This window comes from Streptoverticillium reticulum (genome assembly GCF_047456005.1).
Lineage (GTDB): Bacteria > Actinomycetota > Actinomycetes > Streptomycetales > Streptomycetaceae > Streptomyces > Streptomyces reticulum.
This window is the reverse complement of the sequence record NZ_CP179755.1, coordinates 860,773-918,443: the sequence shown is the minus strand read 5'-3', so window position 1 is coordinate 918,443 and position 57,671 is coordinate 860,773. Positions and strand designations below refer to the sequence as shown.

Below are 57,671 nucleotides of genomic sequence, written 5' to 3'. Positions count from 1 at the left end.
TTCAGCGGCTCCGTGCCGATGACGCTGGCGGCCTCCTTGCCGACGTCGTGGTGCCGGTAGTCCGTGAGGAACAGCTCGTCGACCAGGGAGAGGCGCCCGTCCGAGGCGACCTCGTCGAAGAACCGGCGCGCGGTCGCCTTGTTGAGCCGGTCCTCCCGGACGACGTCGAGATCCGTGAACGTCGGCATGCCGTCGCAGAGCGACACCATCTCCTCGAAGATCCGGTTGGTCTCCGGGAGATTGGAATTGCTCATGGCCTTTTCGTAGGAGGGGAATTCGATGATCTCCACGTAATGGTCCGGTTCCGTGTGGTCCCGGCCGACGAGGGAGTGGGTGGCCGTGCGCTTCCCCTCGGTCTGCTCGACCCAGGCGTCCAAGAGGCGGTTCATCTCGGAGTATTTGCTGGTTCTGCAGTCGATTACCTGGACGAATGTCATGACACATCGCCTCCCGAGGTCCATTCCAGCCTAGTGCCGCGGCACTCAGACCTCCAGTTCGCCCTCGATCCGCTTGAGCTGGTGCCGGGCCATCGCCAGATTGGCGCGTTTGGCGTCGAGCACCAGATAGAGGAACAGCCCGTTGCCGCCGCGCCCGGTCAGCAGCCTGAGCAGGTGGTACTGGCTGCCGAGGGTGATCAGGATGTCCTCGATGGAGTCCTGGATGCCCAGCATCTCCATGGTCCGCAGCTTGGCCCGCACCACGTCCGTGTTCCCTGCGGCGGCGACGTTCAGATCGAGCGACTGCGAGCCGCCCAGGGTGCCCAGCGCCATTCCGCTTCCGTAGTCGACGAGGGCCACGCCGAGGGCTCCCTCGATCGAGCTCATCGCGTCCTTGAGGGCCGTTTCGGTGTTCAGCACGGTCAATTCCCTTTCCGGGTCGGGTGTTTCTCCGGCGGTGTCGCCGGAGAATGGAGAGAAACCGAAGGAAAGCCGGGTCGTCCGCTCACGCCTGGCGCTGACGCTCCAGCGCGCCGTCGACCAGGCCGGCGATCCGCGGGCCCGCCCTGCGGGCCTCCAGATTCAGCCGGCCCACGTTGGCCTCGGCCGACGCCAGCAGCGTCAGCACGCACGAGGGCCCGGCCGCGTAGGTGGCCACGTAGCCGCGCTCGCCCGAGACGAGCAGTTCCCGGAAGCCGCCGTGGCTCACGGCCTCCGTCAGCCGGGCGCCCACGCCCAGCGCCGCGGCGGTCAGCGCCGCGAGGCCGTCCGGCTCCAGGTCGCTGACCACGTGCGCGATCACCAGCCCGTCCGTGCTGGCCACCAGCGCACCGGTCAGGTGCGGTACCCGGACCCGTAGTCCCTGGAGCTCGGAGAGCACCTCGGGTGCGGCGGTCATCGACTGCCTCCTTCCGGCGAACTGCCTCAGGGCACGCCTCATCATGAGATCGGTGCGACGGGGGTCACGGACCGGGTCACAGGGCCTCCAGAGCGTCGCGGATCCGGTACAGCAGGGAGATCTCGGGAACGTCCGGGCCCACGGCCCGGGGCACGGGACCGCCCGGCACCGGGCCCGCCGCCTCCGGGGTGCGGACCAGCCCGGCCGCCGCCAGCCGCCGGACGTCGAGCAGTGTGGCGAAGGCCGAGCGCCCGAGGGCCCGGGCGATCTGCAGCGGGGTGCGGACGCCGTCGGCCGCCGCCAGGACGGCCCGCCGCCCGCACGCCGGCTCGTCGCAGCCGGCCCCGCCGGCCCCCGCGCCGGGGGCAGGGACGACCGGGGCCACGTCCACCTCGGGCCGCGGCCAGGCGAGTTCGAGCAGCGCGCGCCGCCGGTTCATTTCGCGCTGCAGGACGGACACGGGCACGGGCCGCACCGGCCCGAACCAGTGCCGCGCCTCCTTCAGGAACCGGTCCGGCGCCTGCTGGGAGCGGTCGAGCGGGGACAGGACGAAATAGGCGGCGTCGAACAGCGCGCTGAGATGGCACAGTTCCAGCTCGCCCCGGCTCAGCCGGCCCTGCTCGACGAGGAGGCACCCGGCCCGGTGGTCCGGCCCGCCCTCCTCGATCGCCTCCTCCCACTCCCGCGCCGACAACCGTCCTCCCGCGGTGAGCCGCCACCCCACGTCCGGCACGGCCGGACTCTCGGCGTGCACCACGGCGCCGTCGGCGAAGTAGAGGGCCCCCACCCGGCCGTGCAGCGCCCCGGTGGCACCGGTCGCGGCGAGCCGGGTGAGCACGGCGGCGGTCATGCCGGCACCAGCCGGGCGGTGATGCTCTTGAGCCGGAACAGGGCCACCGCCAGATTGGCCTCGGTGCGGTCCAGCCACAGGTAGAGGAAGACGCTGCTGTCGAAGGAGGTCTCGACGAAGCGGATCAGGTGGTAGCTGCCCTGCGCGGTGACGATCACGTCCTCGACGGGCCCCGATCCGGACCCCCGCCGTGGGCCGGCCGCGGCGGTGAACGCCCCGCTCTCGAAGGCCAGCCGGGCCAGCTCGGCGGTCTCCGCCGCCGCGGTCTCGTGGTCGCGGCCCGGTCCGTCGCCCGCCGCCCCGAGGGCCAGCCCGCTGCTCCAGTCCACCAGGCTCGCGCCCCGGGCCCCCGGGATGGTCATGGCCTCGGCTAAGCACCCGTCGATACCGGTCACACGATCCTCTCCCGATTACCAGTGGCGTGCCCCGTGCGACGGAAGGTAACCGATAAGAGCACTCGGACGTGAGGGTTTTGGCATTTTCCTCCGGCACATGTGCCCGGGTGGTAGGGGGCGGGGCCGCCCGGTCCGGAGTTCCTGCAGGTCGCGTAGGGTGGCGGAATGACGACCCACGCCGTCGAAGCCGCCGCCGTCGCCCTGCACCAGCGCACCTGGACCCCGATCCCCGAGGAACTGGCCCTGGCCAGTGAGTTCTTCGCCCGCCGCGAGCAGCTGGAGCAGCGCCTGCTGCCCGGAATGCCCGCCTGCCGCAACCCGCAGGGCTGGGTGACCCAGCACGTCCTGTGGCTGGAAGACGCCGCCCGCGTCGCCGACGAGCTGCTGGCGCTGTGGAGAGACTATCTGCCGGGCAGTCACATGACGGTGCTGCTGCAGGCCTATGCGGACCACGCGCGCCGGGTCGTTCCGCTGGCGCAGCAGCTGTCCCAGGCGTGGGCGACGGAACGGCCGGGGGCCTGCTCGCACCAGGAGACGGTGTGGTGGGAGGACTGGCACCTTCCTGCCGAGCAGCGGCGGCAGTTGGACGAGCTGACGCACAGCACGATCGTGATCGGCTCGGTGATGGTGTCGGCGCTGTCGCAGGCGGGGTACACCCCGTAAGAGGCGCGGGGCGCCTACATCATGCGGCTCCGCCGCGTGGGCGCGACCGGCAGGTGCCCCGTAGGGGCGCGGGGAACTGCGCGACAAGCCCCCACCGGCCCGCAGTCGACGCACCACCCCAGGGGGTTCGGGGCGAAGCCCCGGGATCGTCGACTGCAGGTGCGTCGTGGCTGAGCGCGCAGTTCCCCGCGCCCCTACGGGGCGCGATCCGCTTAGGACGCCCCCGTGCTCTCCGACCGGCTCGCCCAGCTGGAGGCGTACTGCGACGCCGTCCCCCGCACCGGTGCCCGGCCCTCGGCCGGTCCGGCACGGTCGGCCGTGAGGACGTGGCCCGCGTCCGCGCGCGGCAGCGCGAACCGGGTGTGCCCGAGAGCTTCGAATGGGTCGCCGCACACCTCGCCTTCGGCGAACAGGGCACCCGCATCGGCACGGTGGGCCCCGCCCGACTGGCCGGGAAAGCGCGGGACTTGACCGAGGACGGCTCGGTGGCACGCCTCGCCGCACGCCTGGAGGCCGGTACGTCGGTGCCGGTCGCCGCGCCGCGCTGCGCGACGGCACGGCGAGGTCGCCGGCATCGGCACCCTGCCGGGCGGACGCCCGGCGGCGGCTCGGCGTGGAGACCGTCTTCCTCTCACCAGGCGACGACGCCGTGGCCCGGGTCCACGCCCGGGCCGGTTTCCGCCGCATCGCCACCGCACTGATCGCCGAACCGGCGGACGGCGCCTGACCCGGAGCAGTGGAGCACCCGGGCGCTGACCGCGTCGGCGTCGGGCACGGGCTCGTCGACGTACCGGGCGATGAGTTCCCGCCCGGTGAGGTCCTCGACGCGGCCCAGCTCCATCGCCTGCAGTTCGCCGGCGATGTCCTCCGGGGCGAAGCAGGTGAGCCAGGGCTCGCCCAGCTCCGCGACCATCTCCGCCGCGGCCTCGCGCACGGCGCGGAGTTGCGGGGACAGCGTCGGCGGCGCTTCGCCGCAGTAGTCGAACACCGCCTGTACCGGCGCGTGGTGTCCGGCCATGAAGCGCAGCGTGGCGAGGACGGCGTCCCGCGTGAGGTAGGGCGTGACCCCGAGCCAGAGGAAGAAGGCCGGCCGCGCGCGGTCCAGCCCGGCCGCGGCCAACGCCCCGGCCAGGGTGTCGTGTTCGAAGTCGACGGGGGCGAAGGTCACGGACGGCGGGATGGCGATCCCGGCCGCTGCCAGCTGCTGCCGTTTCCATGCCTGGGTGGCCGGGTGGTCGACCTCGAAAACCCGCAGCCCGGCACGGGGGTTGCGGTACGCGAACGTGTCCAGGCCGGCACCGAGGACCACCAACTGCCGGGTGCCGCTTGCCACGGCGGCGGCGAGCGCGTCCTCGGCGAAGCGGCTGCGCGCGGCGAGAAAACGGATGCCGAACTTGTCCGTCGGATCCTCGGGCAGCGGCGGCAGATCGTCGGCATCGAGCCGCAGGATCCTCGGTGCCAGCGGGTCGGTGAGGATCCGCCGGGGATCGCCCTGGTGCCGGGCCCGGCTGTGCGCTGCGCGCAGGGCGGTACGACTCGGCTGACCGGCTTCCATGGTGCCTCCTGGGGAGTGACGGGGATGTCGGGACGTGATCCAGGATCGGGCCGGGGCCGGTGGCGTGACAGGGCAGCCTCTGCCCCCTGTGCCGTCACCGGCGGAGGAAAATGCCCGGATGGACCGCAAGACCGCGCTGCGCGACTTCCTCGTCTTCCACCGCTCACGGCTGAGCCCCGGCGACCTGGGGCTGCACGTCCACGGCCCGCGCCGGGTCGCGGGCCTGCGCCGCGAAGAGGTGGCCGCACTGGCCTCGGTCAGCGTCGACCAGTACATCCGCCTGGAACGGGGCCGTACCTCCCTCGTCTCGGACGCGGTTCTCGACGCGGTCGCCGCTGCGCTGCGGCTCACCCCCGGCGAACGGCGCTACCTGCGTGCCCTGGCAAGGCGCCCGGTGACGGACGACACGCCGCCCCGGGTGGGGGAGCGGAGCATGCGGGACGGCCGGCAGCGCATCCTCGACTCCCTGCGTGATTCCCCCGCCTACCTCGTCGGCCGCGACGGCGCCATCCTGGCGTGGAACCGGCTGGCCACACGCGTCTTCTTCGACTTCCCCCGGATCCCGCCGTGCGACCGCTCCCTCGGCCGGCTGATGTTCACGCATCCCCGCGCCCGTTCGCTGTTCCTCGACTGGGAGCGCACGGCGCGCGAGATCGTGGCGTACCTGCGCACGGAGACGCTGCGGCGGCCGCGTGACACCGAACTCGCGGCGCATGTGGGCGGGTTGCTGGCGGAGAGCGCCGACTTCCGGCGGCTGTGGACGGCGCAGTTCGCCTTCAACAACGCCCACGAACCCTCCAGGCTGGCCTGCACCGAGCTCGGCACCACGCTGCAGCTGTCCTGGGAGGCGTTCGAGCCGACGGACGTTGCCGACGCCTGGATGGTCGTCTACACCGCAGCCGAGGGGTCACCGTCGGCCGAGGCCCTGCGCAGGATGGCCAACAGCCCGGCCGTACCGGCAGGATGAGGGCGCCGCGTCCTCACCACAGGTTCCGCCCGGCCCATATCGGGTCCCCGGCGTACGGGTCGTACGCCTCCAGGTTGTCCGCGGCCGGGTGCTCGCGCCCGGCCGGCCCGTTCGCGAACGCCCGCAGGAGATTCGCCGTCACCCGGCCCGTGAACCGCGCCGCCCCCGGCGGTATCCCGTGCCCGCCGTCCCCCGTGAGCGACTCCACCCACCGCATGGTGCCGCTGTTGAACACCCCCGCCCCGCTGCCCGCCGTGTAGTACGCCGTGTCCGCGAACGACCGCACCCCGCGGCACACCAGCCGCGAGTGGGCCAGGATCTCGATCGGGCGCGGGGTGGCCGGGCCGGCGTCGACCCGGTCGTACTCCGTGCCCACCAGGTTCGGGAAGGCGGTGCCCCGCACCGCCCCGGTGCCCTCCAGGAGCCAGTGGCCGGGCTCGGCCACCACGTAGTCCGCGTTCGTCGGGTTCGACTCGTACAGCGTGCCGGTCAGCGAGTTCTCCGGATCCGCGTGCGGCGGCTCGCGCCAGTCCGTCGTCACGGCCGCGTCGTCCTTGCCGTACAGCGGATCCCGCTGCCAGTCCGTCTTGTAGCAGACGACCAGGCGCTGCTCCAGGCGGATGCGGCGGAAGCAGGCGTTCGCCCCGAGAAAGGCGACGTTGGTGCCGGCGTCCCGGGCGGCCGTGACGTGCGCCCGCATCGCCGGGGTCCAGTACTCGTCGTGGCCCAGCGAGACGACGGCGTGCGCGCCGTGCAGCAGCTGCGGGTCGCGGTCGAGGTCCATCGAGGTCGTGTACGCCAGCGGCAGTCCGAGCCGTTCCGCGAGCGCGATGGCGGGCTGCTCGTACGTGGTGAACAGCGGCGCGCCGTCCCGGTCGTACGGCCGGTCGCAGCTGACCGCGAGCGAGCGCGAGCCGGAGTCGTCCTTGCCGCCGGGGCCGTAGTAGAGGCTGTACCCGCCCCAGGTGTTGTACGCCTGCCAGGTGGCGACCGCGTTGACCAGGACCAGCCTGCCCGCGGCGCTCGCCGACCGGACGGTGAGGGGGACGTGGCGCTGGTCGCCGGAGTCGGCGGTGAGCCGGATCAGGTACGCGCCTTCGGGCCAGCCGTGGGTGGAGACCCGGAGCGACGGCTGCCAGGAGGCGGCGACGGTCCGCGTCTCGCCGGCCGGCCGGGCCGGGGGCTGCGCGGTGCCGGGTATGCGCTCCGACGCCCAGACCCTGCGCGCCTGCGCACCCCCGTACCAGCCCATCCGGAAGGCCTCGGCGCGGAAGCCCTTGGCCGTGGTGGAGACGCACAGCGAGAACGCCTCTCCCGGCAGCACGCTGACGCGGTCCGCGTACCCCTCGACCGCGCGGTCCGCGCCCCGTTGCCGCAGGTCCCAGTCGCGGTCGCCGGGGCGCCCGTTCTCCGCCGGGACCGACAGCCGCCCGTCGCCCGCCGTCCCCTCCTCCGGGCCGGGGCCGGAGCCCGCCGTGCACCCGGCGAGGAGCGCGCCCGCCCCCGCCGCGGCGCTCGCGCCGAGGAAGTGCCGCCGGTCCCATCCGTGCCTGGCCATGTCGGGCCCATTACGCGCGAGGGCCCGGGGCCCTGCAAACGGATGTGCTCCGATCGGGCGTAAGGGACGCATGTGGTGTTACCCATGGGAAAACCGGCAGCATGTCCGCATGAAACGACCTTTACGTCTCACCCTCGCCCCGGCGGCCGCGCTGCTGCCCCTCGCCCTCCTCGCCTGCGGCACCGGCCAGGCGGCCGCCGCCGACCGGGCCGGTCTCGAAGCCCGCGCGGAGGCCATCAGGACCACGACCGACTCGGTCTACGTGACGTCGATGCCCGGTTTCGTGCCGGCCGTCATGTCGGTAAGCGACGACGGCAACGGAGGCTTCCAGGAGGCGTACGCCGACCTGCACGGCTCGGTCGTCCAGCTGCGGGTCGAGTACGGAACGGTGACCGACGCGAACTGTCCCCAGGGCGGGATCAACGGCTTCGGCGACGGCACGACGACGTGCGAGCGGGACGGCGCGGCCTGGTACCGCACGACGTCCGACGCCCATGAGTACGCCCTGAACCTCGACGGCCGCGTCCTGCGCATCAATTCCTCCCTGAAGGAGGCGGACCGGGCCACCCTGCGCGCCGCGGTCCGCTCCGCGCACCTCGCCGACGACCGGGAGCTGGACGAGACCCTGCCGCCGCTGCGGGACCACCAGGGCCCGACGGAGCGGGGCGACCTGCCGCCGGGCGACGGCGCCCCCGACAACCGCCCGCCGGAGGGCATGGGCTAGGGCGTGTCCGATGGGTCAGCACGGGCCCCGCGACGCCCAGCACGGCACCTCGCCGCGTTGTCGCATCACCCGAGTACGCCCGGTACACGGGTGATGCTCCGCCTTGCGATGTTCCCCCAGCTACCTCCCCCAGCTACCGCTGGGGGTGCCCCCAGGAGGTGCCCCCAGCACCGGACGCCGCGGGGCCCGCACTGACCCATCGGACACGCCCTAGACACGTCCCGGGGGTGGGTGCCGTGGCCACGTTCTTGAGCACCCGCCCCCTCCGCCATTTCTCCTCGGACCGTCCCCGGTACCGGCCGAACGCGCCCCCCGACTGCTCCGATAGCATGTTCGACCTTGCGGTGATCACCCTCATCGCCCGCCCTGCACCGGAAGACATGCCATCCGCCACGACGAGCAGCCCATTTGACCAACACCCATTAAATCGGCCGGACAATTGATACCCATGTCATCGCGAATTTCTTCGCGAATAAACTCCAGAAATGCTTTCGCCGTATTGCGTCGACCACGGACGATATTGTGGGCCGCGGCGGGTGCAATAACCCTCGGATTCCTCATCGCGCTGGAGATCGCCGCGCGTCACTACGGCCTTCCGGGGCCGATGACCAACCAGGCGAAGGAGGTGATACTCGCCCCCAAGTCCGGGCCGCTGCTGTACGGCAGCATGGGGCTGATGATGGTGGTGCTCACCTGGCGCGAACGGTTCATCGCCTTCGGCATCGCGGTCGGCATCGACATCGCCTTCTTCCTCGTGCGCTGGGCGGTCGGCGCCAAGATGATGTTCGGCAACGGCGCGTTGTGGGTGGTTCTGGGCTACGCGGTCATCGCCGTCACGCGCCGCACCGGCCGGGAACGCATCCTGCTGCTGAAGGGCGTCGCGCTGGGGCTGCTGCTGGTGGCCGGCCGTAAGACCGGCGACACCTGGCTGCTCATCACGTCGAAAACCCGCCCGATGGTGCTCGACCAGTACCTGGCAACCGCCGATCACGCGCTGGGCAACCCGTCGTGGGTGGTGGGTCGGCTGGTCAGGGCGAGCGGTCCGATCGGCTCCCACATCCTCGACTACGTCTACATCCAGCTCGCGGTGGCCGCGGTCGTCGTCGCGCTGTACCAGCTGCGCAACGTGGCGGCCGAGCGCCGCTTCCCGCGCCACCACCTGGTGCGCACCTTCCTGGTGATCGGCCTGCTCGGGCCGGCCATCTACATGATCTTCCCGGTCGTCGGACCGACCTTCGCCTACACCGTCGGCGACGGCGGGCACTGGGCGGTCGGCGACATGTGGCCGGACACGCTGCCGGCCAATCTGCCGCACCACATGCCCTTCGACGAGATCACCCCGCGCAACTGCATGCCCAGCCTGCACACGGCGTGGGCCACCGCGATCTTCATCCACTCCCGCAAGGGCCCCCGCCTTCTGCGGTTCTTCGGCGCGTTCTGGCTGATCGCCACGCTCGGCGCCACGCTGGGCTTCGGCTACCACTACGGCACGGACATCGTCGCCGGCGTGGTGTTCACGCTCACGATCGAGGCGGCCCTGCGCGCGGAGGAACGCGGCTGGGACCGGTCGGGACTCCGGCTGGCCGCCTACGGCGCCACGGTCTTCGCCGCGCTCCTGGTGGCCTACCGTTATCTGCCGGTGCAGATGGCCGCACATCCATGGGTGTTCGGGCCGCTCGTCCTCCTGGCGATGGTCTCGGTGATCTACGGCTACATACGGACCACCAACCAGTGGGAACCGAAGGCCGCACCGGTGCGGAAGCTGGAACCGCAACCCGAACCGGTGTGAACGCACCGCGCCTTCAGTGATGGAACGCCGTCGCCACGCTCTCGGGCCGTCCCAACGGCCCGTGCTGGCGACGCAGTTCCGGCAGCAGGGAGCGCAGGTCCTCCAGGAAGTGCTCGGCGAGGTCGAGCGAGAAGCCGTTGCGGCAGACGACGCGCAGCACCGACAGATCCTCGCGGTTCGGGGGGAAGGTGTAGGCCGGCACCAGCCAGCCCCGCTCCCGCAGCCGGCGCGACACGTCGAACACGTCGTAGCTGTCGACCCCGTCGGCCGTGGTGAAGGCGAAGACCGGCAGTTCGTCGCCCCGGGTCAGCAGCCGGAAGTCGCCCAGCGCGCCGACCCCTTCGGACAGGGTGCAGGCCACGTCCCGCGCGTTCTGCTGCACGGCGCGGAAGCCCTCGCGGCCCAGCCGCAGGAAGGTGTAGTACTGCGCGGCCACCTGGGCGCCGGGGCGTGAGAAGTTCAGGGCGAAGGTCGGCATGTCGCCGCCGAGGTAGTTGACGCGGAAGACCAGCTCCTCGGGCAGCGCCTCCTGGGTCCGCCACAGCGCCCAGCCGACCCCCGGGTAGACCAGCCCGTACTTGTGGCCCGAGGTGTTGATGGATGCCACCCGCGGCAGGCGGAAGTCCCACACGAGGTCCTCGTCGAGGAACGGCGCGATCATCGCGCCGGACGCGCCGTCCACATGGACCGGCACGTCCAGGCCCGTACGCTCCTGCAACGCGTCGAGCGCGGCGCACACCTCGGCCACCGGCTCGTACGACCCGTCGAACGTCGAGCCCAGCACGGCGACGACGCCGACGGTGTTCTCGTCGCACAGCGCGGCGGCGGCCTGCGGGTCGAGGTGGAAGCGGTCGCCCTCCATCGGCACCTGGCGCGCCTCGACCTCCCAGAAGTTGCAGAACTTCTCCCAGCAGACCTGCACGTTGGCGCCCATCACCAGATTGGGCCGGGCCCCGGCGTGCGGGTAGCGGTCCGGGTGGGCGAGTGCCCAGCGGCGTTTGAGGGCGAGCCCGGCCAGCATGCACGCCTCGCTCGACCCGGTGGTCGAGCAGCCGACGGCGGAGGCCGGGTCGGGGGCGTGCCACAGGTCGGCGAGCATCGTCACGCAGCGCTGCTCGAGTTCGGCGGTGCGCGGGTACTCGTCCTTGTCGATCATGTTCTTGTCCCGGCACTCGGCCATCAGCGCCGCCGCCTGCGGTTCCATCCAGGTGGTGACGAACGTCGCCAGGTTGAGACGGGCGTTGCCGTCGAGCATCAGCTCGTCCCGGACGAACTGGTAGGCCGCGTGCGGAGCCATCGGCCCGTCCGGCAGACGTAGCCGGGGCGGCTCCACCGCCATGCCGGCGACCGGGTCGGCCTCGCCGTAGAAGGGATTGACCGCGTAGCCGCGCTTGCGGGCCGTGCCGCCGCGTCCGCCCTTGTGCAGTGCCATAACCGCGACAATACGGACCAAATCCCCGCGGGGGGCGGGGGCTCACCGCAGGGCCGCGCCGCGGATATCGATCCCCTGCGCGGGGTACGTGCATCAGCACGGAGAGGGTGGCACGTGCCAGGGAGGGGAGCCCGGTGAGCGGACTGAACAAGGGGATCGAGAAGGTCGAGGTGCAGCTCAGCTGGGATCCCGCGCCCGTGGGGGCGCCGGACCACGACCTGGACCTCATCGCGGCGACGTACCGCACGGACGACCGGTACGGCGACCCCGCGTACCTGGTGCACTTCGACAGCAGGGCGCCCGACGGCACGATCACCCTCAACCGGGACAGCCGCACCGGCCGGGGCTTCGGCGCCGACGAGGTGATGACCCTGGAGCTGGGCCGGCTGTCGGATTCCTACGGCCGCGTGGTGGTGGGCGTGCTCATCCAGCAGGGCGGCGGGCGCCTGACGTTCGGCGACGTCGCCCGGCCCGGGGTCCGGATCACCGAGGGGTACCACGAGCTGACCGCGGACGGCTTCGCGGCCGTCGCGTGGGCGACGGCGGCAACGGTCGCGGAGTTCGTCCGGGACGGGGCGGGAGCCTGGGTCCACCGCGCCGGCGTCCGGGGGTTCGACGCGGACCCGACGGCCTTCGCGGAGCTGATGGGCAGGAAGCCGGAAGCGTAATCCAGTGGCGCCCGCGGGCCGTTCACCTGCACTCTGACCCGGTGAAAGAACCCGAACACCGGATCAGGGCGCAGTACGGCGCGTCCACCGTCACCGTCTACCAGGCCTATGCCCCCGGGATCGGGCTGCCCGCCGCGCGCGACGGCCGGTTCCCTCCCGCCTGGAAGCGGGACCGGATGACCTGGATCAAACCCTCGTTCCTGTGGATGATGTACCGCTGCGGCTGGGGCACCAAGGAGGGGCAGCAGACCGTCCTGGCCGTCGAGATCACCCGCGAGGGCTTCGAGTGGGCGCTGCGCCACGCCTGCCTCTCGCACTACGCGCCCGGTGTGCACGCCGACCGGGACGACTGGAAGCGGCAGTTGACGGCCGCGCCGGCGCGGGTGCAGTGGGACCCCGAGCGTGATCTGCACCTGCAGCCGCTGCCCCACCGCTCGTTGCAGCTGGGTTTGTCGGGGGAGGCCTCGCGCCGGTACGCCGACGAATGGACCGTCGCCATCCGTGACGTGACACCGCTCGCGGCCGAGATCCGTGTGCATGTCCGCGAAGGCCGCACGGAACAGGCGGCCGCGCTGCTGCCCGAGGAGCGGCCCTACCCGGCGGACGACGAGCTCCTCCGGCACCTGCGGCGCTGACGGCCCGTCCGCGCGCGGCGGTTCACATGCGGTCGAGCAGGTCCTGCAGACCGGGCAGTACGCGGGACGTCCAGCCGCCGCCCATGAGGGAACGGGCGCGCTGCTGCAGGGGGTTGTCCGGGTCGAAGCCCTCGTGCGCGAGGAACAGGCGGGTGCCGGTGCCTTCCGGGTGGAGGGTCCAGGTGATGGTCCAGTCCACGTCGGCGCCGGGCGCCGGGTCGGCGTCCTGCCAGCGGATGCTCAGCATCTTCTCCGGCTCGAACGCCAGCACTTCGGCCTGGACCGTGCCGGAGAAGCCGGTCGCGGGAATCGGCACGGCCCGCATGGTGTAGCGGTGGCCGACCACGAGCCGGAAGTCGCCGGGCATCAGCCACTGGGCGATCAGCTCCGGCTCGGTCAGCGCGCGCCAGACCTTCGCGGGCGGGTGGGACAGGAACTGGTCCGTGCGGACGGCGGTGAGGTCGTCGTCGGTCATGAGATGTCATCTCTCTCGTCGGTGTCTTCCATCCGGTCCAGCACGTCGCGCAGCCCGGCGAGCCTCTCGCGCCAGAACCGCTCGAACGGGCCGAGCCACTCCTGCACCTCGTGCAGGGGAACCGGCTCCAGCCGGTACAGCCGCTGCCGGCCCGCCCTCCGCTCGCTGACCAGCCCCGCCTCGCGCAGCACCCGCAGGTGCTCCGAGAAGCTCGGGCGGGCCATGGCGAAGCGGCCGGCCAGCGAGGAGACCGGCTGGGGCCCCTCCTCGCGCAGCATCCGCAGCACCTCGCGCCGCACCGGGCTGGCCAGTGCCGCGAAGACGCGGTCGTGGCGGGTCTCTGCAGTCGTCGGCATGCCTCCACTATAGGTAGGAGATTTCCTACGTGTCATGTCGATCTCCGCGCAGCCGCCCCGGCCCGCGCCCCACGAACGGGTGGATTGCCGCGGTTCGCCGGGCATCCCCTCGGGGGGCTACGGCATCGTGCAACCGCTCCCACCCGAGCTGTGCAGTACTGCCAACTGCAAGAGAAGGGGAACGAGTTGACTGCAGAGACCGACCGGAAGGCGGAGGCGGCGGAGGAATTACGGTTCCGCTCGCCCACCCTCGCCGTCTTCGAGAAGAACCCCCTCACCGCCCGCTCGATGAGCAGGCGCCTGCCCCGCCTCGTCCGCAAGGCGCTCGGCCTGGCCTGGCAGGTGGACCGGCGTGCCGTGGTCGCGCTGCTGTGCTGCCAGGGCCTCTCCGGGGCCTTCGAGGCCTTCGGGCTGCTGGCCACCACCGGCACCATCACCGCGCTGATCGCCTCCGGACACGTCCAGGACCGGCTGCGGGAGGCGCTGCCGTCCCTGGTGGTGCTCGCCGGGGCGGCCGGGGTGCGCGCCCTGCTGGGCATCACCGTCTCCCACCTGTCCAGCAGGCTGGCCCCGCGGATCTCCCGGGAGGCCGAGCTGCAGATGCTCGACGCCGCGCTCGGCGCCGAACTCGTGGCCTACGACCACCCCGGCTTCAACGACAAGCGCGAGGCTGCCGACCGGGGCGCGGACGTCGCCAAGGACCTGCTCACCGAGTCCCAGGACCTGATGGCCTGCACCGCCTCGCTGATCGCCGCGGCGGGCGTGATCACCCTGCTGCATCCGGTGCTCCTGCCGCTGCTCGTCATGGCCGCGATCCCGCAGGGCGTCGCCGCCGTGCGCGGCGCCCGCGTGCACTACCGGACCTCGAAGGCCCTCAGCGCCGACCGCCGCGTCCTCAGTCACCTGCGCTGGTACGCCACCGAGAAGGACTTCGCGGACCAGCTCCGCTCCGGCACCATGTCCGGCTTCCTGCTGGGCCGTTACCGGGCCATCGGCGACCGCATCGACCGCGCCACCGACGCGGCCGTCCGGCAGAGCTCCCGCTACGCGCTGGCCGGGGCGCTCGCCGGAGGGGTGGCCTCCGGGCTGGTCTGGACGGCGCTGGCCGGGCTGCTGGCGACGGGGCACATGTCGGTCGCCTCCGCGGGCACGGCGGTCTTCGCGCTGCGCTCGGTCGGCTCGTCGCTGCGCGGCATGGTCGGGTACGGCGCGCGCCTGTTCCGCACCGGGCTGTACCTGGACGACTGGGCGGACTTCATCGTCGAGGCCGGCGGCCACCAGGTGCAGCGCGGCGGGGCGGACCCGGGGCCTGAGGCGCCGCAGACGGTCCGGGCCGAGGCGCTCACCTACTGCTATCCGGGGTCGGACCGCCCGGCCCTGGAGAAGGTCTGCCTGGAGGTGCGCCGCGGCGAAGTCCTCGCCCTGGTGGGGGAGAACGGCTCCGGCAAGACCACTCTCAGCAGGCTGCTGGCCGGGCTCTACCTGCCCACCGACGGCAGCGTCACCTGGGACGGCCGGGACACCGCCGCCCTCGATCCGCAGGCGCTGTGGCGCCGCTCGGCCGTCGTTCCCCAGCACTTCGCCCACTGGCCCCTGACCGCCCGCGAGAACATCACCCTCGGACAGCCGCACGGCTCCGGGGGCGACGAGGCCGTCCTGCGCGCCGCGGAGCTCGCGGGCGCCGGCGAGGTCGTCGACGGGCTGCGCAGCGGACTCGACACCCTGCTGGCCCGGGAGTGGTTCGGGGGAGTGCAGCTGTCCGGCGGGCAGTGGCAGCGCGTCGCCATCGCGCGGGCCTTCTACCGGCCGGCGGGGCTGCTCGTGATGGACGAGCCGACCAGCGCCCTCGACGCGCGCGCGGAACACCGCATCTTCGCGGGCCTGCGGGCAGCCGCCCGGGACCGCGCCGTCGTCCTGGTCACGCACCGGCTGGCGAACGTCGCCGTCGCGGACCGCATCGTCGTCCTCGACCACGGCCGGGTCGTCCAGTACGGGACGTACGCCGAACTCGTGGCGGCCCCCGGGCTGTTCAGGGAGCTGTGGGAACTCCAGAACGACCGGGGGGTGCCGGCGCAGCGCGGCGCGGGGGCGGACGGCGCACCCATTGGTACGTGAATGTCATTTTCATGTACGGGCGCCCATGGCGCCGTGCGCGACGGATTGACGCGCTGTCCAGCCGGAGTTGACGGGCCGGACCCGGACGGCGCCGGTCCGTTTCCGCTGCGGGAGGTCCACGCCATCGGCCCCACCTGCGGGCTTGGCGCGCCACCGGGCCCCGGCGCCGCCGGGAAACCGCACGGAGTGGCCGGAACCGGTGGACATCCGTTGAACGCCGGGCAGGCTGCGAACACGATGTAGCCGGACCTGGCGACCGGGTGGCCGGCCGAGTGCACCCGCCGGGCCTGTGGGAGGCGAGGGCCCGTGGCACTGCGTATCCATTTCAGCAGCGAGGACTTCCCGCAGACGCGGCTCGCCCAGGCGCCCGACCCGCTGTGGGAGGTCCTGCTCAGCCTGCACATGCTGCAGACCGACGACGGGCCGCTGGTGTTCGACCAGTGGCGCCGCCGCACCCGGGCCCGGCTGGACGGGAGCATGCGGCAACTCCTGGCCCTGGCGCCGCCGCGCGGCTACTCGCCCGACTTCCTCACCCCCGCGGCCGCCACCGGAGGCCTTGAGGCCGGCATCGGGGCCGTGCTGTCCACCCCCCGGGCCCGGCTGCGCGAGGACCTGATCCAACTCGCCGTCTCCCAGCGGCGGATGCCGCCCGGCGCCCGACTGCTCGCCGAGGGCGACCCGCGGGCCCTGCGCGAACTGGGCGAGGCGATCCGTGCGTACCACCGGGTGGCCCTCGCCCCCTACTGGTCACGGCTGCGCAGCGACATCGGTGCGGACCTGGCCGCCCGCACCCGGGCGGCCACGGGGTCCGACGTCTTCTTCGACCACCTCCTGCGCACCCTGCACCCCGGCCTGCACTGGGAGCGGCCCGTGCTGACCATGCTCGGGTCGCACGTGAACGGCGACCTGCATCTGGGCGGCCGCGGGCTGCTGTTGCTGCCCTCGTACTTCTGCTGGCGCAAACCCACGATGCTGCGGAACCAGGACCTGCCGCCGGTCGTGGTCTACCCGGTCGAGCACGCCACCGGGCGGCTGCTGCAGGACCCCGCGGGCCAGGGCGGCCTCGCCGCGCTCGTCGGACGGACCCGGGCGGCCCTGCTGGAGACCATCGCCGACGGCAGCACCACCACCGAACTCGCCCGCTCCGCCGACATCGCCGCCGCGACCGCGAGCCACCACCTCACCGTGCTGCGCGAGGCCGGCCTCGTCGTCACCCGGCGCGTGGGCGGCGCCGCGCACCACACCCTCACACCGCTCGGCGCGGAGCTGCTGGGCAGCGACGCCTTCTTCTCTGCCTAGGGGGTGTCCGCGGGCGCGACCCGCTGACCTCGTGCATTAGATACGGGTCGAATGCCGTGGCCGGCCGGCCCGTTCTCCGGGACCCTGGGTCGGAGAAGACGGGGGATGCGGGGGAAACGGGGGATCCACCGTGACGAGTCGCGGGCCGCGGCACGCAGGAGGACCAGTCCGGCCGATCATGGCCACTGCCCTGGTACTGGCCTTCCTGGTGGTGTCCGTCACCACGGGGGTGGCGCGGTCCGCGCACTCGGCAGCGGTCGTGATGCCGGCGGGGATGACCGCCGGGGTCGCCGTCTTCGACCGCCGGACGGGGGCGTTCACCGAACGGGTCGGCGCGGACCGCCCCTTCCGGTCGGCATCGGTGGTGAAGCTGCTGATCGCACTGGACGTGCTGTGGGACCGGGGCCCGTCGTACGAGCTGCCGCCCCAGGACCGGGCCCGGCTGGAGGTGATGCTCACCGCGAGTGACGACGACGCGGCCAGTCACTACTGGGCGCAGCGCGGCGAGTCGGCCCTCGTGACGCGCATGGTCTCCCGGCTCGGTCTGCGGAGCACCTCGGGGCCGCCCCCGGAGTTCCCCGGCTACTGGGGATATTCGGCCATTACTGCGGCCGACACCGTACGCGTCTACCGGTACCTGCTGGACTCCGCACCAGGCCCGGTGCGCGAGTTCGTGATGGGAAACCTGCGACGGTCCGTGCCGTACGGGACGGACGGGTTCTTCCAGCACTTCGGCATCCCGGCGGCGTTCGAACGCCCGTGGGCGGTGAAACAGGGCTGGTCCGGCTTCACTTCGCCGGGCAGCACCCCGGACGACCGCAGGCGGGCGGCGGTGACGGGCATCGACCTGGTCCGCCCGGCGCTGCACACCACCGGCACCGTGGGCGACGGCGACCGCAGCATCGTGGCCGTCCTGACGCTGCAGCCCGTCGGCACCTCCGCCGACGCCGCGTACGCGGCCGTCGACGGCCTCGTCCGCTCCCTCCCGGTGCCCGGCGCGACGCCCAGGCGGCCACCGGCGTAGGGCGTGTCCGGCGGTCTTCGGCCACGCGGCACCACTGCGCCCCGTGAGGGGCGCGGGGAACTGCGCGACCAGCCACGATGCGCCCGCAGACGACTCCCCAGGGGCTTCGCCCCGGACACCGGGGTGGTGTGTCGACTGCGGGTCGGCGGTGGCTGGTCGCGCCCGCGCGGCGGGGCCGCTGGGGGCACCCCCAGCGGTAGCTGGGGGAGTAGCCGCCCCGCGCCCCTCACTGGGCGCGAGGATCCGCCGGACACGCTCCGGCCCCGCACCGGCCGCGGCGGAGCCGCGAGCGCTCGCCCGGGCAGGTGATATATCGCGGCCATCGTCGGCGGTCGCCCGCCGACGGGTGCCCCGCCGCGCGACGATGCCCGGGCCGGGTCGTGCACTGCCGTCCCCGGTTCCGACCGTCGTCGCCGCGTGGAGGTGCCGTGTATACCGCCGAGCTCGCTGTCAAGACCCTCGAACCCACCGCCCAGGAGGACCAGTTGGCGGAGGACTACGCCAGCATCCTCGACACCGTCGCCCACATCGACCGGAGCCTGCGGGACGGTGAGTGGCACAGCGTCCGGGACGGCCTCGACCAGCTCATCAGCGCCGCCGAGGACATGTGGTCCTCGCTCTCCGCCTCCGATCCCGGAGCCGAGGACCCGGACGAGGACTTCGACGACGGCCGGCCGGACCCGGCCCTGGACACCGACACCGCGAAGGTGCGCCAGCTCGTCGCCGTCTACACCGAGCCCCACGTCCTCGGCCGCACCCTCTATCCGGTGAGCGGCATCAACGACCCGCAGCTGCGCGCCGCGGTGGAGCGCGAGGACGCCGGGCAGGAGCCCGTACCGGAACAACAGGGCGTATCCGCCGAACTCGTTCACTGAAATCCTGCGCCCGTGCATCGCCGTCACGGACCCCGGCACGACCACGCCAGCGGATCGGGTAATATTCCCATCGCGCCGCTAGCTCAGTTGGTCAGAGCAGCTGACTCTTAATCAGCAGGTCCGGGGTTCGAGTCCCTGGTGGCGCACTGGACAGCGAGGGCCCCGCCGAACGGCGGGGCCCTCGTCCGTGTGTCAGTGACCGGCGGGCGGCGCCGGTTCGGCGGCGGAGCGGAGCAGGCCGCGGGAGACGGCGGTCGCCCCGGCCTGGAACCGGCTCGTGGCGTCCAGTTCCTCCATGATGTCGGCGATGTGGCGCCGGGTCGTGCGCAGGGACATGCCGAGACGGCGTGCGATCGCCTCGTCCTTCAGGCCGGCCGCGAGCAGTTGCAGGATGGTCTCGTCGACCTCCCGGGCCACCTGCTCCAGACCTTGGCCTGCGGCGTCGGCGAACGGGGTCGCCCGGTCCCAGGTCTGCTCGAAGATCTCGCACAGGTAGGCCACGGTGGACGGTTCGCGGATCACCACGGCACCCCAGGAGCCGTCCGCCACGGGGATGAAGGCGAGCTCCCGGTCGAAGGCGATGAGCCGGCCGAACAGTTCGTGCGCGGTGCGGTACCGGGCGCCCAGGGCGGAGGCGGCGGCGACGTAGGCCTGGCTGGGGCCGTTGAAGCGGGCCGTGTGATGGTAGAGCGTGCGGATCCGGATGCCGCGCTCCAGCATGGCCCGGTCGCGGCCGAGGGCCTCCTCCATGGCCGCGGGCACCCGGGAGCCGCCGCCCGGCTGGCTGGTGAGCATCTCCTCGCGGCAGCGCGCCGAGGCCAGGTTGAGCGCGTCGCGCACCTCCTCCAGGCTCTCGACGACTTCCACCGCCGCGGTGCGCGAGCGGCGTTGGTGGTAGTACGGCACGAAGCGGTCGAGCTCCGCGCGGAGTGCGGCGAGGTCCTGCTGCTGCTCGCGGATCCGGGCCTCCAACGGCGCGGACAGCCGCTCCGCCGCCTGCTCGGGCGCCACCGCGAAGCCTGCCCCCGGGTCGTCCGGGCTCTGCCGCACCAGCCCCGCCGCGAGCAGCCGCTTCATGCCGAGCGCGGCCTCCTCCGGGGGGAGCCCGGTGCCCGCGGCGACCGCCCCGGGATCCGTCAGGCGGTGCTCCAACACCCAGGCATAGACAGTCAGGTCGGCATCCTGCAGGCCGTTCCCGGCCCAACTCCAGCCACTCTGACCTATTTCTTCCACATCCGTCCCCGGGTCGCTTTGCTGCCAGACAGTTTGGTGAGGCATTCGCCCCATAGCGTCAGGATAGGCACCCGCACAGACTGTTCGTACCACCGCACAGCAGGGGCCCCCGCGATCCGGGGCCCGCACCGAGCACCCGAGGACCGTTATGAACCCCCCCAAGCTGCCCAAGAAGTCCGCCCTGGCCGCCCTGGCCGTCGCCCTGCTGGCCGTCGCCGCGCCGACCGCGTCCGCGAGTTCGCCCCGGACCGCCGCCGACCTGCCGCACAAGATCGTGATCACGGACCAGGCCGGCCCCCGTGGCGGCGGCCACCACACGGAGGACAGCTCCTGGGGCGGCTGACCGGCCCGGTCCCCGCACCTCCCCTCCCCGCCACCCCCCATGCCATCGGAGCCCGACATGACGGACACCGCCGTCTCCCCGCCCGCGTTCTCCCGCCGTGAGCAGGAAGTGCTCGTGCTGCTCGCCCGCGGCGAGACCTACGGGACCATCGCACGGCAGATGGGGCTCAGCCCCCATACCGTCGACACCTATCTGCGCCGCCTCCGCAGCAAGACGGGCGCCGCCAACCGCACCCAACTCGCCTTCCTGGCCTTCCGCCTGGGCTACGGGGCCTGACCCCCGCCCGCGCCCGGCTCCCGCGGCGGCGCGCGTCCACCCCTGTCGCGCCGGTCCGTCGCCGACGGCCGTTCCCTGCACCCAGCCGTGCACGGGAACGGCCGTCGCCGTGTTTTCCCCGGCCGTTCCCCGCCGTTCCCGTGTCACGTGAATCCGGTACCGGACACGCGGTAACCGCCCTGCGTGTAACGGAATTCCGTGGCTGTACCGGCGGCACGGTGCCCGGCATGCTCGTACCTGCCACCGGAAATTCCGGCGGGCCGAATTCCGGACGAGGAGTGCTTTCCCGTGTGCCTGGGGGCAGCAGTGCAGCAGGAGTGTCCGCCGCAGGAGCAACCGGACGGATTCCAGGGGGAACTGGCCCGTTTTCTCCGGGGACACCTCGGGCGCGGTCCGGGCCTGCTCTGGCCGGAGCACGAGGACGGCGACCCCGCGGACTGGGACCGCCCCTGGGCGGACCGGCTGGCCGCCGGGCTCACCCGCCTCCTGGGCCGCCCAGTGCACCACGTGCCCGGTGACCCCGCCCGGTACGTCACGACCGGCCCCGATGCGCAGTACGACCTGCTCGTCCTCCAGACCACCGGGGGAAGCGGCTGGCACCTGTTCCCGCCCGACGGGCCCGACGCCCCGCCGCGGACCCTGCGGCTGCGCGGCGGCGAGGCGCTCTACCTTCCGGCCGGCTGTCCGGCAGCCGTCCGGCAGCGGGCCACGGCACGGCACCTGCGCTTCGTCATCGGAGCCCCGGGCTGATCCACCGTCCCGCCCGGATCCACCCATCGGAAAGCGTTGCACGACCCCAGGGAATTCATCGTGTCCATTGACGACCGCCCCGATTCCGCACCCGGCCCCCACGACTCCGGCGATTCCTTTCCGGCGTCCCGGGAACAGCGCAGGATGTATTTCCTGCACCGGCTGGAAGACGGCGGAACCGCGTACCACATGCCCGTCTTCCACGCCTTCGACGGCCCGGTCGACGGCGCCGTCCTCGCCGAGTGCGCCCAGCGGCTGCTGGACCGGCACGAGGCCCTGCGCACCCGGTTCGCGCTGCAGGACGGCGAACTGCTCCAGGTCGTCGACGACGATGCCCGGCTCGTGTGGCACACCGCCGACGCCGCCGGGGCGGAGGACGTCGAACGCTGGATGGAGGCCGAGCACCACCGGCCCTTCGACCTGCACACCGGGCCGCTCTTCCGCGCCGGACTGCTCACGGCCCCGGACTCCGCGTACCTCGTGCTGAACATGCACCACATCGTCGCGGACGGCTGGTCGGTCGGCGTCATGATGCGCGAACTCCTGAGCGACTACGCGGCACTGACAGGCGGCGGTGCACCGGACGCCTCGGATATCCCGGACGCCCCGGACGAGGAGCCCGGCTTCCAGTACGCCGACTACGCCGCCTGGCAGGAGGAGTGGCTGGACAGCCCGGCCGCACAGCGCCGGCTCGCCTACTGGGCCGAACAACTCGCCGGAGAACTGCCGCAGTCCGCCCTGCCGCGCGACCACCGCTCGCCGGTCCCCGGCCTTCGCGACACCGCCGCCCTGTACGAGTTCCCCGTCCCGGCGCCCGCCCTCGACGCCCTGCGCGCCCTGTGCCGGGAGACCGGCAGCACGCTCTACACGGGCATGCTCGCCGTGTTCCAGGTGCTCATGAGCCGGTACACGGGACAGGACGACGTCCTCGTCGGCACCCCGGTCGCCAACCGCAACCGCAAGGAGTTCCAGGACACCGTCGGCCTGTTCGTCAACACCGTGGTCATCCGCTCCGACCTCGCCGACGGCCCCTCCTTCCGCGAGCACCTGGAGCGTGTCCGCGACACCGTGCTCGACGCCCAGGACCACCAGGACCTGCCGTTCGAACGGATCGTGGAGCACCTCAACCCCGAACGCACCGGCGACGGCGCCCCCCTGTTCCACGTGATGTTCGGCCACCACGACGAGAGCGGCATGACGCAGGGCCTGCCCGGCCCCCGCGCCCGGTACGTCGAAGGCCCCGCAGGCAGCGCCAAGTTCGACCTGACCTTCGACGTCGTGGAGGGCGACGACGGCGTCCGGTGCCGGCTGGAGTACCACGCCGGTCTCTACGAGGCCGCCACCGTCGAGCGGTTCGCCCGCCACTACCGGCGGCTGCTGGAGGAGGCCACGGCCCGCCCGGCGCTGTCCGTCCACGACCTGCCCATGCTCGCCGACGACGAACGGCGCGCCCTCGGCACCCCGCTGCCCGCCACGGACATGGACACGGACACGGCCGCGGACCCCGGCCCGTGCGCCCACGAACTCTTCGCCCGGCACGCGGCCCGTACGCCCGACGCCGTCGCCCTCGTCCACGAAGGCACCCGCCTCACCTACCGCGAACTCGACCGGCAGGCCAACCGCATCGCCCACCGGCTGCGCGCCCTCGGCGTCGGCCCCGACACGCTCGTGGGCCTGTGCATCCGCCGCTCACCGGAACTGGTGACCGGACTGCTCGGCATCCTCAAGGCCGGCGGCGCCTACCTGCCGCTCGACCCCGACAACCCGCCCGAGCGGCTGCGCTACATCATCGGCGACGCACAACTGACCCACCTCGTCGGCACGTCCGACACCGCCGCCCTGTGGGACGGCCTGCCGCTGCACGCGATCGACCTGACGGCCGACGCCGCGTCCCTCGCCGCCGAGCCGGACACCGCGCCGGAGACCGGGGTGACCCCGGACCACCTCGCCTACGCCATCTACACCTCCGGATCCACCGGCCGCCCCAAGGGCACCCTCATCCCGCACCGGAACATCACCCGGCTCTTCTCCGCCACCGACCACTGGTTCGGCTTCGGCCCCGACGACGTCTGGACGCTCTTCCACTCGGTCGCCTTCGACTTCTCCGTCTGGGAGCTGTGGGGCGCGCTCGCCCACGGCGGCCGTCTCGTGGTGGTGCCCTACGGGACCAGCCGTTCCCCCGAGGACTTCCACCGGCTGCTGCGCACCGAGCAGGTCACGGTGCTCAACCAGACGCCGTCCGCCTTCTACCAGCTGGCCCGCGCCGACGCCCTGCACACCCCGGACGGGGACGGCGAACTCGCCCTGCGGTACGTCGTCTTCGGCGGCGAGGCGCTGGACGTGGCCGCGCTCGCCCCGTGGTTCGACCGGCACCCGGACACCGCGCCGCAGCTGGTGAACATGTACGGCATCACGGAGACCACCGTGCACGTCACCTACCGGCCGCTGACCGCGCGCGACGCCCGGGAGGGCCGCGGCAGCGTCATCGGCGTGCCCATCCCCGACCTGCGGCTGCACCTGCTCGACCGGCACGGCCGGCCCGTACCGCCCGGCGTGGCGGGGGAGTTGTTCGTCGGCGGGGCCGGACTGGCCCGCGGCTACCTCGGACGTCCGGCCCTGACCGCCGAGCGGTTCCCCGCCGACGCGTCCGTGGACCGGCCCGGCGACCGCCTCTACCGCACGGGCGACCTGGCCCGCGTGCTCGCCGACGGCGAGCTCGAATACCTGGGGCGCATCGACGACCAGGTCAAGATCCGGGGCTTCCGCATCGAACTGGGCGAGGTCGAGGCCGCTCTCGCGGCCCACCCGCTGGCCGACGCCGCGGTCGTGCTCGTGCGGCCCGACGCCACCGGGGCGGACATGCTCGTCGGCTACGTCGCCGTCGCGTCCGGCACCCCGGAGGGCGAGCCCGGCGTGGAGGCCCTGCGCGAGCACCTCGCCGAGCGCATCCCCTCCTACATGATCCCCGCCGCCTTCGTGCTGCTTCCCGGGTTCCCCCTGACCCCCAACGGCAAGGTGGACCGCCGCCGGCTGCCGGACCCGGCCCTCGCCGCGGCCGGCGCGGACACGGCGTACGAGCCGCCGCGGGGCCCCGTCGAGACCGTCCTCGCCGAGGTCTGGCAGCAGGTGCTCGGCCGCGAGCGGGTGGGCGCGAACGACAACTACTTCGCCCTCGGCGGCGATTCGATCCGCAGCATCCGGCTGCTGGCCCGGGCCCGGCAACGGGGACTGGAGTTCACCGTCGCCGACGTGATGCGCCATCAGACCGTCCGCAGGCTGGCCGCCGTGGCCACCGCGTCCGGCACCGGGACCGCCCTGGCGCCCTTCGCGCTGCTGTCCGACGAGGACCGTGCCGCCCTGCCCGACGGGCTGGACGACGCCTACCCGATGACCCGGCTCCAGGCCGGCATGCTCTTCCACAGCGACCTGCCCGCCGACGGGACCCTCTACCACAACGTCGCGAGCCTCCACGTCCGGGCGGCCTACGACGAGCAGGCCTGGCGCGACACCGTGGCCCTCCTGGCCCGCCGCCACGACATGCTGCGCACCTCCTTCGAGCTGACCGGGTTCGGCGAACCCCTGCAGCTCGTGCACCGGGACGCCGCGCCCGTCATCACCTTCGAGGACCTGACCGCCCTGGACGAGGACGGGCAGCGGGCGGCCGTCGCAGCGCGCTACGAGGCCGAGCGGCGACGCCCGTTCGACTGGCGGCAGGCACCCCTGCTCCGCTTCCACGTGCAACGCCGGTCGGGCGGCACCTTCCAGCTCTTCATGGCCGAGCACCACGCGGTCATGGACGGCTGGAGCGAGCGGTCGCTCTTCACGGAGCTGAGCACCTGCTACCTCGACCTCCTCGCCGGACGGGACGCGACCGCCGAAGGACCCCGCTCGCGCTTCGCCTCCTTCGTCGCCCTCGAACGCGCCGCCCTCGACAGCGGGGAACAGCAGCGGTTCTGGGCGGAGCAGACGGCGGACATGGCCGTCACCCGGCTGCCCCGCCAGCGGCAGGCGGACGGCCCCGCCCGGATGAGCTGGCACCTCGCGCCCCTGCCCGACGGACTGCACCCGCAACTGGCCGCTCTGGCACGGGAGTCGGGCGTCCCGCTGCGCACCGTCCTGCTCGCCGCGCACCTGCGGGTCATGGCGCTGCTGGGCGGCACCGACGACGTCACCACCGGCGCGGTCTTCAACGGGCGCACCGAGGAGACCGACGGCGACCGGACCGTCGGCATCTTCCTCAACACCCTGCCCTTCCGGCTGACCCTGCCCGGCGGCGACGGGCGCGCGTTCGTCCGGGCGGTCGCGGAGCAGGACCTGCGCATCCAGGAGCACCGCCGCTACCCGCTGGCGGAGATCGTGCGGACCGCGGGCGGCACGGCCCTCTTCGAGACCTTCTTCAACTTCACCCACTTCCACGTCGAGCAACAGGGCCCGGCCGCAGGCGACTTCGCCGTCCTGGCCGAGGACGGCGAGGCCGGGACCGACTTCGCCTTCGGCGCGGAGTTCTCCGTCACCCCCGACGGCGAACGGCTGGAGCTCGGACTGCGCTACGACGCCGCACAGTTCACCGAGGAGCAGATCGCGGCCGCCCACGGCTACTACGCCACGGCACTGGGCCTGCTGGCCGACGCGCCGGACGCGGACTTCCTCGCCGCCGACCTGCTCTCCGAGGCGGAGCACCGCACCCTCGCGCAGTGGAACGCCACGGAGGCCGCGTACGACGCCCCGCACCTGCTGCACCGGCTGATCGAGCAGCAGACCGGGGCGACGCCGGACGCACCCGCCGTGCGCTTCGAGGGCCGGAGCACGACATACCGGGAGCTCGACGCACAGGCCGGCCGGCTTGCCGCCGCCCTGCGCGAACACGGCGCAGGACCGGGGACGTTCGTCGGTGTCCTGCTGGAACGCTCGCACGCCCTGCCCGTCACCCTGCTTGGCATCCTCAAGTCCGGTGCGGCCTACGTGCCGCTGGACCCCGGCCACCCCGAGCCGCGCGTGACCGCCCTGCTGGCCGAGGCCGGCATCGGGCTCGTCGTCACCGACGAGCGCTGGACGGAGCCCCTGCAGCGCGCGGGCGTCCGGACCGTCCGGCCGGACGCCGCTGCGTCGCGCGAGACGCCCGGCAGCGCGGCGGGACCGGACGACCCCGCATACATGATCTTCACGTCGGGCTCCACCGGGAAGCCCAAGGGCGTCGTGGTCTCCCACCGCGCCATCGCCAACCGGCTGTTGTGGATGCAGGACGCCTACGCCCTGCAGCCCGTGGAGCGTGTGCTGCAGAAGACGCCCTACACCTTCGACGTCTCGGTGTGGGAGTTCTTCTGGCCCCTGATGACCGGCGCCACCCTCGTCCTGGCCCGGCCCGGCGGCCAGCGTGACCCCGCCTACCTGGCCGGCCTGATACAGGAGGAGCGCATCAGCACCGTGCACTTCGTGCCCTCGATGCTGAGCGTCTTCCTGGAGGAGCCCGCAGCATCCTGCTGCACCGGCCTGACCCGGGTGGTGTGCAGCGGCGAGGCCCTGCCGTACGAGGTGCAGAGCCGCTTCTTCGAGCGGTTGCCGGACGCCGGGCTGCACAACCTGTACGGGCCGACGGAGGCCGCGGTCGACGTCACGTACTGGAGCTGCCACGAGGACGGCACCGGCGTGGTGCCCATCGGTCGGCCCATCGCCAACATGCGCACCCACGTCCTCGACCGGCGCCTGCAGGAAGTGCCGCTGGGCGTGACCGGGGAGCTCTACCTCGAAGGCGTCGGCCTGGCCCACGGCTACCACGGGCAGCCGGAGCTGACCGCCGAGCGCTTCGTCACGCACACCGGCCGCGACGGGGCGGCCCGCCGCCTCTACCGCACCGGCGACCTGGCCCGCCACCGGCCCGGCGGCGAGCTGGAGTACGCGGGACGCACCGACCACCAGCTGAAGATCCGTGGCTTCCGGGTCGAACCGGGCGAGATCGAGGCCGTCCTGACGGACCACGAGGCGGTGCGCGAATGCGCCGTCCTGCTGCGCGGCGAGCGGCTGACCGCCTACGTCGTCGCCGTCACCGGACACGAGGCCGACCCCGCCGGTCTCGCCGGGTTCGCCCGGCAGCACCTGCCCGAGTACATGGTCCCCGCGGCCTGGGTGGCACTCGACGCCCTGCCGCTGACCCCCAACGGCAAGCTCGACCGGGCCGCCCTGCCCGAGCCCGACGCCACGGCGGTCACCGGCGGCCGGATCCCGGCACCGCCGCGGGACGAGACCGAGTCGCGCCTGATCGGCATCTGGGAACGGCTGCTGGACGGCGGCCCGGTCGGCATCCACGACGACTTCTTCGCCGTCGGCGGCCACTCCATCGCGGCCCTCCGGCTGATCGGCAGCATCAACGAGGAGTTCGGCGAACGGCTGAGCGTCTCCGCCGTCCTGGAACACCCGACCGTCGCCCGGCAGGCCGCCCTCCTCGGGGACACCGCCCGCCGGACCCCCGACGACGGCGTGGTGCGCCTGCGCCCCGGCGGCGACCGGCCCCCGCTGTTCCTGCTGCACCCCGTCGGCGGGCACGTCTTCTGCTACCGGGCCCTGGCCACCGCCCTGGGCACCGGCCGGCCCGTCCACGGCCTGACCGCCCCCGGACTGGCCGAGGACGCGCCGGAACCGCAGCCCCGCACCGTCGAGGACCTCGCCGCGGCCCACGTCCGGGCCCTGCGCCGGGTGCAGCCCGCCGGGCCGTACCACCTCGCCGGCTGGTCCTTCGGCGGACTGCTCGCCTATGAGGCGGCCGCCCAACTGCGCGCCGCGGGCGAGGAGGTGGCCGGCGTCGCCCTGCTCGACAGCTCCTACCCGGACCCGCAGAACGTCCCCGGCGACGAGGCCGGAATGCTGGAGTGGTTCTACGAGGACCTGGCGCGGGCGGCCGGCTCCGACTTCGGCGACGCCTCCCGCAGCGCCCTGCGCGCGGCACTGGACGCCGCGACCGGACCCGGCGACCGGCTGAAGGCCCTGGCCGCACAGGCCGCCGAGGAGCAGATCGCCCCCGGGCTCGACGCCGCCCGGCTGGCCCGCCACTACGCGGTCTTCCGCACCGGCATCCTCGCCGCCGCGCAGTACCGGCCGCCGGTCCTGGCCGGCCCGGTGCTCTTCCACCGGAGCACCGACGGCGCCGCCCTGGACTCCGCACGCCGCTGGGCCGTACGCGTCGACGGCGGCCTCACCGTCCACGACAGCGACGCCGACCACTACACGCTGATGCGCTTCCCGCACATCACGGCCGTCGCCGACACCCTGTGACCCCCGGCAGACCTGCCCCCGAACCGAGAACGGAACACCACGTGACGAGCGAAGAAGACGACCGGCCGGCCGCACTGAGCGGCCGGATCGCCGGCGGCCCGAGCGCCCTGCTGCACGACGAGGTGCTCGAACCCCAGTTCCGCTTCGAGTCCCGCCACCTGATCGGCCACTACGTCGCCATCGAGAAGGTGCTGGCCGCCGAGTACGAGAGGATGGACGTCCTGACGCCCGGCGAGGCGCACGCCGTCGCCGCCCGGCTCGACGGCGTCGGCACCGCCACCCTCACCGCCCGGCCCGGCGCCAACATGTCCGACATCGCCTTCGCCCTGGAGCGCCACGTCGAGCAGGGCCTGGAACGGCCCGTCGCCCGCTGGCACGTCGACCGCAGCCGCAACGACCTCCAGTCCTGCGCCCAGCTGATGTTCGGCCGGGACCGGCTCGCGGGCTTCGCCCGCAGCCTGCTCGAACTGGGCGCGGCCGCCCGCGACTTGGCGGAGGCCACCCGCGAACTGCCCATGCCCGGCTACACCCACTTCCAGGCCGCCCAGGTCATCACCCCCGGCTTCTACCTCGCCGCGGTCGGCGAGCAGGTGCTGCACTCCACGCGGCGGCTGCTGGCCACGTACGACGGCATCGACGCCTGCCCGCTCGGCGCCGGCGCCATGGCGGGCCAGGAACTGCCCTGGGACCGCGACCGGATGGCCCGCCTGCTGGGCTTCGCCCGGCCCCAGCCCAGCGCCCTGACCTCCGTCGCCTCCCGGCGCTGGAGCGCGGAGAGCACCGCGGAGCTCGGTCTGCTCGGCGCCGCCCTCAGCCGCTTCGCCACCGACCTGCTGACCTGGGGGAGCAGCGAGTACGGGTTCATCGAGCTGCCCGACGAGCTGTCCGGCATCTCCTCCGCCATGCCGCAGAAGAAGAACTACCCGGTCCTCGAACGCATCCGGGGCCGTACCGCGCACCTGGGCGCCTTCCACCTCGACGCCCTGCTCGGACAGCGCAACACCCCCTTCTGCAACCTGGTCGAGGTCTCCAAGGAGGCCAACACCCACCTGCTGGACGCCTTCGAGTCGGCCCACGGCACGGTCCGGCTGTTCACCGAGGTGCTGCGCCGCTTGTCCTTCCGGCCGGAGCGCATGCGCGAGGCCTGCGAGCGCGAGTTCCTCGGCGGGTTCAGCCTGGCCAACGCGCTGACCCTGACGGCCGGTGTGCCCTGGCGCACCGCCCAGGTCGTCGCCGGGCGCTACGTCGTCCTGGCCGCCGGCGCGGGCCTCGCCCCCGCCCCGGGCGACCCGGCCCTGCTGGAGGCGGCCGCCGCGGAGAAGGGCGTGACCGTCACCGGAGCGGCCGCCCTGCTCGCCGAGGCCTTCGACGTCCGGCGCGGACTGGAGCGCATGTCCTCGGCCGGCTCGGCCCACCCCGAGGCCGTGCGGCGGCTGTTGGAGGAGCTGGACGCGGAACACGTCCGGCTGAGCACGGAGTGGGACCGGCGCGCAGCGGCGGTACGGGCCGGGGCGGACGAGACGGACCGGGTGCTGGGTATTTCCGCGCCCCGCAAGGGGCGCGGGGCAGTTACACATGCGGCTCCGCCGCGTGAGCGCGACCAGCCGCAGCCGGCCCGCAGCGGCAGTGAGGCGTGGGAGCGGGGTGAGAACAATGTCGGGACCGACGACGGCGCACGCCGCGAGCACTGAGGGCCTCGGGGTCACGGCCCAACGGACCGGCGAGGGACGGGCGTTCGGCACCTTCGGCGAGCTGCTCCAAGGCGCCCTGCCCGACCCCCACGGCGACTTCCTCGTCACCTTCCCCCTCGCCCGCTGGTCGACGGCAGTCTTCCGCCACCGGCCCGGCGCCCGCGGCGTGACCGTGCACCCGGCCCACAAGGGCAAGTCCCGTGCCGTGGCCGAGCAGGTGCTCGCCGCACTCGGGATGCCCGGCGGCGGCGAGCTGGAGATCTCCGCCGACCTGCCCGAGGGCAAGGGCCTGGCCAGCTCCTCCGCCGACCTCGTCGCCACGGTGCGCGCGGTCGGGGCGGCCCGGGGCGTGCGCTTCCGGCCCGCCGAGATCGAGGCGTTCCTGCGCGGCATCGAGCCCGCGGACGGGGTGATGTACGACGAGATCGTCGCCTTCCACCACCGCGAGGTCCGGCTGGCCCGCCGGCTCGGCACCCTGCCGCCGCTCGCCGTCGTCGCCCACGACGAGGGCGGCCAGGTCGACACCGTCACGCACAACCGCCGGCCCCGCACCTTCGACGCGGCGTCCCGGCACGAGTACGCTGCCCTGCTCGACCGTCTGACCACGGCCGTGGCCGACGGCGACCTGCGCACCGTCGGCGCCGTCGCCACCCGCAGCGCCGAGCTCAACACCCGGCTCCGCCCCCGCGGCGGATTCGCGGAACTGCACGCGCTCTGCCGCGAGGTCGACGGTCTCGGCCTGGTCCTCGCCCACAGCGGCACCATGCTCGGCATCCTCCTGGAGGCCGCCGACCCGGCCCTGGACAGCAAGACGCAGCACGTGCGCGCCGCCTGCACGGCTCTCGGCGGTGAGGTCTCCGTGCACCGCTCCCTGGGCACCGGCGACGTCTGGAGCCCCGCAACGGCCGCCCCCGAGCCCGTACTTGCCCGCCCCCGCCACCGTACGGAGTACTGACCAATGCTGTTCGACACCATGACCGAGGCCATCGGTCACACCCCCCTGGTGCGCCTGCGCCTCGGAGCGGACCGGGACGTGGAGGTCTACGCCAAGCTGGAGCTGCAGAACCCCTTCGCCATGAAGGACCGGGTGGCCCGCCACATCGTCCAGGAGGCCCGCCGGCTGGGCGTCCTGCAGCCCGGGGCACCCGTCATCGAGAGCTCCTCGGGCACCATGGCCCTCGGCGTCGCCCTCGTCGGCCGTTCGCTCGGGCACCCGGTGCACATCGTCACCGACCCCCGCATCGACCCCGTCACCCTCGCCAAACTCCGCGCCCTGGGCTGCGAGGTGCACATCGTGCAGGCCATGACCAGCCACGGCTGGCAGAGCGCCCGCCTGGAGCGGCTCGAGGAGCTGATGCGCGACCTGCCCGGCGCCTTCTGGCCCCAGCAGTACGCCAACCCCGACAACCCCGGCGCCTACCGCACCCTCGCCGCCGAACTCCTCGCCGACCTCGGCCCGTTCGACACCCTCGTCGGCGCCGTGGGCAGCGGCGGATCCCTGTGCGGCTCCGCCCGCGCCCTCAAGGAGTCCCTGCCCGGCCTGCGCGTCGTCGGCGTCGACTGCGTCGGCAGCGCCCTGTTCGGCCAGCCCGACGTGCCGCAGCGGCTGCAGAGCGGGCTCGGCAACAGCCTCCTGCCCAAGAACCTCGACCGCCCGCTCGTCGACGAGGTCCACTGGCTCAACGACCACGAGGCCTTCGCCGCCTCCTGGGACCTGGCCCGCGAACAGCAGATCTTCGCCGGCAACACCTCGGGCTCGGTCTACCGCGTGCTCGGCGGCCTCGCTGCCGAAGCCGCCCCCGGCACCCGCATCGTCGGCATCTTCCCCGACCGCGGCGACCGCTACGCCGACACCGTCTACAGCGAGGAGCACTGGGCCGGACACCGCCTGGAGCAGCTGCCGGTGAACCCCGCGCCCGAGGCCGTCGCTCCCGGCGAGACCGCCCTGGCCTGGTCCCGCATGCCGCTGCAGCGACCGCAGGAGCTACGGCGGCACCTGCTGTTCGTCGAGTCCAACACCACCGGCACCGGCATGCTCGCCCTCGGCCTCGCCCGCGAACTGGACACCGTGCCCGTCCTGCTCACCAACGACCCCGCCCGCTACGCCGGACTGCAGGAGACCGGCTGCGAGGTCATCGTCTGCGACACCAACTCCCAGCCGGAGCTGCGCCGTACGGTCCAGGAGCGGTTCCGCCGCGAGGAGCTCGCCGGCGTCACCACCACCAGCGACTTCTACGTACCGGCCGTGGCCTCCCTGGCCCGCTGGCTGGGCCTGCCCGGCAACCCCGAGGAGGCCGTGGCCCGTTGCCGCGACAAGGCCGGCCTGCGGCGGACGCTGCACCGTGCCGGAGTGCGCCAGCCCCGGTTCGAGATCGTCACGGAGGCGGCCGGCGTGGCGGCGGCGGTGACCCGCATCGGACTGCCCTGCGTGGTCAAGCCGGTCGACGACTCCGGCTCCACCAACGTCCTGCTGTGCGCCGACGAGCCCACCGCGACGGCCCAGGCCGAACGGATCCTCGCGATCACCACGAACGTGCGCGGAATGCCCACCGCCAGGGCCGTGCTCGTCGAGGAGTACCTGGACGCGCCCGAGTACAGCGTGGAGATGTTCACCTGGGACGGCGGCACCGAGTGCGTGGGCATCACCGCCAAGTCCGTCACCGGGGCACCGCACTTCGTCGAGCACCGCCACCTCTTCCCCGCCGACCTCCCGGCACCCGTCGCCCAGGAGATCACCGAGACCGTCCGCAGCGCCCTGGACGCCGCCGGCATACGCCTCGGCGCCACGCACACCGAGGTGCGGCTCACCGCGGAGGGCGCCGCCGTCATCGAGATCAACCCGCGGCTCGCCGGCGGGATGATCCCCGAACTCGTCCGCCTCGCAAGCGGCGTCCGCCTGCTCGAACAGCAACTGCGGGTCGCGCTGGGACTCCCGCCCCGGCTCAAGCCCGACCACCACGGCCACGCCGGCATCCAGTTCCTGCTCGCCCCGCAGGACGGGGTCCTGGCCGCCGTCGAGGGCACCGCGGAGGCCGCGGCCGTCGAGGGCGTCGAGACCGTCACCGTCACCGCCGCACCCGGCAGGCCCGTGCACCGCCCGCGCAGCGCCGCCGACCGGCTGGGCCACGTCATCGCCCGGCACGACAGCGGACAGGACGTGACCCGCGCGCTCGACACGGCCCGCGACCGGCTGCGTGTCGTCACCGACTGACTCCGCCTGCCCGCGATTTGACCCACCGTTCACCCAGGAATCCGAGGAACCGCAGCCATGAGCAACCCCTTCGAGAACGACGCCGCCCCCTACCTCGTGCTCAGGAACCACGAGAACCAGCACTCCCTGTGGCCCGCCGCCACCGCCGTCCCGGCCGGCTGGACCCGCGTGCACGGCGAGGACACCCGCCAGGGCTGCCTGGACTACGTCGAGGCCCACTGGACGGACATGCGCCCCGCGAGCCTGGTGGCCGCCCTCGGGGACCCGCGCCCCTGACCCCGGAACCGGCGAACACCGAGGAGAACCGAGGAGAACTGCGGAGAACCGTGGAGAACCACCATGCCTGACGCACCGAGCACCGCCACCGCCGAGGACATCCTCCGCGCCCTGTTCGCGGAGGTCCTCGGGGTCCCGGAGGCCGGCCCCGACGACAGCTTCACCGGGCTGGGCGGGGACAGCATCCTGGCCATCCAGCTGGTCAGCCGCGCCCGGCTGGCCGGGCTCGTCCTCAGCACCCGCGACGTGCTGCGCAAGGACACCGTCCGCGCCCTGGCCGCCGCGGCCCGCGAGCCCGAGCACACCGCCCCGGCGGATCCGCCGCAGCGCACCGGCCGGATCACCCCCACCCCGATCATGCACTGGCTGCGCGAACTGGGCGGCCCCGTGGACACGTACCACCAGTCCCTGGTGGTCCGCACCCCCGCCGGGCTGCGGCAGGACGCCCTGGAGACGATCCTGCAGGCCCTGCTCGACACCCACGACGCCCTGCGGCTGCGGCTGCCCTCGGGCACCGCGTCCGCGGTGTGGGAACCGGTGATCGAGCCGCCGGGGTCCGTCGCCGCGGCCGGCCTGCTCGTCCGTACCGATGCACGGGACGTGGACGACGCCGCCCTGCCGGAGGTGATGAAACGTCATATAGCCGTGGCCCGAGGCCTGTTGGCACCGCAGGACGGTGTCATGGTCCGGGCGGTGTGGCTGGACCGGGGGCCCGGCCGGCAGGGCCGGCTCGCCCTGCTCGTCCACCACCTCGTCGTCGACGGCGTCTCCTGGCGCATCCTCCAGGACGACCTCGTCACCTGCTGGGAGGCGCTGTCCCGGGGCGAGGAGCCCCGGCCGGAGCCCGCCCGCACCCCCTTCGCGCACTGGTCCGCCGTCCTCGCCACCGAGGCCGGCCGCGGCCGGCGGATGGCGGAGGCCGGCGCCTGGCAGGAGACGCTGCGCACCGACCGCGCCCCGCTCGGCGGGATCTGCGCCCTGGACCGGCTGGCCCCGGAGCGCGCGGAGTGCACCTTCACCGTCACCCTGCCGTCCGAGGTCACCGTCCCGCTGCTGACCGGCGCGCCGTCCCTCGTCAACGGCACGGTCAACGACGTCCTGCTGACCGGCCTGGCCCTGGCCGTCCTCGCCTGGCGGCGCGGGCAGGGCGGCGGCGCGGACGACGGGGGAGCGGTGCTGGTCGACCTGGAGGGCCACGGCCGCGAGGAGCTCACCGAGGGCCTGGACCTCTCCCGCACGGTCGGCTGGTTCACCTCCGTGTACCCCGTCCGCTTCGCGCTCGGCGCGGTGGACACCGACGACGCGCGCTCCGGCGGCGCGGCCGTCGGAGCCGCCCTGCGACAGGTCAAGGAGGCCCTGCGGGCCGTCCCCGACAAGGGCATCGGCCACGGACTCCTGCGCCACCTCAACTCCCTGACCGGCCCCGGCCTCGCCGCCCGCGGCATCCCCGGGATCGGCTTCAACTACCTGGGCCGCTTCCCGATGGGCGACGAGGCCGACTGGGCGGCGGCCCCCGGGCACGACTTCGCCCTCGACTCCGCCGACGAGGGCCTGCCCATGGCGCACGCCGTCGAGGTCAACTCCGCGGCCCACGAGGGGCCCGGCGGGCTCGTCCTGACCGCCACCTGGACCTGGGCGGACAACGCCTACCGGGCCGAGCAGGTCCGGGCCCTGGCCGACGAGTGGTTCGCCATGCTGACGGCCGTCGCCGCCCACGCACAACGGCCCGGCACCGGCGGCCTGACCCCGTCCGACGTGTCCCTCTCCGGGATCAGCCAGGCCGATCTCGACGACTTCGCATCCCAGCTGGGGGAGTTGCTGTGACCCTCGTACCGCCGACCGACCTCGTTCCCCTCTCCCACGCCCAGCAGCGGCTGTGGCTCCTCGCCCGCACCGGCGACGCCGCGCTCTACAACATCCCCCTCGGCCTCCGGCTGCAGGGCCGCCTGGACCGCGACGCGCTGCGCGCCGCGCTCACGGATGTGACGGCGCGTCACGAATCGCTGCGGACCGTCTTCCCCGAGCGCGACGGGCAGCCCGGTCAGCTCGTCCTCGACGCCGGCGGCGCCGCCCCCGCATGGACGGTGACGCACTGCCCCGCGGAGGAGCGGGAGCAGCACATCCGCAGCGCCGCCGAGCATGCCTTCGACCTGGCGGCCGAACCGCCGCTGCGCGCCGACCTCCTGGTCCACGGCGACGAGGACCACTACCTGCTGCTGGTGCTGCACCACATCGCGGGCGACGGACGCTCCATGGAACTGCTCGTGCGGGACCTCGCGGCCGCCTACACGGCACGGCTGACGGGCGGCAGCCCCGACTGGCCCGAACTCCCCGTCCAGTACCCGGACTTCGCCCTCTGGCAGCGCGACCTGCTCGGCGACCCGGCCGACCCCGGCAGCCTCCACGCGCAGCAGCTCGGCCACTGGGCCGGGCGGCTCGCCGGACTGCCCGAAGAGCCGGCCCTGCCGTTCGACCGGCCCCGCCCGGCGGCCGCGAGCCACCGCGGCGCCGTGGTCTCCGCCCGCCTCGGCGCGGACGCGCACCGGGCCCTGGCCGCGCTCGCCGGCGCGCACCGGGCCACGCCGTTCATGGCGGTCCAGGCCGCCTTCGCGGCCCTGCTCACCCGGCTCGGCGCCGGGACCGACCTGCCGCTGGGCTGCCCCGTCGACGGCCGCGACGACGAGGCGCTGGAGGACCTCGTCGGCTTTTTCGTCCACACCCTCGTCGTCCGCGCCGACACCTCCGGCGACCCGTCCTTCGGCACCCTGCTGGAGCGGGTGCGGGACACCGTCCTGGAGGCCCGGACCCACGCGGACGTCCCCTTCGAGGCCCTGGTCGAGCAGGTCAACCCGGCCCGGTCCCCGGCCCGGCACCCCCTGTTCCAGGTGGCCGTCGCCCAGCAGACCGGCGGCGGCACCGGGCCGCACTTCCCCGGCCTGACCGCCGCGGCGGAGCCGGTGCGCACCGGGACCGCCAAGTTCGACCTCACCCTGGAGGTCGACGAGCACGACGGCCCCGGCGGGATCGGCCTCACCCTCGAATACGCCACCGACCTGTTCGACGCGGCCGGCGCGCAGCGCCTCCTCGACCGGCTGGTGCGGCTGACCGCCGCGGCGATCGCGGACCCCGGCATCCCGCTGAGCCGGATCGACGTCCTCGACCCCGTCGAGCGCCACGCCGTCCTCACCGGCTGGCAGGGCAGCCCGGCCGCGGACACCGGCCGCACCGTCCACGGCGTGTTCGCCGAACAGGTCCGCACCGGCCCGGACCGTCCCGCCGTCGTCTGCGGGCCGCGCCGGGCGACCTACGGCGAACTCGACGCCCACGCCGAGCGGATCGCCCGCCGGCTGACCGCCGTGGGCGTGCGCCCCGGCGACGCCGTGGCCGTCCTGATGGAGCGCTCGGTCGAACTCGTCGCGGCCTGCCTCGGCATCCTCAAGGCCGGTGCCGCCTACGTCCCCCTGGACGCCCGGGCGCCGCAGGCCCGTACCGCGGGCATCGTCGCCGACACCGGGGCCGTGGTCCTGCTCGCCGACGACGGCTCCGCCGCCGTGCCCGGCATCCGGCACACCCTGCGCATCGCGGGGCACGAGGACGAGCCGCTGCCGCCGCTCGCGGGCAGCGCGGCCGTCACCGGTCACCCCGACGCCCTCGCCTACGTGATGTACACCTCCGGGTCCACCGGCACGCCCAAGGGCGTGGCCGTCGCCCACCGCGAGGTGGTCGCGCTCGCCCTGGACCGGCGCTGGCGCGGCGGGGCGCACGAGCGGGTGCTGTTCCGCTCGCCGCACGCCTTCGACGCCTCCACCTACGAACTGTGGGTGCCGCTGCTGACCGGCGGCCTGGTCGTGGTGGCCCCGCCCGGCGAGCTGGACGTCGACGCGCTGGGCCGCCTCATGGCCGAACAGCGCGTCACCGGCACGTTCCTGACCGCCGCCCTGTTCAACGTGCTCGCCGACCGCTGCCTTCCTCAACTCGCCACGCTGCGCGAGGTGATGACCGGCGGCGAGGCGGCCTCGCCGCCCGTGGTGCGCCGGGTCCTGGAGGCCTGCCCGGACACCGTGGTGACCAACGCGTACGGGCCCACCGAGACCACCACGTTCGCCGCGACCCTCGCCCTGCGCGCGGGACAGGAGGTGCCCGCCGGCCAGGTGCCCATCGGCCATCCCCTGGACGGCACCCGGCTGTACGTCCTCGACGAGGGCCTCGCGCCCGTGCCGCCGGGCGTCCCGGGCGAGCTCTACATCGCCGGATCGGGCCTGGCCCGGGGCTACTTCGGCCGCCCCGGCCAGACCGCCGAGCGCTTCGTCGCCTGCCCGTTCGGGCTCGCGGGGGAGCGGATGTACCGCACGGGCGACCGCGCCCGGTGGAACACCCGCGGCCAGGTGGAGTACCTCGGGCGTGCCGACCGGCAGGTCAAGATCCGCGGCTTCCGCATCGAACCCGGCGAGATCGAGGCGGTGCTCGCCGCCCACCCCGCGGTCGGCCAGGCGGCCGTCACCGTCGTGGCCGGGCCCTCCGGCCCCGCCCTCGCCGGTTACGTCGTCCCCGCCGACGGCGCCCCAGCCCCCGAACCGGCCGAGCTGCGCGGCCACTTGAGTGCGACGCTGCCGGACTACATGGTCCCCGCCGACCTCGTCACGCTCGACCGCTTCCCCGTCACGCCCAACGGCAAGCTCGACCTCGCCGCGCTCCCCGCCCCCGGGCAGGGCCCGGCCGGCGGCACGTACGCCGCGCCGCGCAACGACAGCGAGCGGGCCCTGTGCGAGGTGTGGCAGCGCGTGCTCGGCCGCGAACGTATCGGCGTCCACGACGACTTCTTCGACCTGGGCGGGCACTCCCTGCTGGCCACCCGGCTGCTGTCCGAGATCCGGTCCGCCCTCGGTGCCGCACCGACCGTCCGCCAGTTCTTCGCCGGTCCCACCGTCGCCGCCCTGGCCGCCCTGCTCGACGCCGGAACCGCCCCCGCCGCCGCCGACGAGGAACCGCCCGTCGTCCGCCGCGCCCGCCGCCGCCCCGCCCACTGACCCGCCGCACCCCGAGGAACCCACCCGCATGAGCCAGCCGACCCCGCAGTCCCGCATCGAGGACGTCCTGCCCCTGTCCCCCCTCCAGGACGGCCTCCTCTTCCACGCCCAGTACGACGAGAACGACACCGACATCTACGTCGCCCAGCTGCTGTTCCACCTCTCCGGCCCGCTCGACCCCGAACGGCTGCGCAGCGCGGCCGACGCGGTCCTGGAACGGCACGCCGTCCTGCGCGCCGGCTTCCTGCGCCGCTCGAACGGCGACCACGCCCAGGTCGTCCAGCGCGGCGTCCGGGTGCCGTGGACCGAGACGGACCTGACCGACCGGGACGAGGCCGCCCAACGGGCCGCCCTCGACGCGCTGCTCCACGAGGACCGGCGGCGCCGCTTCGATCTCACCCGCGCCCCGCTGCTGCGCTTCACCCTGCTGCGCACCGGACCGCAGGAGCACCGGCTGCTCCTGACGTACCACCACATCCTCATGGACGGCTGGTCCTGGCCCGTCCTCGTCCGCGAGATGCTGGCCGTCCACCACGCGGAGCCCGGCCGGGACCCGCTGCCCGCCGTCACGCCCTACCGCTCCTTCCTGACCTGGCTCGGCGAGCGCGACCGCGAGGCGGCCCGCGAGGCATGGAAGGGGGCACTGGCCGGCCTGAGCGGCGGCACGCGCACCGCCCCGACGGCCCCGGGCCCCGGCGGGGTGCTGCCCGACCGGGTCGAGACCGCCCTCACCGAGGAGGCCACCGCACGCCTCACCGCCCTGGCCCGCAGCCTGCGCCTCACCCCGAGCATCGTGCTCCAGGGCCTGTGGGCGGTGCTGCTCGGCCAGCGCGTCCGCAGCGACGACGTCGTCTTCGGCGCCGTCGTCAGCGGCCGCGCCCCCGAACTGCCCGGTGTCGCCGACATCGTGGGGCTGCTCATCAACACCGTGCCGGTCCGGGTGCGCATCGACCGCGCCGAGCCCCTGGCCGAACTCCTCGGGCGCCTCCAGGAGGAGCAGGCGCAGCTGATCGACCACCACCACCTCGGCCTCACCGAGATCCAGCAACTGGCCGGTGCCGGTGAGCTGTTCGACTCCTGCGTGGCGTTCCAGAACTTCCCCGTCGACCCGGCCGGCCTGGCCGCCCTCTCCGACGGCGAGCTCACGGTCACGGCCGTGGAACCGTACGACGCCGCGCACTACCCGCTGAGCCTGACCGCCATCCCCGGGCCCCGGCTGTGCCTGCAGATCGACTACCGCCCCGACGTCTTCGACCGGGACGACGCCGACGCCCTGCTGGCCCGGCTGGTCCGCGTCCTCGACGCGCTGACCGCCGACCCGCAGCTGACCGTCGGCGACCTGGACACCCTCTCCGCCGCCGAGCGGCACCGGGTCCTGACCGAGTGGAACGACACCGCGCGGGAGGAGGAGTACGCCGAAGCCGTCGAGCGCGTACGCGCCTGCGCCGCGCGCACCCCCGATGCCCCGGCCGTCACGGCCGAGGGCCAGGAGATCCCCTACGGGGAACTGATCGCCCGCGTCGACGGCCTGAGCAACCGGCTGCTGGACGCCGGCGTGCGTGCGGGTTCCCTGGTCGCCGTGCTCTCCGAGCCCACCGTCCACGTCCCCGTCGCCCTGCTCGGCATCCTCGGCGCGGGCGCCGCCTACGTGCCGCTCGACCCCGAGGGCCCGGTCGGCCGCACCGCCGGGCTGCTCGCCGACGGCGGGATCGGCTGGCTGCTGGCCGCCCCGGACCGGCGGACCCGCGCGGAGGAGATCGCCGCCGCCGCGGGCGGCGCGGTCCGGGTGCTGACCCTGGACGACGCCGCCGGTGCCGCGGAACGGCCGCCGGCGGCCGGGGGCCGGGACGCCCTCGCCTACGTCTGCTTCACCTCCGGCTCCACCGGGAAGCCCAAGGGCGCCATGGTGCACCGCCGCGGCATGAACAACCACCTCCTCGCCAAGGTCGAGGACCTCGGACTGTCCGCCGCCGACAGCGTGGTGATGAACGCCCCCCTGACCTTCGACATCTCCGTCTGGCAGATGCTCGCCCCGCTGATCACCGGCGGCCGGGTGCACATGGTCTCCCGCGACACCGCGCGCGACACCCAGGCCCTCTTCGGCGAGGCGGCCCGGGAGGGCATCACCGTCCTGGAGACCGTCCCCTCCTTCGTCCGCGCCGCGGTGGACCTGTGGGACACCGGAGCCCCCGTCCCCGCGCTGCCCGCACTGCGCCGCTTCATCGTCAACGGCGAGGTCCTCCCGCCCGAACTCTGCGCACGCTGGTACGCGCGCCACCCCGCCGCCGCGATCGTCAACGCCTACGGCCTCACCGAGTGCTCCGACGACAACACCCACGCCTTCATCCCCCACGACGTGGCCGGACAACTCGACCAGGGCCGGCTGCCGGTGGGCCGCCCGCTGCGCAACAACCGCCTCTACATCCTCGACCAGGGACTCGCGCCCGTCCCGCCCGGCGTCCCCGGCGAACTGTTCATCGCGGGCACCGGCGTGGGGCCCGGCTACCTCAACGACCCGCGCCGCACGGCCGAGCGCTACGTCCCGGACCCCTTCTCCGGCGAGCCGGGCGCCCGGATGTACCGCACCGGGGACCTGGCGCGGTTCCGCGCCGACGGCCAGCTGGACTTCCTCGGGCGGCAGGACCACCAGGTCAAGATCCGTGGCAACCGCATCGAACTCGGCGAGGTGGAGACCGCCCTGCGCGCCGCCCCCGGCGTCACCGAGGCCGTCGTCGCCGTCGACCGGGACGGCGCCGGACAGCAGCGCCTCATCGCCTACTTCACCGGCGCCGCGGCCCCCGACGAGGTGCGCGGTGCGCTGGCGGCGGCCCTGCCCGGCTACATGGTCCCCTCGATGTTCCTGCACCTGCCGGCCTTCCCGCTCACCACCAACGGCAAGCTCGACCGCAAGGCCCTGCCCGCCCCCGCGACGGTCGCGCACAGCACCGGCCGGGCCCCGGCCACGGACCGCGAGCGGGCCGTGTGCGAGGTCTTCGCGGAGGTCCTCGGCCTGCCCGCCGCGGGCCTCGACGACGACTTCTTCGCCCACGGCGGCCACTCGCTGCTCGCCTCCCGCCTCGTCGGCCGCATCCGCACCGTCCTCGGCTCCGACATCGGCATCCGGGACCTGTTCGCCACACCCACCCCGGCCGGCATCGCCGCCCGCCTCGACGCGGCCGCCCCCGCCCCCGCACGCCCGGCCCTGCGTCCCCGCGCCCGGCGGGCCGCCGGAGCCTGACGGGCCCGCACCCCGCGCCGAACCGACTGGAGAGACCCGACCCTCATGACCTGGACGCACACCCCCGTACCGCTGCGCATCGCGCAGCAGGCGGCCCGCACCCCCGACGCCGTCGCCGTGAGCAGCCCCACCGGTGACCTGACGTACCGTCAACTCGACCGCAGGGCGCGGTCACTGGCCCACGACCTGCGCAGCGCCGGGGCGGGCCCCGAGCAGCCCGTGCTCCTCGGCGTGCGGCGCGGGGCCGACTGGGCCGTCGGGCTGCTGGGCATCTGGTACGCGGGCGCCGCCCTGCTGCCCGTCGACCTCGCCGCCCCCGACGAGCGGCTGCGCACGATCGTCGCCGCGTCCGGCACCCGGCACGCCGTCGTGCCCACGCACGAGGACGCCACCGCACTGCGACGGCGCTGCGGCGCCGAACTGTTCTGGGCCGCCACGCGCGAGGCGGCCCCCGCGGACGGCCCCGTGGCCGAGGTCCTGCCCGGCTCCCTCGCGTATGTGCTGTTCACCTCCGGCTCGACCGGCGTGCCCAAGCCCGTGGCCGTCGCCCACGCCAGCCTGGAGCACCAGGCGATGGCCCTCGCCGGGCGCTACGGCCTGACCGGCGAGGACCGCGTCCTGCAGTTCGCCGCACCCGCCTTCGACGTGTCGCTCGAGGAGGCCGTGCCCACCTGGTGCACCGGCGGCACCGCCGTGTTCGTCGCCGACAACGTCCTCTCGCCCGCCGAACTGGAGCCGGTGCTCGACGGCCGCGGCGTCACCGTCGTCAACCTGCCCACCCCCTACTGGGCCCAGTGGGCCCGGGACGTCGACCGCCGTCCCCGGCCGCTGCCCGCCGCACTGCGCCTGGCCGTCATCGGCAGCGATGCCGGCCGCATGGCCGACCTCGTCCGCTGGTCGGCCGCGGGCGGCCCGCCGGTCGTCAGCTCGTACGGCCTGACCGAATCCACCATCACGGCCACCTGCTACGAGCCCGCCCCCGCGGAGCTCGCCGGGCGGGGCGGCGACGAGGTGATCCCGATCGGCGTGCCGCTGCCGGACGTGCACGCCCACGTCCTGGACGCCGCCCTGCGCGAGACGCCCGCGGGCACCCCGGGGGAGCTGTACCTGGGCGGCCCCTGCCTCGCCCGCGGCTACCACGGTCGCCCGGGCCTCACCGCCGAACGGTTCGTCGCCGACCCCTTCTCCGGCGAGCCGGGCGCCCGGATGTACCGCACCGGGGACCGCGTCGTGCGCGGCCCCGACGGCACGCTGGCCTTCCTCGGCCGCTCCGACGACCAGGTCAAGATCCGCGGGCACCGCGTCGAACTCAAGGAGGCCGAGGCGGCCGTGGCCGCCCATCCCGCCGTGCGGGACGTGGTGGTGCGGGCCGTGCACGACCTCGGCGAGCCCCGCCTCGCCGCCTACGTCGCTCTCGACCCGGCAACTCCCGCACGGCCGGAGGAGATCCGCGACTTCGTCGCCGGCCGGGCACCCGGCTATCTCGTACCGTCCCACGTCCTGGTCCTGGACGCCCTGCCGCGCACCCCGGGCGGCAAGCTCGACCCCCGGGCCCTGCCCGCCGCCCCCGTACCGCAGCCCGCCCACCGCTGAACCACCGAGGAAGAACCCAGGTGTCCGTCCCCACTGCCTCCGCCGCCCCCGAGACCGCCGCGCTGCAGCGCCAACGCCGCCGCGACTTCCGGCTGTTCATGTCCACCCACATCTGCAACGAGCTCGGCGGCAGCATCACCTACGTCGCGCTCCCGCTGATGGCGGTGCTCACCCTGCACGCCTCCGCGCTCCAGGTCGGCCTGCTGTCCGCCGCGGAACAGGCCGCGTTCCTCGTCCTCGGGCTGCCCGCGGGCGCCTGGGTCGACCGGATGCGCCGCCGCAACGTCATGATCGCGGCCGACCTGCTGCGGGTCGTCCTCCTCACCGCCGTGCCGGTCGCCTACCTGCTCGACCTGCACTCCATGGCCCTGCTCTACACCACGGCGCTGCTGCTGGGCTGCGCCCGGCTGTTCGGCGACGTCGCCGACCAGAGCTATCTGCCCACGCTGGTCGGCACGGACTCGCTCATCAGCGGCAACTCCAAGCTGGAGACCGTCCGTTCGGCCGCCGAGTTCGGCGGACCCGGCATCGCGGGCTTCCTCGTCCAGGCCTTCGGCGCGGCGGGGACGATCGCGAGCCAGGCCGTCACCTCGCTGGCGTCGGTGGTCTTCCTCGGCAGCATCCGGGCCCGCGAGGAACGGCCCGCCCCCGCCGTGCGCGGCGACCTGCTGAAGGACATCCGCGAGGGCCTGTCCTTCGTCCTCGGCCACCGCATCCTGCGCCTCATCGCCCTCAACACCGCGGCCGTCAACCTCTTCCTGAGCGCGATCTTCGCGATCAACGTCCTCTTCCTGACCCGCACGGTCGGCCTCCCGCCCGCCGCGGTCGGCTGGGTCATCACCATGTCCACCCTCGGCGCCATGGCCGGCGCGGTCCTCACCGAGCGGCTCTCCAAGGCCGTGGGAGCCGCCCGGCTGACCTGGCTGTCGCTGCTGGTGACGGCCCCCTTCGGGCTGCTGCTCCCGCTGGCGGAGAAGGACTGGCGCATCGGGCTGTTCGTCCTGGGCTCGATCGTGCAGTCGGCGGGCGTCACCGTCTACAACATCTGTCAGGTGACGTACCGTCAGACCGTCTGCCCGCCGGGGCTGTTGGGCCGGATGACCGCCACGATGCGGTTCCTGGTGTGGGGCGTCCTCCCGCTGAGCGGGCTCATGGCCGGTGCGCTCGGGCAGTTCGCCGGCGTCCGGCAGACGATGTGGATCTGCGCGGCCGCCCTGGCGCTGGCCCCGCTGGTCCTGCTCTGCTCGCCCCTGCGCCGGATGCGCGACTTCGACCCGGCGCCGGGCGCGTCGGCCTGAGGATCTTCGTGCCCCGAAGGGGCGCGGGGAACTGCGCGACCAGCCACCGCCGGCCCGCAGCCGGCGCACTGCCTCTGGGGTCCGGGGCGAAGCCCCGGGAGCTTCGGCTGCGGGCGTGTCGTGGTCGGTCGCGCAGTTCCCCGCGCCCCTGACGGGGCGCCGGCCACGCCCTAGCAGCCCAGGACGTCCGTCAGCACCGCGGCGGCGCTGATCTCGCAGTCCCTGGTGGCGGTCAGCAGCGTCAGCGTCCGCTTCCCGGCCAGCTCCCGCAGGTGCCGCAGGGCTTCGGTGTGCTCCGCGTCGCGCAGTTCGGCCCGGTAGCGGCGGCCGAACTCCGCGAACTTCTCCGGGTCGTGGCCGTACCACTGGCGCAGCGCGGTGGACGGGGCCACGGCCTTGCACCATTCGTCCAGGGCGGCCTTCTCCTTGCTCAGCCCGCGCGGCCAGATGCGGTCGACGAGCACCCGGGTGCCGTCGCCGCGTTCGGGATCCTCGTAGACCCGGCGCGCCCGCACCTGCTGTCCGTGGGCCACCGTCGCCTCCTCGGGCTGCTGATGTGTCCGTTTGCGTCCTATCCTGTGCCGGAACGGCCGTGTCCGCATCCGGTGCCGGCCGGTCCGGGAGCGAGGAGAAGCCGATGCGTCAGATCGCGACGGTGGTCGACATAGCCGCGACCCCGGCCCGGGTCTGGGAGGTGCTGACCGACCTGCCGCACTACTCCGACTGGAACCCCTTCATCCGGGAGGCGTCCGGCGAGGTCGCCCCCGGGGCGCGGCTGCGGCTGCGGACGTTCCCCGCCCGCGGCCGACCGGTGACCTTCCGGCCGCGGATACGCACCGCCGTCCCGCAGCGGGAGCTGTCCTGGATGGGGCGGCTCGTGCTGCCCGGCCTCTTCGACGGGCTGCACCGGTTCGTCCTCACCGACCTGGACGGCGGCGGCACCCGGGTGGTCCAGGACGAGAGGTTCACCGGGGTGCTGGTCCCCGCCCTCGCCAAGGCCGTCGCTCGGACGACCGAGGACTTCGATGCCCTCAACCGGGCGCTCCGGAAGCGGTGCGAGGCGGTGCGGGTCTGACGCCCTCGCGATGCGCCCCGGCACCGTCCGCGGTAGAAGTGGAGCGCAGGCCGCCGATCACCCGAGGGAGCCGTTTCATGCCGACCGACGACATGCCGACCGACGAAGTGCAGCGTTTCCTCGCGGCGCTGAGCCCCGCGAACCGGCAGAAGGTCGAGCAGCAGCCCGCGGAGCAGCAGGCGAAGCTGGCCGCCGCCTGGGAGGCCGAGCTCCGCGAGGACCGGGACCTGGACACGCTCAGCGAGCTGTCACCGCACGCCGCCGAGGACGAGGCGGCCGAGCGGATCATCCGGGAACTGCTCTGACCCTGCCGGTCACACGTGGTCGACGAGCCCCTTGGCGCCTGCCGTGCGCGCGCAGTGGGCTCCGCAGTAGAAGTGCCCGTCCGTTTCCACGCCGTGCCCGGCGATCTTGACCTCGCAGTGCTCGCAGATGGGAGCCATGCGGTGGATGGCGCACTCAAATGAATCAAACACATGGACCGCGCCCTGGGCCTCCACGGTGAAGGCCATCGCGTATTCGTTGCCGCACACTTCGCACTGAGCCATGCCCGCATGGTCCGGTGCGGTGCCGGGTGTGGCAACGCTGCCGCGGGCGGGTCGCGGTCGGCCACCCGTCCGGCCGCCCGCCGCCTGCACGAACGGCAGGCCGCCGTGGCCCGGTGGCATATTCCGGTCAAGTCGTACGTACGTCCCTCATGCTGTCCTGCCCCGCACCAGCGCCGCGTGCCACTTGTCCGCCCTGTCCCCTGGCCGGTCCTGATCGGGCGGTGCTGTCAGACCGTACGTGTCTTCCTACGCTCCACCGCCATGAACACCACACGGCTCAGACGTTTCGGCCTGTCCGCAGTCCTCGCCACCGCCCTCGGCGCCGGTCTGGCCCAGCCCGCCTCGGCGGCCCCGGCCCCGGCCATGGCCATCGCCGCCGACAAGGCGTCCGCGACGCCGGGTTCGACGGTCACCATCACCATGACCTTCACCAACGACCAGGCCACGAACACCCAGTTCGTGTACCAGTCGATCCAGCCGACGTGGAACACCTCGCAGGACCCGGGGCTGAAGTACGCCTTCAAGTCCTGCTCCGGCGACGCGGTCCAGTGCGACGTCGGCAACCAGAACGGTGTGGTGCGTTACAACGTGCCCGTCGTCCCCGGGGCCAGCCGCACGGTCAAACTGACCTACCAGATCGCCGCCGACTCGGCCTGCGGCCCGAGCAGACGGATCGAGCTCTACTCCTACCTGTACTACGAGTACCAGGGCGGACAGGCCAAGAAGGACGGGATCTACCCGGTGGGCACGGACATCACGTGCGCCACGACGCCGGGCGCCCCGTAAGGGGCGCGGGGAACTGCGCGACCGGCCCACACCGGCCTGCAGTCGACGCACTGCCCCAGGGGTCCGGGGCGGAGCCCCGGGGACGTTGACTGCGGGCGCGTCGTGGCTGATCGCGCAGTTCCCCGCGCCCCTACGGGGCGCTGAACACCCACGGAGTGGTCACGCTCAGCGCCGTGAACCCCAGCCGTTCGAGGATCGGACGGCTCTGGTCGGACGCGTCCACCTGCAGGTAGCGCACGCCGCGCTCGCCCGCGATGCGCGCGCGGTGAGCGATGAGCGCCCGGTAGATGCCCCGCCCGCGCCACTCCGACACCGTCCCCCCGCCCCACAGCCCGGCGAAGTCCGTTCCCGGGCAGAACTCCATGCGGGCCGAACTCACCGGCCGGTCGCCGGCCAGGGCGAGGACCGCGACGATCCGGTCCGGATCCTGCGCGAGCTGCTCCAGGAGCCTTTCCCTGAGGCGGTTGCCCGGTGTGCCGAAGGCCTGTTCGTGGACCTCCGTGATGAGGTCCACGCCCGCCGCGTCGGTCACCGGCTGCAGCCGGACGCCCTCCGGCGGCCCGGCGTCGAGCGACAGGGCGGAGACCGGGGCGACCATCAGGGTCTCCGCGGGCTCGGGCACGAAGCCGGCCGCGCGCAGCCGGCCGGCGAGGTCCGCGGGCCGGTCGTGGGAGTACAACTTCCACTCGAACTCGCGGCCCAGGGCGGTGAAATGCGCCACCTGGGCCCTGACCACCCCGTCCGCCGTCGCATCGTCGAGGCCGGACCACAGGATGCCGTGCCAGCCGTGCTCGGCCGCGCACACCTGCCGCACCACCCCGTCGGCCTGCTCGATCCGGGCCCCCGGGCCGTCGGGGCGGGCGTTCCGGCGCATCTGGCGGTCGAACAGCGCCAGCAATTCGTCTCGATCCATTCGCACACTGCAGCACCGGGACGGCCCGCGGGCAACCGAATTCCGCGGTCAGAGGCCGCGCAGGGCGGGCAGCAACTCCTCGGCGGCCCAGCGCAGGTAGCCGGTCTGGTGGTCGCCGCCGATCTGCACCAGGGCGACCTCGGTGAACCCCGCCTCGACGAACGGCCGTACGGCCGCCACGAAGTCCTCGACCCGGGAACCGCAGGGGAACATCCGGGCGACGTCGTCCTTGGTGACGAACCGGGACGCGGCGGCGAAGGAGAGCTCGTGCGGCAGCTCGGCCAGGACCCGCCAGCCGAGACCGGCCCAGCGGAACTGTGCGTGGGCCCGCTCGATGGCCGCGTCGCGGTCCGGGTCGTAGCAGACGGCGAGCTGCCCGATGCGGGGCTTGCCCGCCCCGCCGAACCGGTCGAAGGCCTCCACCAGATCCTTGTCGGGCTCGGTGGCGATGAGCAGGTCGGCCAGCCCGCCCGCGATCCGGCAGGAGCGTTCGCCCGAGGCCGCGATGCCGATGGGCGGGGGAGGGGAGGGCAGGTCCCACAGCCTCGCGTGTTCGACGTCGAAGTGGGCGCCGTGGTGGTTGACCGTCCCGCCCGCGAACAGGGCCCGGATGATCTGCACCGCCTCCTGCAGCCGCTCCTGGCGCACGTCGATCGCGGGCCAGCCCCAGCCGACGACGTGCTCGTTGAGGTTCTCGCCGGACCCGAGCCCCAGCCGGAACCGGCCCTCGGACAGCAGCTGGACGGTGGCGGCCTGCTGGGCGACCACGGCCGGGTGGTAGCGGGTGGTCGGGCACGTGACGAACGACATCAGCGGGATGCGGGACGTGGCCTGCGCCGCGGCGCCCAGGACGGCCCAGGCGTTGGGCGCGTGGCCCTGGGCGGCCAGCCACGGGACGTAGTGGTCGGAGACGACCGAGAAGTCGAAGCCCGCCCGCTCGGCACCCACCACGTGCTCGACCAGCTCCCGGGGACCCGCCTGTTCGGACATCATCGTGTAGCCGATTTGCACCATGGGGTCCCAGTTCCCGAAGTGGCTGGGGAGTAACCCGAATCGGAAACTCTACGCGCTCGTAGGGTTGCGCAAAGTGCCGATCCGGCGCGTGATTCCCGTCATGGCGCCCCGCGCGACGACCGGCGCAGACTGAACCAGGCCACAAGCGGTTCTAGTCGGACAAATTTCTTCACTCCAGGAACCGCAGACGCATGTGGATCATCTGTACGGGTGGTGGGGGGAGCACAACCCGTCTGTTCCGGTGACAGGGCAGGGCCCGCCACGGATTTCTTGCAGCTATGGAGGTCGCACACGTGCGCATCGGATCGGGCCGTCGCCCCGTCCTGTTGATACCCGCTCTTCTGGGCTCCCTGGCGCTGACCGCGTGTTCGGGCGGTGCCAAGGCGGATGCCGGCCCCGAGGCCAAGGTCACCGTCACCCCGTCCGCCGACGGCAAGGCGGCCGCGCTCGGCTCGCCCATCTCCGTCAAGGCCGACGGCGGCAGGCTCACTGCGGTGGACGTGAAGGACGACAAGGGGCAGAACGTCGCCGGGCAGCTGGCGGACGACGGGTCCTCGTGGACCTCGCAGGGGAAGGTCAGGCCGCAGGCCACCTACACCGTGCACACCACGGCGAAGTCGGACAAGGGCCGGGAGTCCTCGACGACCTCGAAGTTCACCACGCAGCAGGCCGAGAAGGTCAACAAGCTGACCAACACCCCGGCCGACGGGGAGACGGTGGGCACCGGCATGCCCGTCTCGATCCTCTTCGACCACAAGGTCGACAAGGACAAGCGTGCCGAGGTCGAGAAGGCTCTGAAGGTCGGCACCTCGGTGCCGGTGGAGGGCGCCTGGGGCTGGGTCACCGACTACTCCGGCAAGGACCGCATCGACTGGCGGCCCAAGAGCCCCTGGCCCGCCGGGACCAAGGTGACCGTCAAGGGCTCGCTGGCCGGCATCGACTCGGGGGAGGGCGGCTGGTTCGCCCGCGACTACAACTACGGCTTCTCGATAGGCAAGGACCGCAAGGCGGTCATCGACGTGCCCAGCCACAGCCTGACCATGTACGAGGACGGCAAGGAGGTCGGCAGCGTCATGGGCTCGGCCGGCTCCCCCGAGGCGCCCACCCGCGGCGGCATCCACACCGTGCGCAGCAAGGCATCGGACGAGGTCATGGAATCCTCGACGATCGGCTACGGCGACCAGTGGTCGTTGCCCTCGAAGTGGGTGACCCACATGACCGCTTCCGGCACCTTCCTGCACTCCGCGCCCTGGAACAAGTCCATCGGAGTGGAGAACAACAGTCACGGCTGCTTCGGCATGACCACCGAAGACGCCAAGAAGGTCTACGACTTCCTGTCGATCGGCTCCACCGTCGAGGTCAAGAACACCACGAACACGGAGAAGACCGACGTCGGCAACGGCCTCGAGGTCTGGCAGGAGTCCTGGGACCAGTGGCAGAAGCGCAGCGCGCTGAAGTAACCCCCTTGCGGGGCAGCATGATGTGACCGGCACCCACGGCCGGCGGACATGCCGTCCGTCGGCCCAATGGGACGAACCACCGGACCCGCCCCGCACGCTGGGGCCATGATGCGCGAACCCCTGCGGCGACGAAGCCTCTTGACGGCCGGTGCCGCCGCCGTGGCGTCGGCCGCGGCACCCCGTCCGGTCCGGGCCGCGGCCCGCGACACCGTCGAGGTGCAGCTGCTCAACGTCACCGATCTGCACGGCTATCTGCAGGCGGCTCCCGGCTCCGACGCCGTCATCACCGGGGCCGGGGGAGCGCAGTACACCGTGGGCGGGGTCGCTTACCTGGCCGCGCACCTGGAGCGGCTGCGCAGGGGGCGCCGCAACTCGGTCCTCTTCGCCACCGGAGACCTCTTCTCCGGCTGGGAGTTCGATGCGGCGGCCTTTGCCGACGAGCCGACGATCGAGGTGCTCAACCGGCTCGGCCTGCGCTTCTCCACCGCCGGGAACCACGAGTTCGACCGCTCCCCGGCCTTTCTCACCCGGCACATGGAACACGGCGAGCCCTACCCCGAGGCGGGCCGGGACGACGCCTTCCCCGACTCCACCGGACGGCCCTTCCACGGCGCGGACTTCCGCTACTACAGCGCCAACGTGGTGTGGTCCGCGACCGGACGCACCGTCCTGCCGCCCTACAACGTCGAGTGGGTGGACGCCGGGAACGGGCGCAGGCTCCCCGTCGGCTTCATCCACCTCACGGTCCCCGGCACCGCATCCTTCCCCTGCTCCTACCAGCCTGCCCTCACCACCCTGGACCCGCTCGACACCGCCGACCGCTGCGCCGCCGAACTCACCTCCCGCGGCGTCCGCGCCCTGGTCCTCAGCGTGCACGACGGGGCCTACGCCGGGCCCGACTTCACCACCGGAACGCCTCCCTCCGGACCCGCCTACGAACTCGCGCGGCAGGTCTCGCCCGCCGTCGACGCCGTCGTCACCGGCCACTGGCACCACCGCTTCACCCTGTTCGTCCCCGACCCGGACGGCGTCCCCCGGCCCTTCGTCGAAGCGGGCTGCCACGGACAGGTCGTCAACGAGATCGTCCTCCGGCTCGACCCCGGCACCGGACGGGTCGTCAGGGAACTGACCACCTCCGTCAACCACCCCAACACGCGCGACATCGCCCCCGACCCCGGCATGCAGCGGATCACCGCATACTGGGCCGGGCGAGCAGCCGCCCGGGCCCGCACGCCGGTCGGCCGCCAGACCGGCTCCTTCACCCGGCAGCGCACCGCGGACGGGGAGAGCACCCTGGGCAACCTGGCCGCGGACTGGGCCCGTTGGGCCGGCAGCCGCCCCCTCGGCCCGTTCGACGACGGCAACGTCCACCCCGCCGGCCCCGCGGACCTCGGCATCGTCGTCACCGCCCCGCGCACCGGCCCCTGCATCCTCGCCGGCGACCTGGTCCACGACGGCGCGTCCGGCACCATGGTGTTCGCCGCCGCCTGGAACGCCGTGGGCTACGGCGACCCGGTCCTCACCGTCACCGTCACCGGACGGCAGATCCACCGGGCCCTGGAGGACCAGTGGTACCTCGCCGACGGACACCTGCACTTCGCCCCGCTGGCCGTGTCCCGCAACGTGCAGTACGCCTACGACGCCGCAGGCCCGGCCGGAGACCGCGTCGCCCCCGGGGACGTCCTCCTCGACGGCAGGCCCCTGGACCCGTCGCGCTCCTACCGGCTGGCCGCACCGGCCTACACCCTGCTGGGACTCGACGGCACCACGGCGTTCGCCGGATTCCGCGCGCCGGTCCGCCACGCACGCGACCACGAGAGCTTCCTCGACTTCGTCCGCGCACACACACCACTGACCCCGGCCCCTCCGGGCCGGGTCCGTGCACACCGCCGGTGACGGCCGTTCAGGACCGCTGCGCGACGGGCCGCGAGGGCCTCGGGGCCGGCACCCGGACCATGGCGTCGGGCCAGAAGCCCGCCACCGCGTACGCCGAGACGAAGGCGTCGAGCCGCTCCGCGTCCACCCCCTGCTCCGGCGCCAGCACCAGCCGCCACCGGCCGAGCTGCAGCGCGCACCGCTGCGCGTAGTCCGCCCCGTGCGGCAGGGCGAGGGCACCGGGCGGTATCACCCCCGTGGTGGCGCGCTGCTGCGACATCGCCGTCAGCCAGCGGCGCGGGTCGCGGGTCACGGTGCCCGAGGGCAGGGCCCAGGTGCTCATACCGGTGAAGAGGGGCAGCAGCACCTGTGTCGTCAGGCCGGTGCCGTCGTGGGCGGGCAGCCAGCCGACCAGCCGGTCCCGCGTGCCCAGCCGGGCCTCCGCCGTGAACGCGGAGAGCCCCGCCAGGGCCGCGCCGTGCGTGACGGGCACGCCCCGCGGCGGGCCGAAGGACCGCGGCGCGTACTGGACATAGGCGACGTCGGAGGCCTCCGACGGCACCGGTTCGACCGGGCGGCCCGTCGGCGGCCCGATGGCCACCACCGCCCCGCTGCGGCTCCCCGGGCGCGAGGCGAACAGCGGCAGCCACCCCGGCACGGTGCACACCAGCGCCGGCCGGCAGTCCGCCTCGGCCGCCGCGTACACCGCCGCCCCGGCCACCCCCCGGGGCGCGGGCACGGGCACCGCCACCACCCCCGCGTACAGGCAGCCGAAGAACGCCGCCGCGAACTCCGGGCCGTTGGGGAACGCCAGCAGCACCCGGTCGCCCCGCCGCACCCTGGTCCGCAGGAGCGCCGCCACCTGGCGGGCCCGGCGGTCCAGCGCCGCGAGGCCGAGCTCCTCCGTCCGGCCGCCCACGGCGTCGGGGAGGTAGGTGCAGAACACCGCGTCGGGCCGCGCCGCCGCGCTGCGGGACAGCATGCCGGTCAGGGTGCCTGCGGTGGTGCGCGGGGACATCGTCATCGTCATGACACCGACCATGCGTGACGATCATCAACGGATGATCGCCATCCGATTAACGGGAGCGGGCCCTTTGTTGCGGGCCCGGCGCCCGGCTCACTCGCAGCGCTCGACCACGACCACCGCCACGTCGTCGTCCAGCGCCCCGCCGGCATGGGCGAGCAGGTCGTCGTGAATGTACTGCACGAGGTGCTGCGGCTGGGTGCCGCCCCAGGCGGCCACGCGTTCGCCGAGGGGATAGAAGACGCCGCGGGCGTCGCGGGTCTCGACCACCCCGTCCGTGTACAGCACCAGGAGGTCATTGACGGCGAAGGGGAACGCCTCGGCCTCGTAGGCCGACGCGGGCAGGCCGCCGCCCAGGCCCAGCGGCAGGGCGGGGTCACTGACCGCCAGCTCCGTCACCCGCCCCCGGTGCACCAGCAGCGGCGGCGGATGCCCGCAGTTGATGAGCCGGATCAGCGGCTCCTCGTCGGGGACGTCCAGCACGGCGGCGGTGATGAAGCTCTCGCCGGCCGTCTCCGGGTCCGCGGGCTCCACCGTGTCCCAGTAGACCGTGTTCTCCAGGTGCGCCACCAGGGTCGGCAGCGTGGGGTTGCGGTGGGCCGCCGCGCGGAACGCGCCCAGCAGCAGCGCCGCGTCACCGACCGCCGTCAGCCCCTTGCCCCGCACGTCGCCGATCATGATCCGGCTGCCGTACGGGGTGCGCACCGTGGCGTAGAGGTCGCCCCCGATGCGCGCCTCCGCCTCGGCCGCCACGTACACCGAGGCGATCCGCAGCGGGCCGATCCGCGCGGGCAGCGGCCGCAGCAGCACCTTCTGCGCCACCTCGGCCACGCCCCGGACCTGGACCAGCTCCTGCTCGTGACGGTTGTACGCGTAGCGGAAGAACACCACGAAGGTCGAGACCACGATGAGCGCCAGGATCTGCGCCTCGTGGTTGGACGAGAACAGGCCACCGTGGAACACCCCGATGAAGATCTGGGCGATCACGGCCAGCCCGCCGATGACCGCGGTGAGCACCGGTCCGCCGAAGGCCGCCGTCAGCGCGGGCGCCGCCACCAGCAGCGGGCCCAGATGGATGTTCGGGGACGTCAGCAGGTCGACCACCGTGACGAGCGCGATCAGCCCGAGTGGTACCGCGACCAGTCCGGAGACACGGGGCCGGTGCCGTCGGAAGACCGGCGGAGCATGGTGAGGGTGCACGGTTCCTGCTTACATGCCTCCGGGCCCGTCGCCCGCGATGCCGCGGCCCGCGCCGCCCCGGCTTGCCCCGGACGGGCCCCGGAGCCCGGCACCGGCCGACGGCCGGTACGGTGACCGACGGCAGGACGAGCGGAACGACCGAATGGGGTGGGCACGGTGACGGAATCCGACGCGCAACAGGACGGACGGACCCTCAGCAGGCGGGCGGACGGCGGCAGTCCGCGGCGGCACGCGGTCGTCATCGGCGGCGGACTGGCCGGTCTCCTCGCCGCGCACGTGCTCGCCGAGCACGCGGACCGGGTCACGCTCGTGGAGCGCGACCGCTTCCCCGAGGAGCCCGCGTCGCGGTCCGGAGTGCCGCAGGACCGGCACGTCCACGTCATGCTGGAGAGCGGCCAGAATGCCTTGGAGATGCTGTTGCCGGGCATCAACGCCGAGTTGCGCGAGCTCGACGTCCCGCGTCTGGGCATGCCCGACGACATCGTCCAGTGGCAGGCCGGCCGCTGGTACCGGCGCACGGCGGCGACTACGCACATCCTGACCGGCTCGCGGCCGTTGACCGACTGGGCCGTACGGCGCCGCGTTCTGTCCGGCCCGCGCATCGAGGTCGTCGAGGGCGTCGAGGTGACGGGCCTGGCCGGGGACGCCCGCCGGGTGCGTGGCGTCCGTCTGCGCGACCGGGGAGCAGTAGTCGGGAAGGAGCCGCGGGTCCTGGAGGCCGACCTCGTGGTGGATGCCTCCGGTCGTTCCTCCCGCGCCCCCGCATGGCTGGCGGCGCTCGGCGCCGAACCGCCCCACGAGGAACTCCTCGACAGCGGCCTCGCCTACGCCAGTGCCGTCTACCGCGCGTCCCGGGACGGTGACTCGCCCTTCGGCGGCGTCTACGTCGTCGCCAATGCCACCCAGCCCCTCGGGGCCGTCCTTTTGCCGATCGAGGACGACCGCTGGTTCGTCACCCTCTCCGGAATGCGCGGGAGCGAACCGCCCACGGACGAGGCCGGGTTCACGGAATTCGCCGCCCGCCTGCCGCACCCTGTGCTGCACGAGTGGCTGCTCAAGGCGGAACCCGTCTCGCCCGTCCACGGCTTCCGCAAGACCGCCAACCTGCGCCGCCGTTACGACCGGCCGGGCCGGCGCCCGGCGGGGTTCCTGGCGACGGGCGAGGCGCTGTGCGCCTTCAACCCCGTGTACGGGCAGGGCATGTCGGTGGCCGCGCTGAGCGCTCTCGCCCTGCGGGAGGCGCTGTCCGACCCGCGCCGGGTGCCGACGACGCACCGCGTGCAGCGGGCCCTGTTCGCCGCGGCCCGGCCGGCCTGGGACATCTCGGCGGGTGCGGACAAGAAGATGCCCGGTGCGACCGGCAACGCCGTCGGATCCCGGACGGTCGACCGCCCCGTTGACTGGTACCTGCACCGCGTGGAGCAGCGGGCCACCGGCAACCCGGTGGTGGGAGCGGCGTTCCGCCGCGTACTGTCCCTGAGCGCCCCGGCGACCTCCCTGTTCGCCCCGTCCGTCGCCCGGGCCGTCCTCTTCGGTCCCGTGCCGTGGACGCCGCCGGAGCCCCCGCTCGAGCCGGAGACGGACGCTACGGCGCGCTGACGAACTCCTCCGCCCCGTACCGCACCCGCGCTTTCTTCCAGTCGGCACCGAGCTTGGTGACGAACGTCCGGGCGAGGGCGAGGTCCTTGAGCGGGGCGACGAGGATCAGCCGTCCGCCGAGGGTGACGGAGCCGCCGCCGAGTTCGTCGCGGACGGCCGGGTCCGCCACCAGGGCGTCGTGCAGGCGCCGGGAGTCGACGCCCGGCGCCTCGATGTCGACCGCGTTCGTGCCCGCCGCCGTGCGCGGCAGGTACCGGAACGTCAGCACCGACTCCTGGTGGTACTGCTTGGCCAGCACCCCGGCGATGTGGTGCAGCCCGGTGGCGGAGACGCGGTTGACGTCGAACTCGCGCGAGCGTTCGTACGTCGTCTGCTTCAGGTCCGAGGACCAGAACACCCCGTCCAGCAGCCGGGAGGCGCCGGCACGGGCGCCCTGGGCGCGGATGGTGCCGCGCACCTCCCGGTCGAACCGGCCCAGCCGCGTCTTCAGCCGCGGGTCGGCCGGGTCGGTGATGACGGCCGTGTTGCTGGTGGCGAAGATCTCCGCCTGCGGGGCGGCGGTGCGGGGCGCCGCCTGGGCGGTGCCCGTGCCCGCCGCCCCCGATGCCAGGACACAGACCGTCACCAGGGTGCCGAACCGTCGCTTCATACCCGTTTCCCCTCGCCTGTCGCTCCGTCACGCCGCACCGGCGGGCGCGGCGGGATCACGCTAGGGGCTGCGGGGCGGGGTGCGCGCCGGTTCGCGGGGGAGTGGCCGGATCCGTCTCCGCCGGACGGGTGAGCCCCCCCGCGCGGTCAGCGGATGACGAGGGCGTTGGCCACCTGCCGGGGACCGGTGCTGTCCGAAGGCCGGTTGACGAGCCTGCCGTTGACCACCATGGCCGTGGACCCGCCGCCGTCGAGGTTGACGGCGTCCACGGCGCCCAGGGACTTGAGGACGGCCGCGCTCTCGTTGAACGAGACCCCCTCGCTCCAGCCGGGCCGGCGGCCGTCGACGGTGACGAGGAGCAGCGAGCCGTCGGCGGTGACCCCGGCGAGGGTGCGGGGGTGCCGGTGGGTGGCGAAGTAGTCGAAGAAGGCGGGATCCTCGGGGTAGTTGAAGCCCTCGGCGTCCGCGGGCACGACGATGCGTCCGTTGCGCAGCAGCTGCGGGCCGCCTGAGACGACGTCCGCGCCGCGGCCGGCGGTGTCGGGCAGCGACTTGTGGTCCTGGTTGACGATGTCCGTGGTGACGGTCAGCCTGCTGCCCTTGCGGGCGTG

The 57,671-nt window shown here is 73.6% G+C and carries 49 protein-coding genes and 1 tRNA gene (2 of these 50 only partly in view); 30 read left to right on the top strand and 20 right to left on the bottom strand.

The annotated features are described in order from the left end of the window. The 5 genes from ACMATS_RS04100 to ACMATS_RS04080 all read right to left on the bottom strand — a co-directional run. Positions 1–437, bottom strand: the 5' portion of a protein-coding gene (locus ACMATS_RS04100; RefSeq protein ID WP_390778804.1) for an ester cyclase. Its footprint begins 259 nt before the window's first position; 437 of the gene's 696 nt are visible here — the first part of the coding sequence; it begins with the start codon at positions 435–437; its stop codon lies beyond the left edge, outside the window. 45 nt (positions 438–482) lie between these two features. After that, on the bottom strand, positions 483–857 hold the full coding sequence (locus tag ACMATS_RS04095; protein ID WP_390778805.1) for a hypothetical protein: 375 nt from the start codon (positions 855–857) through the stop codon (positions 483–485). A gap of 85 nt (positions 858–942) precedes the next feature. After that, on the bottom strand, positions 943–1,377 hold the full coding sequence (locus ACMATS_RS04090) for a roadblock/LC7 domain-containing protein (protein WP_336412333.1): 435 nt from the start codon (positions 1,375–1,377) through the stop codon (positions 943–945). 34 nt (positions 1,378–1,411) lie between these two features. Next, positions 1,412–2,185 carry a transcriptional regulator gene (locus tag ACMATS_RS04085; RefSeq protein ID WP_414166911.1) on the bottom strand — a complete coding sequence of 258 codons (774 nt, stop codon included), beginning with the start codon at positions 2,183–2,185 and terminating at the stop codon, positions 1,412–1,414. After that, the gene (locus tag ACMATS_RS04080) at positions 2,182–2,580 is read right to left on the bottom strand and encodes a hypothetical protein (RefSeq protein WP_414166910.1); all 399 of its coding nucleotides are present in this window, start codon (positions 2,578–2,580) and stop codon (positions 2,182–2,184) included. Before ACMATS_RS04080 ends, ACMATS_RS04085 begins: the two co-directional genes overlap by 4 nt. A gap of 165 nt (positions 2,581–2,745) precedes the next feature. On the opposite strand from ACMATS_RS04080, the gene ACMATS_RS04075 reads away from it, so the two are divergent. After that, positions 2,746–3,243, top strand: coding sequence for a hypothetical protein (locus tag ACMATS_RS04075; RefSeq protein WP_414166909.1), 498 nt, complete (start codon positions 2,746–2,748; stop codon positions 3,241–3,243). 212 nt (positions 3,244–3,455) lie between these two features. Here the strand turns inward: ACMATS_RS04075 and ACMATS_RS04070 are convergent, their stop codons facing one another. Then, on the bottom strand, positions 3,456–3,818 hold the full coding sequence (locus tag ACMATS_RS04070) for a hypothetical protein (RefSeq protein ID WP_414166908.1): 363 nt from the start codon (positions 3,816–3,818) through the stop codon (positions 3,456–3,458). A 56-nt stretch (positions 3,819–3,874) separates the two neighbouring features. Then, positions 3,875–4,798, bottom strand: coding sequence for a class I SAM-dependent methyltransferase (locus ACMATS_RS04065; protein WP_414166907.1), 924 nt, complete (start codon positions 4,796–4,798; stop codon positions 3,875–3,877). A gap of 118 nt (positions 4,799–4,916) precedes the next feature. On the opposite strand from ACMATS_RS04065, the gene ACMATS_RS04060 reads away from it, so the two are divergent. Further along, positions 4,917–5,765: a helix-turn-helix domain-containing protein gene (locus ACMATS_RS04060; RefSeq protein WP_414166906.1), complete on the top strand. Its 849-nt coding sequence runs from the start codon at positions 4,917–4,919 to the stop codon at positions 5,763–5,765. A gap of 13 nt (positions 5,766–5,778) precedes the next feature. On the opposite strand, the gene ACMATS_RS04055 is transcribed toward ACMATS_RS04060, so the two are convergent. Further along, positions 5,779–7,323 carry a N,N-dimethylformamidase beta subunit family domain-containing protein gene (locus ACMATS_RS04055; RefSeq protein ID WP_414166905.1) on the bottom strand — a complete coding sequence of 515 codons (1,545 nt, stop codon included), beginning with the start codon at positions 7,321–7,323 and terminating at the stop codon, positions 5,779–5,781. Between the two features lie 109 nt (positions 7,324–7,432). On the opposite strand from ACMATS_RS04055, the gene ACMATS_RS04050 reads away from it, so the two are divergent. Further along, complete coding sequence (locus ACMATS_RS04050; protein ID WP_414166904.1) at positions 7,433–8,047, top strand: hypothetical protein; 615 nt, start codon at positions 7,433–7,435, stop codon at positions 8,045–8,047. 448 nt (positions 8,048–8,495) lie between these two features. Continuing rightward, a complete protein-coding gene (locus tag ACMATS_RS04045) occupies positions 8,496–9,836 on the top strand; it encodes a phosphatase PAP2 family protein (RefSeq protein ID WP_414166903.1) in 1,341 nt (446 codons plus the stop codon). Positions 9,837–9,849: 13 nt separating this feature from the next. Here ACMATS_RS04045 and ACMATS_RS04040 read toward each other — a convergent pair whose 3' ends face one another. Continuing rightward, positions 9,850–11,268, bottom strand: a complete 1,419-nt coding sequence (locus ACMATS_RS04040; RefSeq protein WP_391149561.1) for a glutamate decarboxylase — start codon at positions 11,266–11,268, stop codon at positions 9,850–9,852. A gap of 134 nt (positions 11,269–11,402) precedes the next feature. Here ACMATS_RS04040 and ACMATS_RS04035 point away from each other — a divergent pair, with 134 nt between their 5' ends. Continuing rightward, positions 11,403–11,936 (top strand): TerD family protein, encoded by a 534-nt coding sequence (locus tag ACMATS_RS04035; RefSeq protein WP_414166902.1) that lies wholly within the window; start codon positions 11,403–11,405, stop codon positions 11,934–11,936. A 41-nt stretch (positions 11,937–11,977) separates the two neighbouring features. Beyond that, positions 11,978–12,571 (top strand): DUF4291 domain-containing protein, encoded by a 594-nt coding sequence (locus tag ACMATS_RS04030; RefSeq protein ID WP_414166901.1) that lies wholly within the window; start codon positions 11,978–11,980, stop codon positions 12,569–12,571. 22 nt (positions 12,572–12,593) lie between these two features. Here ACMATS_RS04030 and ACMATS_RS04025 read toward each other — a convergent pair whose 3' ends face one another. Both ACMATS_RS04025 and ACMATS_RS04020 read right to left on the bottom strand, forming a co-directional pair. Further along, positions 12,594–13,046, bottom strand: a complete 453-nt coding sequence (locus ACMATS_RS04025) for an SRPBCC family protein (protein ID WP_227725776.1) — start codon at positions 13,044–13,046, stop codon at positions 12,594–12,596. Continuing rightward, positions 13,043–13,402 carry an ArsR/SmtB family transcription factor gene (locus tag ACMATS_RS04020; RefSeq protein ID WP_171079630.1) on the bottom strand — a complete coding sequence of 120 codons (360 nt, stop codon included), beginning with the start codon at positions 13,400–13,402 and terminating at the stop codon, positions 13,043–13,045. Before ACMATS_RS04020 ends, ACMATS_RS04025 begins: the two co-directional genes overlap by 4 nt. A gap of 186 nt (positions 13,403–13,588) precedes the next feature. Here ACMATS_RS04020 and ACMATS_RS04015 point away from each other — a divergent pair, with 186 nt between their 5' ends. From ACMATS_RS04015 to ACMATS_RS03995, 5 genes are all read left to right on the top strand, one after another. After that, complete coding sequence (locus tag ACMATS_RS04015; RefSeq protein WP_414166900.1) at positions 13,589–15,517, top strand: ABC transporter ATP-binding protein; 1,929 nt, start codon at positions 13,589–13,591, stop codon at positions 15,515–15,517. A 306-nt stretch (positions 15,518–15,823) separates the two neighbouring features. Next, positions 15,824–16,816 carry an ArsR/SmtB family transcription factor gene (locus ACMATS_RS04010; protein WP_414166899.1) on the top strand — a complete coding sequence of 331 codons (993 nt, stop codon included), beginning with the start codon at positions 15,824–15,826 and terminating at the stop codon, positions 16,814–16,816. A gap of 178 nt (positions 16,817–16,994) precedes the next feature. Beyond that, a complete protein-coding gene (locus tag ACMATS_RS04005) occupies positions 16,995–17,840 on the top strand; it encodes a hypothetical protein (protein ID WP_414166898.1) in 846 nt (281 codons plus the stop codon). 428 nt (positions 17,841–18,268) lie between these two features. Then, complete coding sequence (locus ACMATS_RS04000) at positions 18,269–18,715, top strand: hypothetical protein (protein WP_390778823.1); 447 nt, start codon at positions 18,269–18,271, stop codon at positions 18,713–18,715. Positions 18,716–18,787: 72 nt separating this feature from the next. After that, positions 18,788–18,861: transfer RNA gene (locus ACMATS_RS03995), tRNA-Lys, on the top strand. Between the two features lie 46 nt (positions 18,862–18,907). Here ACMATS_RS03995 and ACMATS_RS03990 read toward each other — a convergent pair. Continuing rightward, positions 18,908–19,870: a helix-turn-helix transcriptional regulator gene (locus ACMATS_RS03990; protein WP_227725780.1), complete on the bottom strand. Its 963-nt coding sequence runs from the start codon at positions 19,868–19,870 to the stop codon at positions 18,908–18,910. A 226-nt stretch (positions 19,871–20,096) separates the two neighbouring features. Here ACMATS_RS03990 and ACMATS_RS03985 point away from each other — a divergent pair, with 226 nt between their 5' ends. The 13 genes from ACMATS_RS03985 to ACMATS_RS03925 all read left to right on the top strand — a co-directional run bounded on the left by ACMATS_RS03985 (position 20,097) and on the right by ACMATS_RS03925 (position 44,917). Continuing rightward, positions 20,097–20,291, top strand: coding sequence for a hypothetical protein (locus ACMATS_RS03985; RefSeq protein ID WP_390778825.1), 195 nt, complete (start codon positions 20,097–20,099; stop codon positions 20,289–20,291). Between the two features lie 57 nt (positions 20,292–20,348). Continuing rightward, entirely contained in the window at positions 20,349–20,567 is a 219-nt protein-coding gene (locus ACMATS_RS03980) for a response regulator transcription factor (protein WP_390778826.1), read from the top strand. Between the two features lie 288 nt (positions 20,568–20,855). Beyond that, complete coding sequence (locus ACMATS_RS03975) at positions 20,856–21,317, top strand: hypothetical protein (RefSeq protein ID WP_414166897.1); 462 nt, start codon at positions 20,856–20,858, stop codon at positions 21,315–21,317. A 60-nt stretch (positions 21,318–21,377) separates the two neighbouring features. Further along, a complete protein-coding gene (locus ACMATS_RS03970) occupies positions 21,378–28,583 on the top strand; it encodes an amino acid adenylation domain-containing protein (RefSeq protein WP_414166896.1) in 7,206 nt (2,401 codons plus the stop codon). A gap of 41 nt (positions 28,584–28,624) precedes the next feature. Next, positions 28,625–30,274, top strand: coding sequence for an argininosuccinate lyase (locus ACMATS_RS03965; protein ID WP_414166895.1), 1,650 nt, complete (start codon positions 28,625–28,627; stop codon positions 30,272–30,274). Continuing rightward, the gene (locus ACMATS_RS03960; RefSeq protein ID WP_414166894.1) at positions 30,237–31,229 is read left to right on the top strand and encodes a kinase; all 993 of its coding nucleotides are present in this window, start codon (positions 30,237–30,239) and stop codon (positions 31,227–31,229) included. The genes ACMATS_RS03965 and ACMATS_RS03960 overlap by 38 nt, the downstream gene beginning before the upstream one ends. Positions 31,230–31,232: 3 nt before the next feature. Continuing rightward, on the top strand, positions 31,233–33,485 hold the full coding sequence (locus ACMATS_RS03955) for a pyridoxal-phosphate dependent enzyme (protein WP_414166893.1): 2,253 nt from the start codon (positions 31,233–31,235) through the stop codon (positions 33,483–33,485). Between the two features lie 57 nt (positions 33,486–33,542). After that, positions 33,543–33,761 (top strand): MbtH family protein, encoded by a 219-nt coding sequence (locus ACMATS_RS03950; protein ID WP_171079620.1) that lies wholly within the window; start codon positions 33,543–33,545, stop codon positions 33,759–33,761. A gap of 63 nt (positions 33,762–33,824) precedes the next feature. Beyond that, positions 33,825–35,585 carry a condensation domain-containing protein gene (locus tag ACMATS_RS03945; RefSeq protein WP_414166892.1) on the top strand — a complete coding sequence of 587 codons (1,761 nt, stop codon included), beginning with the start codon at positions 33,825–33,827 and terminating at the stop codon, positions 35,583–35,585. Next, positions 35,582–38,788, top strand: coding sequence for a non-ribosomal peptide synthetase (locus ACMATS_RS03940; RefSeq protein WP_414166891.1), 3,207 nt, complete (start codon positions 35,582–35,584; stop codon positions 38,786–38,788). The genes ACMATS_RS03945 and ACMATS_RS03940 overlap by 4 nt, the downstream gene beginning before the upstream one ends. A gap of 28 nt (positions 38,789–38,816) precedes the next feature. Further along, entirely contained in the window at positions 38,817–42,026 is a 3,210-nt protein-coding gene (locus ACMATS_RS03935) for an amino acid adenylation domain-containing protein (RefSeq protein WP_414166890.1), read from the top strand. A gap of 45 nt (positions 42,027–42,071) precedes the next feature. Next, positions 42,072–43,619 (top strand): amino acid adenylation domain-containing protein, encoded by a 1,548-nt coding sequence (locus ACMATS_RS03930; protein WP_414166889.1) that lies wholly within the window; start codon positions 42,072–42,074, stop codon positions 43,617–43,619. 20 nt (positions 43,620–43,639) lie between these two features. Beyond that, positions 43,640–44,917 carry an MFS transporter gene (locus ACMATS_RS03925; RefSeq protein ID WP_414166888.1) on the top strand — a complete coding sequence of 426 codons (1,278 nt, stop codon included), beginning with the start codon at positions 43,640–43,642 and terminating at the stop codon, positions 44,915–44,917. A 170-nt stretch (positions 44,918–45,087) separates the two neighbouring features. On the opposite strand, the gene ACMATS_RS03920 is transcribed toward ACMATS_RS03925, so the two are convergent. After that, complete coding sequence (locus ACMATS_RS03920; protein WP_414166887.1) at positions 45,088–45,450, bottom strand: DUF488 domain-containing protein; 363 nt, start codon at positions 45,448–45,450, stop codon at positions 45,088–45,090. A gap of 104 nt (positions 45,451–45,554) precedes the next feature. Between ACMATS_RS03920 and ACMATS_RS03915 the strand changes: the two genes are divergently transcribed. Both ACMATS_RS03915 and ACMATS_RS03910 read left to right on the top strand, forming a co-directional pair. Then, positions 45,555–45,992: an SRPBCC family protein gene (locus tag ACMATS_RS03915; RefSeq protein WP_391149595.1), complete on the top strand. Its 438-nt coding sequence runs from the start codon at positions 45,555–45,557 to the stop codon at positions 45,990–45,992. A gap of 77 nt (positions 45,993–46,069) precedes the next feature. Continuing rightward, a complete protein-coding gene (locus ACMATS_RS03910) occupies positions 46,070–46,297 on the top strand; it encodes a hypothetical protein (RefSeq protein WP_390778839.1) in 228 nt (75 codons plus the stop codon). Between the two features lie 9 nt (positions 46,298–46,306). Here ACMATS_RS03910 and ACMATS_RS03905 read toward each other — a convergent pair whose 3' ends face one another. Further along, positions 46,307–46,540, bottom strand: a complete 234-nt coding sequence (locus tag ACMATS_RS03905; RefSeq protein WP_390778840.1) for a hypothetical protein — start codon at positions 46,538–46,540, stop codon at positions 46,307–46,309. Positions 46,541–46,801: 261 nt separating this feature from the next. Here ACMATS_RS03905 and ACMATS_RS03900 point away from each other — a divergent pair, with 261 nt between their 5' ends. After that, the gene (locus ACMATS_RS03900; RefSeq protein WP_414166886.1) at positions 46,802–47,326 is read left to right on the top strand and encodes a hypothetical protein; all 525 of its coding nucleotides are present in this window, start codon (positions 46,802–46,804) and stop codon (positions 47,324–47,326) included. 130 nt (positions 47,327–47,456) lie between these two features. Here ACMATS_RS03900 and ACMATS_RS03895 read toward each other — a convergent pair whose 3' ends face one another. Next, positions 47,457–48,239 (bottom strand): GNAT family N-acetyltransferase, encoded by a 783-nt coding sequence (locus ACMATS_RS03895; RefSeq protein WP_414166885.1) that lies wholly within the window; start codon positions 48,237–48,239, stop codon positions 47,457–47,459. Positions 48,240–48,287: 48 nt separating this feature from the next. Then, positions 48,288–49,253: a TIGR03557 family F420-dependent LLM class oxidoreductase gene (locus ACMATS_RS03890; RefSeq protein ID WP_390778843.1), complete on the bottom strand. Its 966-nt coding sequence runs from the start codon at positions 49,251–49,253 to the stop codon at positions 48,288–48,290. Positions 49,254–49,546: 293 nt separating this feature from the next. Here ACMATS_RS03890 and ACMATS_RS03885 point away from each other — a divergent pair, with 293 nt between their 5' ends. Further along, entirely contained in the window at positions 49,547–50,713 is a 1,167-nt protein-coding gene (locus tag ACMATS_RS03885) for an Ig-like domain-containing protein (RefSeq protein WP_414166884.1), read from the top strand. Between the two features lie 108 nt (positions 50,714–50,821). Next, on the top strand, positions 50,822–52,609 hold the full coding sequence (locus tag ACMATS_RS03880; protein ID WP_414170651.1) for a bifunctional metallophosphatase/5'-nucleotidase: 1,788 nt from the start codon (positions 50,822–50,824) through the stop codon (positions 52,607–52,609). Positions 52,610–52,616: 7 nt separating this feature from the next. Here ACMATS_RS03880 and ACMATS_RS03875 read toward each other — a convergent pair whose 3' ends face one another. Beyond that, entirely contained in the window at positions 52,617–53,618 is a 1,002-nt protein-coding gene (locus ACMATS_RS03875) for an AMP-binding protein (protein WP_414166883.1), read from the bottom strand. 87 nt (positions 53,619–53,705) lie between these two features. Then, positions 53,706–54,812: a PP2C family protein-serine/threonine phosphatase gene (locus ACMATS_RS03870; protein ID WP_414166882.1), complete on the bottom strand. Its 1,107-nt coding sequence runs from the start codon at positions 54,810–54,812 to the stop codon at positions 53,706–53,708. 156 nt (positions 54,813–54,968) lie between these two features. Here ACMATS_RS03870 and ACMATS_RS03865 point away from each other — a divergent pair, with 156 nt between their 5' ends. After that, entirely contained in the window at positions 54,969–56,411 is a 1,443-nt protein-coding gene (locus ACMATS_RS03865; RefSeq protein ID WP_414166881.1) for an NAD(P)/FAD-dependent oxidoreductase, read from the top strand. On the opposite strand, the gene ACMATS_RS03860 is transcribed toward ACMATS_RS03865, so the two are convergent. Both ACMATS_RS03860 and ACMATS_RS03855 read right to left on the bottom strand, forming a co-directional pair. After that, positions 56,398–57,060, bottom strand: a complete 663-nt coding sequence (locus tag ACMATS_RS03860) for a hypothetical protein (RefSeq protein WP_414166880.1) — start codon at positions 57,058–57,060, stop codon at positions 56,398–56,400. The genes ACMATS_RS03865 and ACMATS_RS03860 overlap by 14 nt on opposite strands. Positions 57,061–57,206: 146 nt before the next feature. Next, a protein-coding gene (locus ACMATS_RS03855; RefSeq protein WP_414166879.1) for a phosphodiester glycosidase family protein crosses the window boundary here: on the bottom strand, positions 57,207–57,671 show its final stretch. The gene runs 1,122 nt beyond the window's last position; 465 of the gene's 1,587 nt are visible here — the last part of the coding sequence; its start codon lies off the right edge, out of view; its stop codon occupies positions 57,207–57,209.

Coding starts and splice junctions, on each gene's coding strand:
- ACMATS_RS04090 (WP_336412333.1), bottom strand. CDS start 1,377: ATGAGGCGTGCCCTGAGGCAGTTCGCCGGAAGGAGGCAGTCGATGACC.
- ACMATS_RS04085 (WP_414166911.1), bottom strand. CDS start 2,185: ATGACCGCCGCCGTGCTCACCCGGCTCGCCGCGACCGGTGCCACCGGG.
- ACMATS_RS04075 (WP_414166909.1), top strand. CDS start 2,746: ATGACGACCCACGCCGTCGAAGCCGCCGCCGTCGCCCTGCACCAGCGC.
- ACMATS_RS04070 (WP_414166908.1), bottom strand. CDS start 3,818: ATGCCGGCGACCTCGCCGTGCCGTCGCGCAGCGCGGCGCGGCGACCGG.
- ACMATS_RS04065 (WP_414166907.1), bottom strand. CDS start 4,798: ATGGAAGCCGGTCAGCCGAGTCGTACCGCCCTGCGCGCAGCGCACAGC.
- ACMATS_RS04060 (WP_414166906.1), top strand. CDS start 4,917: ATGGACCGCAAGACCGCGCTGCGCGACTTCCTCGTCTTCCACCGCTCA.
- ACMATS_RS04055 (WP_414166905.1), bottom strand. CDS start 7,323: ATGGCCAGGCACGGATGGGACCGGCGGCACTTCCTCGGCGCGAGCGCC.
- ACMATS_RS04050 (WP_414166904.1), top strand. CDS start 7,433: ATGAAACGACCTTTACGTCTCACCCTCGCCCCGGCGGCCGCGCTGCTG.
- ACMATS_RS04045 (WP_414166903.1), top strand. CDS start 8,496: ATGTCATCGCGAATTTCTTCGCGAATAAACTCCAGAAATGCTTTCGCC.
- ACMATS_RS04040 (WP_391149561.1), bottom strand. CDS start 11,268: ATGGCACTGCACAAGGGCGGACGCGGCGGCACGGCCCGCAAGCGCGGC.
- ACMATS_RS04025 (WP_227725776.1), bottom strand. CDS start 13,046: ATGACCGACGACGACCTCACCGCCGTCCGCACGGACCAGTTCCTGTCC.
- ACMATS_RS04020 (WP_171079630.1), bottom strand. CDS start 13,402: ATGCCGACGACTGCAGAGACCCGCCACGACCGCGTCTTCGCGGCACTG.
- ACMATS_RS04005 (WP_414166898.1), top strand. CDS start 16,995: ATGGCCACTGCCCTGGTACTGGCCTTCCTGGTGGTGTCCGTCACCACG.
- ACMATS_RS03985 (WP_390778825.1), top strand. CDS start 20,097: ATGAACCCCCCCAAGCTGCCCAAGAAGTCCGCCCTGGCCGCCCTGGCC.
- ACMATS_RS03980 (WP_390778826.1), top strand. CDS start 20,349: ATGACGGACACCGCCGTCTCCCCGCCCGCGTTCTCCCGCCGTGAGCAG.
- ACMATS_RS03960 (WP_414166894.1), top strand. CDS start 30,237: ATGTCGGGACCGACGACGGCGCACGCCGCGAGCACTGAGGGCCTCGGG.
- ACMATS_RS03955 (WP_414166893.1), top strand. CDS start 31,233: ATGCTGTTCGACACCATGACCGAGGCCATCGGTCACACCCCCCTGGTG.
- ACMATS_RS03950 (WP_171079620.1), top strand. CDS start 33,543: ATGAGCAACCCCTTCGAGAACGACGCCGCCCCCTACCTCGTGCTCAGG.
- ACMATS_RS03945 (WP_414166892.1), top strand. CDS start 33,825: ATGCCTGACGCACCGAGCACCGCCACCGCCGAGGACATCCTCCGCGCC.
- ACMATS_RS03935 (WP_414166890.1), top strand. CDS start 38,817: ATGAGCCAGCCGACCCCGCAGTCCCGCATCGAGGACGTCCTGCCCCTG.
- ACMATS_RS03930 (WP_414166889.1), top strand. CDS start 42,072: ATGACCTGGACGCACACCCCCGTACCGCTGCGCATCGCGCAGCAGGCG.
- ACMATS_RS03915 (WP_391149595.1), top strand. CDS start 45,555: ATGCGTCAGATCGCGACGGTGGTCGACATAGCCGCGACCCCGGCCCGG.
- ACMATS_RS03910 (WP_390778839.1), top strand. CDS start 46,070: ATGCCGACCGACGACATGCCGACCGACGAAGTGCAGCGTTTCCTCGCG.
- ACMATS_RS03905 (WP_390778840.1), bottom strand. CDS start 46,540: ATGGCTCAGTGCGAAGTGTGCGGCAACGAATACGCGATGGCCTTCACC.
- ACMATS_RS03900 (WP_414166886.1), top strand. CDS start 46,802: ATGAACACCACACGGCTCAGACGTTTCGGCCTGTCCGCAGTCCTCGCC.
- ACMATS_RS03895 (WP_414166885.1), bottom strand. CDS start 48,239: ATGGATCGAGACGAATTGCTGGCGCTGTTCGACCGCCAGATGCGCCGG.
- ACMATS_RS03890 (WP_390778843.1), bottom strand. CDS start 49,253: ATGGTGCAAATCGGCTACACGATGATGTCCGAACAGGCGGGTCCCCGG.
- ACMATS_RS03880 (WP_414170651.1), top strand. CDS start 50,822: ATGCGCGAACCCCTGCGGCGACGAAGCCTCTTGACGGCCGGTGCCGCC.
- ACMATS_RS03875 (WP_414166883.1), bottom strand. CDS start 53,618: ATGACGATGACGATGTCCCCGCGCACCACCGCAGGCACCCTGACCGGC.
- ACMATS_RS03860 (WP_414166880.1), bottom strand. CDS start 57,060: ATGAAGCGACGGTTCGGCACCCTGGTGACGGTCTGTGTCCTGGCATCG.